The sequence below is a fragment of the Anaeromyxobacter oryzae genome, from assembly GCF_023169945.1.
In the GTDB taxonomy this organism is placed as follows: Bacteria; Myxococcota; Myxococcia; order Myxococcales; family Anaeromyxobacteraceae; genus Anaeromyxobacter; species Anaeromyxobacter oryzae.
Genome location: NZ_AP025591.1, coordinates 6,654,586 through 6,712,256, shown reverse-complemented (window position 1 = coordinate 6,712,256; position 57,671 = coordinate 6,654,586). Strand labels below are relative to the sequence as shown.

The following is a 57,671-nucleotide window of genomic DNA, read 5'->3' as shown; positions in this document are numbered from 1 at the left end:
CGCCCGCGAAAGCGGGCGCGAGCGGTCACGGGCCCCGCGCAGCAGGAGTGGGGCCCCGCCGGCTCTGCCGGCGGGGCGAGGGCGCAGCCCTCGCTTTCAACTAAACACCACCGTCTTGTTGCCGTGCACGATGATGCGATCCTCGCAGTGCCACTTCACCGCGCGCGCGAGGACGCGCCGCTCCAGATCGCGGCCGAGGTGCTTCAGGTCGTCGACGGAGTCGCGGTGGGAGACGCGCCCGACGTCCTGCTCGATGATCGGCCCGGCGTCCAGCTCGGCGGTCACGTAGTGCGCGGTCGCGCCGACGATCTTCACGCCGCGGTCGTAGGCCTGCCGGTACGGGTCCGCGCCGACGAAGGCGGGGAGGAACGAGTGGTGGATGTTGATGATGCGGCGCGGCCAGCGCGCGACGAACTCCGGCGAGACGATCTGCATGTAGCGCGCGAGGACGAGGAGGTCCGCCTTCCCGTCGAGCAGCTCGGCCATCCGCGCCTCGGCCTCCGGTCGCGCGTCCTTCGAGTTCGGCACGTGCACGAACGGGACGCCGAACGACTCCACGGACGCGCGCAGGTCCTGATGGTTCGAGATGACGAGCGACACGTCGGCGCGGAGGTCTCCGCGCTTCCAGGTCCAGAGCAGCTCGAGGAGCGCGTGATCGTGCTTCGAGACGAGGACCGCGACCCGCTTCCGCTCCGCCGCGAGCGTCAGCCGCCACTCCATCGCGAAGGGCTTCGCGACGTCGAGCGCGAAGGCGGCCTTCAGGTCCTCGAGCGGGAGGTCGATCCGCTCCGTCTGGAACTCGAGCCTGGTGAAGTAGACGCCGCCCTCGTCCTCCGACGTGTGCTGCTCGAAGTCGATGATGTTCGCGCCGTGGCGGAACAGGAAGCTGGAGATGGCGGCAACGATGCCGGGCCGGTCGGGGCACTGGACGAGGAGGATGGCGCGGGAGTCGGTCACGGGCCGGCGAGGGTAGCAGGAAAGGTCCCTGCGTCAATGTGGCGCTCCCCCCGCTCGCCTGGCCGCACGGCCGCCGGCTGCGAGAGGAGCGGGGCATCGGGCCGCGTCCCGGGAACGCTCGCCGCGACACTCGGCCGCGGCTCTCCCTCGTTCCTCACCCGCCCCCTGTGCAATTTCGCGCAATGCACGTCTCAACACCTGCTGATCGCGCGTCGAAATATTGAACAATCGTTGATGCAGGCCAATGCCGGCCGCCGCTCACGGACTTACAGATGATCCCGAAGCGCGTGCGTGCTGCCGTTTCCCGCAGGGGGAGGGTGATTGGCCGCGTCCGCTGGACCATCTGCCGGGCCCGAGCGGGCCGGACCTCCGGGTCCGCAGCCGCGCGTGGTGGAGCCCGTCCGCTCGCCGGAGGAGCAGCGCGCCCTCGCGCGTCTCGCGAGCGCGATCGTCCCCTCGTCGCTCGGCGCGATCGGGTTCGAGCTCCCGTGGCGGCAGCGGCTCTCGACCAAGCTGTACGCTCTCGTCGCGGCCGTGGCGATGGGCACGGTCGCCGCGTTCTTTCTCGCGGAGATCGCGGTCCAGCGCCACCTCGTCGACCAGGTCGTCGACGAGTCCGACCTCTTGAGCCAGACGGTCCGCAACGCGCTCCACCGCGCCATGCTCCAGGACCGGCGCGGGGACGCGTACCTGATCATGCAGGACATCGCGCGGCAGCCCGGGATCGAGCGGATCCGGATGCTCGACGGCGACGGCCGCGTGACCTTCTCGACGGTGCCCGGCGACGTGGGCGCCCAGGTCGACCGGAAGGCGGAGGGTTGCTCGGGGTGCCACGCAGACGGGGAGCCGCTCCGCCACGTCGACGCGAAGGTGCGCAGCCGGGTGTTCGTCGGCCAAGGCCACCGCGTGCTCGGGATCGTCACGCCGCTCTACAACGAGGACTCCTGCGCGACCGCCTCCTGCCACGCGCACCCGCCGGATCGGAAGGTGCTCGGGGTCATCGACCTCGACGTCTCGCTCGCGCGCCTCGACGCGCAGACGCAGGGGTTCCGCTGGCGCTCGATCGGCGCCGCCGCGGCCGCCGCGGGGATCCTCGCGCTGTTCGTCTGGCTCTTCACGCGCCACTTCCTGATGCGCCCCGTGGCGGCGCTCGTCCAGGCGACGCGGAGGGTCGCGCGGGATCAGCTCGAGCTCGAGATCCCCGTCACCTGGAGCGGCGAGCTCGGGATCCTGGCGGCCTCGTTCAACGACATGACGCGCTCGCTCCGCACCACGAAGCGAGAGCTGGATCGGCTCATGTCGAACCTCGAGCACCAGGTCGAGGAGCGCACCGCGGCGCTTCGCGCGGCGCAGGATCAGCTCGTCCGGACCGAGAAGCTCACGAGCCTCGGGAAGCTCTCGGCGTCGATCGCCCACGAGATCAACAACCCGCTCGCAGGCATCCTCACGTTCGCGAAGCTCATCGTCCGCACCCTCGACCAGGGCACGCCGGACGAGGCGACGCGGAAGGTGCTCGTGAAGAACCTGCTGCTCGTGCAGCGCGAGACGGAGCGGTGCAGCGCCATCGTGCGCAACCTCCTCGACTTCGCCCGCGAGCGCCCGATCACGCTCAAGGACACGGACGTGAACGCGGTCGTCGACGAGGGGCTGCAGCTCCTGTCGAACCAGATCCACATCCAGAACGTGACGCTCGAGAAGCGCCTCGGGACGGTGCCGCCGGTGCTCGGCGACTTCGGCCAGCTGCGCCAGGCCTGCGTGAACGTCGTGATGAACGCGTGCGAGGCCATGGGGCGCGGCGGCCGGCTCTCGATCGAGACCGGCCTCGTCGAGGATGGCAGGTGGGTGGAGCTGGCCTTCACGGACACCGGCCCGGGCATCCCGCCCGATCACCTGTCGAAGATCTTCGATCCGTTCTTCACGACGAAGGAGCGCGGCACCGGGCTCGGCCTCTCGGTCGTCTACGGCATCGTCGAGCGCCACGGCGGGCGCATCGAGATCCAGAGCGAGCCGGGGAAGGGGACGCGGGTCGCGATCCGGATCCCGCCGAAGTCGGACGCGCGGGCGGCGGGCGGGAAGGCGCAATGAATGGCGCGGATCTTCATCTGGTGGATCGGCGAGGCGGAGGCGGACCGGGCGGCCCTCGAGCACGTCGCGGCGCGCCTCTCGGCCGCGTTCCGGACGCCGGCCGCGCTGTGGGAGTCGCCGGAGCGTCCCCGCCACGCCTACGATGCGCGCCGCCGCCAGCACGCGTCGGGAGCGATCCTGCGGTGGCTCCTCGAGGCGGGGCCCGGCGCCGGCAAGGTCCTCGGCGTCACCGACCGCGACCTGTTCATCCCGATCCTCACCTACGTGTTCGGGGAGGCTCAGCTCGGCGGCGCGGCGGCGGTGGTGTCGACCGCGCGCCTCGTGGAAGGGCCGGACGCGGCCGGGAGGCCGCGCCTCGTCGAGCGGCTCGAGAAGGAGGCGCTCCACGAGGTGGGCCACGCGTTCGGACTGCTGCACTGCGGCACCCCGCACTGCGTGATGTCCCGCTCGGCGGGCGTGAAGGACGTTGACGCGAAGGACCCCGCGCTGTGCCCGGAGTGCCGGGCGCGGCTCGAGGAGCTGAAGGTGGGAGGGCCGTGACATGTCGAACGAGAGAACGCGCATCCTGGTGGTCGACGACGAAGAGATCGTTCGCGAGTCGCTCGGCGGCTGGCTCGAGAAGGACGGCTACACCGTCCAGACCGCGCCGGACGGGCCCACGGCGCTCACCCGCCTCGCCGCCGACCGGTGGTCGATCCTCATCGTCGACCTGAAGATGCCGGGGATGGACGGCCTGCAGGTGCTCGAGGAGGCCAAGAAGAAGCAGCCCGACCTCGCGGTCGTGATCATGACGGCGTACGCGACGGTGGACACGGCCGTCGCCGCGATGAAGCTCGGCGCGTACGACTACCTCGTGAAGCCGTTCGATCCCGAGGAGCTGTCGCTGATGATGCAGAAGATCGTCTCGCAGCAGACGCTGGTCCACGAGAACGCCGTCCTGCGCCAGGCGCTGAAGCGCGAGTACCAGTTCCGGGATCTCCTCTCGAAGAGCCCTGCGATGCAGAAGGTGTTCGAGCTCGCGCGCACGGCCGCCCGCTCGAACTCCACGATCCTCGTCCTCGGCGAGTCCGGCAGCGGCAAGGAGGTCCTCGCGCGCGCGATCCACGCGGAGAGCCCCCGTGCCGAGGGGCCGTTCGTCGCCGTGTCGTGCGCCGCCCTCACCGAGAGCCTCCTCGAGTCCGAGCTCTTCGGCCACGAGAAGGGCTCGTTCACGGGGGCGGTCGCGCGCCGCAAGGGCAAGTTCGAGGCGGCGCACGGCGGGACGCTGTTCCTCGACGAGGTGGGCGACATCGGCTCGAAGCTCCAGCTCGACCTCCTGCGCGTCCTCGAGGAGCGGAAGTTCCACAGGATCGGCGGGAACGATCCCATCGAGGTCGACGTCCGCATCGTCGCGGCCACGAACCGGGACCTCCGGAAGGCGGTGCTCGAGAACCGGTTCCGGGAGGACCTCTTCTACCGCCTGAACGTGATCCCGATCCTCATCCCGCCGCTGCGGGATCGGCGCGAGGACATCCCGCTGCTGGTGGAGAGGTTCATCGAGCGGCTCGCGGTGGAGATGAAGAAGAAGATCGACGGCGTCTCCGCGGACGCGATGACGGCGCTCATGGCGCACGACTGGCCCGGGAACGTCCGCGAGCTGCGGAACGTGCTCGAGCGGGGCGCCGTGGTCTCGACGGGGCCGGTGATCCAGCTGCAGGATCTCGGCCTGCCGGGCCGGGGCGAGTCGTCGCCGCGGCCGGGCACCCTCGCGTCGCTCGAGGAGGTCGAGCGGCGGCACGTCGCGGCGGTCCTGGCGCACACCGGCGGGAACGTCAGCCAGTCGGCGCGGATCCTCGGCATCGACCGGGTGACCCTCTACAACAAGATGCGGAAGTGGGGCCTGCGGCGCGACGGTGAGGACGACCCGGCTGCCCGGAACGGCGAGAACGACAACCACCGCTGACCCGCGCGCTGTCGCGCGCGGCACCCTCTCCTCCGGCCGGATCCGCACGCGCGAACGCCGCAGCGCGCGCGCCGGTCGCACCAGCCCCCGTTCGCTCCGAGCGCGGGGCTCGTGAAGCGAGCCCGGGCTCGAACGGGCTCGTCCTCTCGCGACGTATCGTCGCTCCTCGTGCCTCCGCTGCGCCGCGCTGCCGCGTCGAGGACGTCAACGCCGTCGAGGAACTCCCCATCCGCCCCCCATCTCGCGCAACCCCGCGGCGCCACAGGGGCACCCGCGAGGCCCCGGCGCGCGGGTGCTGAGCTTCTCGACGGCGGCGCGCCCCCGCGAGAGCGCCGCGATCTCCGGCAGCCCGCAGTGGATCGCACGTAACGCACCGTGAACAGGGCTCGATCCCGCTCGGGCGCCGCGCGAGCCGCCGGGTGGCCCGTGGCTTGCCCTAGTGCCGATCGGGAGGAACGGCACGACATGACCTGCCCCTACTTGAAAGAGGTCTCGATGGTGTTCTGCCGCGCCTACCCGGTGAAGAAGCTCGTCCCGATCGACCGCGTGACGACCGAGTCCACCTGCGAGGGCGACGGCTTCCGCCGCTGCCCGCTCTTCCAGGAGGCGTACGCGCAGCTGCACCGATCGGACGACGCGGATTCGAAACCCACACCCGAAGGACCGAAAGGAGCGACGCCATGATGTTCGCATTCGCGCTGGCCGTGATCGGAGTGGTGGTGCTCGGGACGATGAACCTCGTCGCGGCCCGCAGCTAGGGCGCACCCGGAGACTGACATGAGGATCGGACGCAGAGGGTTCTTCAAGATCGCCGCCGCCGGCGCGGGCGTCGCCAGCGCGGCGGCGGCGTCGGCCTCCGCCGCGACGCAAGGGCTGGACGGGCCTGGCGTGCTCGTCGACACGACCCGCTGCGTCGGCTGTCGCGCGTGCGAGGCGGCGTGCTCCGAGGCAAACGCGCTCCCGCCGCCGCCCGAGGACGATGCCGTCCTCGACGAGCGCAGGGACACCGGGCCGCAGGTGTTCACCGTCGTGAACAGGACCGAGAAGGCGCCGGGCGTGGCGCGGTTCGCGAAGAAGCAGTGCATGCACTGCCTCGCCCCCGGGTGCGCCTCCGCGTGTCCGGTCCGCGCCATGGACAAGAAGCCGGAGGGCCCCGTCACCTACGACGCGTCGAAGTGCATGGGCTGCCGGTACTGCATGCTCGCGTGCCCGTTCGACATCCCGAAGTACGAGTACTCGAGCGCGGCGCCGCGCGTGCGCAAGTGCTCCTTCTGCGCGGAGCGGCAGAAGAACGGCCTGAAGCCCGCGTGCACCGAGGTCTGCCCCTCCGGCGCGCTCACCTTCGGGCGGCGCAGCGTCCTCCTCGAGGAGGCGAAGGCGCGCATCTACACCAACCCCGAGAAGTACGTTCACCACGTGTACGGTGAGCACGAGGCGGGCGGCACGAGCTGGCTGTACGTCACCGACGTCGATCTCGAGAAGCTCGCGTTCCGGACGGACGTCCCGGAGAAGCCGATGCCGGAGCTCGTCTCCGGCGCGCTCGGGGCTCCGCCCTTCGTCATGACCCTCTGGCCCCCGCTGCTCATGGGCCTCTACGCGTTCTCCCGCCGCCGCGACGAGGTCGCCGCGGAGGAGCCCGAAGGTGCGCACGGCACGGTCGCCGGCGCCCGGAAGGAGGATGACCGTGGCCACCGGTAGCGTCGTCGTCGCTCAGCCGTCGTTCTTCCGGGAGAAGATCCTCCTGGGCATGAACCTCCCCCAGTACCTCCGGTCGCTCCTCACGCCCTGGAACGCCGTCGCGGCGGTGATCGTCGCCGTCGGCCTCCCCATCCTCGTCATCCGGTTCTGGTTGGGCCTCGGCGCGACCACGAACCTCTCCCAGACGGCGCCGTGGGGCCTCTGGATCGGGTTCGACATGATGACCGGCATCGTCCTCGCCGCCGGCGGCTTCACCATCGGATCGGCGGTCCAGATCTTCGGCCTGAAGGACTACCACCCCATCGAGCGGCCCGCGATCCTCACCGCCTTCCTCGGCTACCTGCTCGCGGTGTTCGGGCTCCTCGCCGACCTCGGCCGGCCCTGGAACATCGTCATGGCGATCTTCAACTACGGGACCGCATCCGTCCTGTTCGAGGTCGCGTGGTGCGTCATGTGCTACACGACCGTGCTCCTGCTCGAGTTCACCGTGCCGTTCTTCGAGTGGCTCGGCTGGAAGAAGCTCCACGGGATCCTCAAGAAGACGCTCATCGCCCTGACGGTGCTCTCCGTCGTGTTCTCGACGATGCACCAGTCCGCGCTCGGCTCGCTGTTCCTGCTGATGCCGACGAAGCTCCACCCGCTCTGGTACACGCCCTACATCTTCATCTTCTTCTTCATCTCCGCGATCGTCGCCGGGATCTGCATGGTCGTCGTGGAGAGCTCGATCTCGCACCGCATCTTCGGGAGCCAGCTCGAGGGCCACCACGTCGACGTCGACAAGCTCACGCTCGGGCTCGGCCGCGCCGGCGCGCTGGTGATGTTCGCGTACTTCTTCCTCAAGCTGCAGGGCGTCATCGACGGGCACGCCTGGGGGTACCTGCTCACCGGGTACGGCGCCTGGTTCCTCGTCGAGATCGTCGGGTTCGTCCTCGTCCCGTCGCTCCTGTTCGCCTACGGAGCCCGGAACGCCAACGTGAAGATCGTCCGGATCGCCGGCGCGATGGGCGTCCTCGGCATCGTGCTGAACCGCGTGAACGTCTCGATGGTCGCGCTCAACTGGAACCAGCCGGTGCGGTACGTGCCGAGCTGGATGGAGATCTGGGTCTCCATCACGCTCGTCACGCTCGGCGTCCTGGCCTTCCGGTGGATCGTGAACCGCATGCCCATCCTCCGCGAGGATCCGCGGTTCTCGGAAGGGCACTGAGGGAGGACGCCATGGCCTACGATCTGCTCTCCGTGTATCCGGCGAAGCTCATGGAGTACGGGCTCGCCGTCGGTTACCTGCTCCTCTTCATCCCGTTCTGGCGTTACGTGCAGGGCGGCAAGCCGGCCATGGCCGAGCTCCGCGTCGGGGCGGCGGCGCGCCCCGCGACCCGCGCGGCCGCACCCGTCGCCCGGCCGTCCCCGCGTCCCGCGTATGCGGGCTGGTTCCAGGTCCCCGCGGGCGTGCACGTCCACCCCGGTCACACCTGGGCCCGGCTCGAGCCTGACGGCCTGGTCGCGGTGGGCGCCGACGACTTCGCCCACAAGCTCGTCGGCCCGGCGAAGGTCGAGCTGCCCAGGCTCGGCGACCACGTGGCGCAGGGCGAGCCCGCGCTCGCGCTGATGCAGGGCCAGAAGCGCGTGCCGATGCTCTCGCCGGTGGACGGCACCGTCGTCGCCGTGAACGCCGCCGCGCGCGAGAAGGCTGACGGGGTCGACGATCCGTACGGCGCCGGGTGGCTGTTCAAGGTGAAGCCGCCGCGGCTCTCGGCGAACCTCCGCCAGCTCCTCGCCGACGCGCCGGCCCACCGGCTCCTCGAGGAGGCGTCGGAGCGGCTCGCGATGCGGATGAGCCCGGAGCTCGGGCGCGTCCTGCAGGACGGCGGCGCGCCGATCCACGGCATCGCCCAGGAGCTCGCGGGCGACGACTGGGACGCGCTCGCGCGGACCTTCTTCCTCACCTGATCAGGAGAACGGCCATGACGCGCAACTGGATGAAGCTCACGATGTCGGCGGTGCTGCTCCTCGGGAGCGTCGCCTTCGCGGACGTGCTGCCGAACCTGCCGCACGCGCTGCCCATGCCGCAGGGCGCGGACAGCCCCGGGAAGGTCACGTTCAACCACGACTCGCACGTGGACGCGGCGAAGCCCGGCTGCGTCTCGTGCCACCCGCGGCGGTTCGGGATCCTCGGCCGCTCGGCCACGACGCGCAAGGCGCCGGCCATCACCCACGCGGCGATGGAGAAGGGCGAGGCGTGCGGCGCGTGCCACGGCAAGAAGGCGTTCGGGTTCGACGACTGCACGAGCTGCCACGCGCAGTGACCCGCAGGACGAACGGGAGGACACCATGCAGCGAGCGATGGAGATCCTGGAGGCAGTCGGCGTGTTCGGCGCCGGTGTGTTCGCCCGGGTCGGGCTGTTCCTCGCGATGGTCGCGGTGTTCCTCGTGCCGGCGCTCCTCGTCGCCGCGGCGCTCCGGGGCGTCGCGGCGCGCCGGGAGCGCAAGCTCGGCATCCGGAGCGTCGCGGGCGTGCCGTTCCGTCCGGACCTCTTCTACACGCCCGGCCACCTCTGGCTCCACCGTCGCCCCGGCGGCGCGGTGGAGATCGGGCTCGACGGGCTCGCGCAGCGGCTCATGCCGTCCGTGACGGCGGTCGAGTTCGCGCGCCCGGGCACGCACGTCGAGCCGGGCGCGCCCATCGCGACGCTCCATGGCGGCGGGCGTGCCCTCTCGATCCCCGCGCCGCTCGCGGGGAAGATCGCCGGCGTCAACGCGGCCGCGCTGCGCGATCCCGGGATCGTGAAGCGGGAAGGGTACGGGCGCGGGTGGCTCGTCGCGGTCGAGCCCGAGGACCTCGGGTACGCGGCCCTGCCGCACGGCGGGATCGGCGAGACCTGGATGCGGCGGGAAGCGGAGCGGTGGAACCGGTTCGTCGAGCAGCGGCTCGGATTCGCGACGGCGGATGGCGGCGCGCTGGTCGCGCCGGCGCCGTGGCTGCTCGGCGAGGAAGGGTGGCGGGCGCTCGCCGCAGAATTTCTGCGGTGACGAAGTGTCGCTGCGGCATGCTGCCTCGCGCGCACGACCTGCGCGCGAGGCGGTGGCGTCCAGGTTTCCCGTGCCGCCCTGGCGGTGGGTCGCCGCGACGTCGGTGACTCGGGCTACACAACACCAAGCGTGACGTCCTGCGGTGAACACCTCGTGAAGTCGGGTGGTTCATCGTTTGCGACATTCTGCCCCGGGGTCGAGTCCGCACCCGACCGGCGCGTCAGTTTGGCGCAGCCGGTCTCAAAACGTTGATGCATCTCAAGTCTCCCCCGGACCGGCGCGCACTTTCCTCGTCATTGCGTGATCGGCGGGGGAGGTGTGCAGAGGCCGCGAGCTTTGCGTCGCTCCCTACATCCCGAATCCAGATCAATTCTTGCGCATAAAGCCGTTGATTGACAGGCCTTTGGGGTTGGACAACGCGTCTCCATGCTGGTATCTGGTGTGCGGTTCGTGATTGCAGCGGATTGACGCAACGACCTCTCCAGGGTGGGCAATGAAGAGATCCCCATTGGTGCTCCTCCTCGCGCTCGCGGCCAGCCCGGTCGTGGCGGCGATCCCGGCGGAGCAGGAAGGCTGTCTCGACTGCCACGGCGGCTCGCTCGACGAGTTCACGCTGGCGAGCGGCGAGAAGCTGCCGCTCAACGTCGACAAGGACGTCTTCGCGAAATCGGTGCATGGCGAGACGCTCGGGTGCACCAAGTGTCACCCGGGCAAGACGAACGACCACGCCACCGGCGAGATCGCGTTCAAGACCCGCCGCGACGTGACGCGCGCGTACTACGAGCAGTGCAAGGGCTGCCACTTCTCGAACTACGAGAAGACGCTCGACGGCGTGCACTTCGCGGTGATGTCGAAGGGTAACGCGAACGCCGCGGTGTGCGTCGACTGCCACGGCTCGCACGACGTCTCGCGCCCCGGCCAGCCGCGCACGCGCATCTCGAAGATGTGCTCCGGCTGCCACGCGAAGGAGGCGGCGATCTACGCGAAGAGCGTCCACGGCCGCGCGTCGGAGACGAGCTCCGACGTGCCGGTGTGCACGGACTGCCACCGCGCGCACGACACGGTCGACCCGAGGGGTGGCGCGCTCGCGCTCCGCACTCCGGAGATCTGCGGTCGCTGCCACACCGACGAGAAGCTCATGTCGCGGTACGGGCTCTCGACGAAGGTGGTGGACACCTACCTCGCCGACTTCCACGGCATGGCCTCGTCGCTGTCCAGGGACAAGAAGAAGGGGCCGGGCGTCCGGCTCGCGGCCGTGTGCACCGACTGCCACGGCGTGCACGACATCCAGCGCGCCGACGATCCGTCCTCTCCGGTGCTGGCTGCGAACCTCCAGAAGACCTGCGCGAAGTGCCACCAGGGCGCGACCGAGAGCTTCCCGAAGGCGTGGCTCTCGCACTACGAGCCGACGCCGCAGAAGGCGCCGATCGTCTGGGCCGTGCAGCTCTTCTACAAGATGATGATCCCGTTCATGGTGGGCGGGCTCGTCCTCCAGATCGCGCTGCACCTCTGGCGCGTGGTGGTGAACCGATGAGCGGCTCCTCGAATGGCTCCTACGTCGTCCGCTTCAGCCTCCAGCAGCGGGTCGAGCACTTCATCACGATGCTCGTGTTCGCGCTGCTCTGCCTGACGGGCCTTCCGCAGAAGTTCTACACGGCCGGCTGGGCGCAGACGCTCGTCCACCTGCTCGGCGGCGTCGACGTGACCCGCTGGATCCACCGCGTGTGCGGGATCACCCTGGCGCTCTCGACCGTCGTGCACTTCGGGAACGCCATCGCGTCGATGCTCTCGAAGAAGGTCGGCTTCACGATGGTCCCGTCCAAGAAGGACTTCCAGGACGCGATCCTCCAGCTCCGGTACTACCTCGGCGCGACCGACAAGCACCCCCAGTACGATCGCTACACGTACAAGGAGAAGTTCGAGTACTGGGGGCTGGTCGTCGGCAACGTGATCATGGTGCTCACCGGGTTCGCCCTCTTCTTCCCGGTCCAGGCGGCGAGCATCCTCCCCGGCCAGATCATCCCGGCCGCGAAGGTCGCGCACTCGAACGAGGGCCTGATGGCCTTCCTCGTCATCTCCGTCTGGCATATCTTCAACGCTCACCTGAACCCGGACGTGTTCCCGTTCGACACGTCGATGTTCACCGGCAAGGTCAGCCGTGAGCGTTACGAGCACGAGCATCCGCTCGAGCTCGCGCGCCTCGAGGGCCGCACCCCGCCGGCCGAGCACGGAGAGGCCCCGGCGGTGCATGGAAAGCGCGAGGTGGGCTGACATCCTGGCGCAAGCCATCTTCCACACCCTGGTCGCCGCGCTGTTCGTGGAGGCCCTGGTGCGGAGCTGGCGCGTGAACGATCCCGGCCAGCGGATCGCCCTGCGGCTCACGGCCCTGGGCTATCCGCTGGTCGTGTTTCCGGCCCTCGTCGTCCTGTTCCCGCTGCGCGGGCAGGACTCCTTCCGCGACGGTCTGGCGCTCCTCTCCGGGCGCCGCTGGGAGGACGTCACGGTCCTCGGGCTGGGGCTGTTCGAGGCGTTCGTGTGGGGGCTCGGCCTGCTCGGCGCCGGCCTCTTGCTGATGGACCTGCTGCCGCTCCTCTGGCGCGGCGGCTCGAAGCGGCCGGCCCGGGCGGCGCCCGACCCGGAGAGCGCCGCGGCGCTCGAGGCCGTGCTCCCTCCGCTGGCCGCTCGCGCCGGCGTCGCGGTGCCGGAGATCCAGTTCCTGGATCGCGACGCACCGGTGATCTTCTGCACCGGCGTGCGCCATCCCGCGATCGTCGTCTCGCGGGGCGCGCTCCGGCTCCTCGACGCGGACGAGCTCCGGGGCGCGCTCGCCCACGAGCTCTGCCACATCGCACGGCGCGATCCCGCCGCGAGCTGGGGCGTGCTCGCCGCGCGGGTCGTCATGGGCTTCAACCCCGCCTTCCAGGTGGTCTCCCGGGCGCTGGCGCGCGACGCGGAGTGGCTCGCGGACGAGCGCGCGGCCGAGCTTGCCGGCGATCGGCTGGCGCTGGCGAGCGGGCTCCTCAAGCTCCATCGCGCCACCACCGGCCGCGGCCCCGCGGTGCGCAGGACCGTCCCGCTCGCGGGGGCGCTCTCGGAGCCGCTCGCGCGGGTCCGTTCCCGCGACGTCGAGGTGCGCTGCCGCCGGCTCCTCGACGGACCCACCCCGCCCCTCCCGTTCGGCGCCGCGCGCGTCGCCCTCGCCGGGCTCTCCCTGACGGCGCTGCTGTTCTTCGTGGTATGACCGGGACCGTGACGCGCGCCCGCGACGTCGGGCTGGAGCTCGCGCGGATGCTCGCAACCCTGTTCTGGGTGAGTGGAGCGTCCGTCGTGACGGTCGCCGTGCTCGGCGCGGTGCCCGGGTGGATCGCCGGCGAGAGCGCCGGCGTCCGGCGGGTGACCTCCGTCGACGACGCGGAGCGTCGCCTCGGCGCGCGGCTCCTGCTCCCCGCGTTCTTCCCGGAGCGGATCGCCTGGCCCGCCGCGGAGGTGCGCGTCGCCGGCGGCCGGCGCGGGTCCGCGGCGCTCGCGTTCCGCGATCACGCCGGCGCCCCGGCGCTCCAGCTCGTGCAGGCGACCGACGACGCGGCGCCCATCGCGGACGCGCTCCTCGAGGGCGCGACCGTGCTCGACACGCGCCGCACCGCGGTGGCGTCGCGGCCGGCGACGCTCTCGTCGGTGCTCGTCGAGGGCGTCCGCTGGAGCGAGCTCAGGTGGAGCCTCGGCGGCCGCGCGGTGGTGCTGCGCGGGCGCGGGGATCTGGACGAGCTCTTCGCCATCGCCCGCAGCATCCACGGGAGGGCCGCGCCGTGACGAGCGACCAGCCCGTCGTCGGCTCCGCGGGGATCCGCCGGCGCGTCTACCTGCTCATGGCGACGGGCATCTTCTTCCCGCTCGCCGTCATGGCCGCGACGGGCCTCTACTGGCTCCGGGCGCTCGACGAGCGCGTCCTCGCGGGGCGCCTCTCCGCCGCCGCCGCCGTCGCCGCGCACTACGACGAGCACCTCACCAGCGACCTCGAGATCCTCCAGCGCCTCTCGGCCGCGCTCTCGGCGAGGTTCGGGGACGCCGATCTCTCCGACGAGCGCCGCGCCCTGCGCGACGCCCACGTGCAGTTCCGGTTCCGCGAGAGGCTCTTCCTCCTCGACGCCGAGCAGAACGTCCTCGCCGAGGAGCCGACCTCGCCGGTATCGGCCGCGCCGCGCGAGGAGACGTCGATCGTGGCCGAGGTGCTTCGCAGCGGCGTGCCGCGGATGTCGGGCATCGTCGTCGACGAGCGGGGCCGGATGGTCCACGAGGTGGTGCCGGTCCGGGCCCTCGACGGCCGCATCGTCGGGGTCGTGGGGGGAACCTTCGATCCGGAGCGGCGCGACTTCGACAAGATGCTCCAGCACCTCCGCCACGGCGAGACCGGTTTCGCCGAGATCGTGGACTCGGATGGCCGCGTCCTCGCGAGCACGAGACCGGGCCGCGTCGGGAAGCGGACCGAGTGCGCGGCGCACCTCGTGTCGCTCGCGAAGGCGAAGCGCAGCGAGTCGGTCGGGTGCCGGAGCTGCCACGCGTACGAGGGCGCCTCCGTGCAGGCGACCAACGAGTTCCTCACCTTCGCGCCGCTCGCGACGGCGCCGTGGGGCATCGTCATGCGCCAGGCCGCGGAGGAGGCGCTCCCGACGGAGGGCGCCGTCCCGTGGTACGGCGTCCTCGCGGTGCTCGCCGCCCAGCTCGGCCTCGCGGGCGCGTTCGCGTGGGGTGCGGCGCGGAGCGTCACGCGGCCCATCGCCGTCCTCACGAGCGAGGCCGAGCGGATCGCCGGCGGAGAGCTCGCCTGGCCCATCCCGGACCTCGGCGCCGACGAGCTCGGTCGGCTCGGCAAGTCGCTCGACCTCATGCGGGAGAACCTCCGGCGGCTCCTCGACCACGTCGCGGAGGTGAACGCGGGGCTCGAGCAGCGCGTGGCCGAGCGCACGAAGGAGCTGAACGACGCGAACGCGCTCCTCACCGAGCGTGAGGAGGCCCGCGCCCAGCTCCTCCGGAAGGTCATCTCCGCCCAGGAGGACGAGCGGAAGCGCATCGCGCGGGAGCTCCACGACGAGACGAGCCAGGCCCTCGCGGTGCTCGCCATGGGGCTCGAGGCGGCGCAGGATGCCATCCGGGGCGGACGGACGCCCCGGCTCGACGAGGTGAAGGCGGTCGCCGTCCGGACCCTCGAGGACGTCCACCGGCTGATCCTCGACCTCCGCCCGTCGGTGCTCGACGACCTCGGCCTGCTCTCGGCGATCCGGTGGTACGCCGAGCGCACCCTCGAGACGCGGGGCATCTCCGTCCGGTGCGAGTTCGGCGAGCTGGATCGCCGGCTGCCGCCGGAGATGGAGACCGCCCTGTTCCGGATCTGCCAGGAGACGATGAGCAACGTGGCGCGGCACTCGAAGGCATCGGCGGTGCTGGTGCAGGTCGGCGTCGAGGGCGACGAGATCCACATCGACATCGAGGACGACGGGCGCGGCTTCGACCCCGACGCGGCTGCGCGGCGCGAGGGGCGGCGGCCCTGGGGCCTCATGGGCATCCGCGAGCGCGCCGAGATCCTCGGCGGGACCGCGCGGGTCGACTCGTCGCCGGGGCAGGGGACGCGCGTGCTCGTGCGCATCCCGCTCCCGGCCGACGCGTCCGCCGCCGGGGCGGAGGAGCCGCCGGCCAGCGCAGTGCCCGCGAGCGGCAGGGGCGGGAGGAGCACATGACGGCTCGGATCCGGGTGCTGATCGTGGACGATCACGCCATCTTGCGCGAGGGCGTGCGGGCGCTCCTGCAGCTCCACGCCGACATCGAGGTCGTCGGCGAGGCCGCCGACGGGAAGGCGGCGCTCGAGGCGGTCGAGCGCCTCGACCCCGACGTCGTACTGATGGACATCGCGATGCCGGGCCTCGGAGGCATCGAGGCGAGCCTGGAGATGAAGAAGCTCGGGCGCCGGGCGAGGATCCTCATCCTCTCGCAGTACGAGGATCGGGAGTACGTGCGACGCCTCCTCAAGGCGGGCGTCGCGGGCTACGTGCTCAAGAAGTCCGCCGGCGCCGAGCTCGCGAACGCGATCCGCGCCGTCCACCGCGGCGGCCTCGTCCTCGACCCGGAGGTCGCGCGCACCGCGATGGAGGAGGGCGGTCCGGCGGCGCCGGGCACCGCCGATCCGTACGAGGCGCTCACGGATCGCGAGAAGCAGGTCCTGAAGCTCGTCGCCGAGGGACGCAGCAACAAGGAGGTCGCGGAGCTGCTCGGCATCAGCGTGAAGACCGCGATGAGCCACCGCGAGCACGTGATGGAGAAGCTCGGCGTCCACAACCGCACGGAGCTCGTCCGCTTCGCGATCCGGAAGGGCGTCATCCGCGTCGACGAGTAGCCGTCGCACCCGGCGCGCGCGGCCGGCGGCCCCACGAAAGGCGGCGGGCCGAGGCTCTCGCCCCGGCCCGCCGCGCCCCCGTCCTCCCCCGTGTTACTTCCTGTCGCCGCGCTTCTCGGCGATCTCCTTCTCGAGCTTCTCCACCGCGGCGCTGGGCTTCCCTTCACCCGCCTTCTCCTCGCCGGGCTTGCCCGTCATGTGCGCCTCACCGGGGCGCCAGCCGGGGGACATCGTGGCCGCGAGGTCGGTGGCCGCCTCCTTCGCGCCGCCGGTCACCTTCTTGACGATCGCGTGGGCGAGGAGCGCGAACCCGATGAGCGGCAGGAACATCAGGAAGAGGGCGCCGAGCACCGGGACGATGACGAAGAGCATCGGGAAGGGGACCTTCACGTACTTCGCGCCCTCCGCCGGCAGCCGTCCGCCCTCCGTCGGGATGACCTCGACCTCCCAGGACCGCGGGTTCCAGTAGTAGCCGCCCTTCACCATCGTGCCGCCCGTGTACTTGGCCATGACGTCCTCCGTCCGAATCGTGTGACTGGTGAGCTCAGCCGCGTCCGCTCAGTTCTCGCGCCGCTTCTCGGCGATCTCCTTCTCGAGCGCGTCGAGCTTCTCGTCGGCGATCGGCCCCTTCTCCTCGGTCCCGGCGTTCTCGGGCGACTTGCCGGTGAAGTGCGCCTCACCGGGCTGCCAGCCGGGGCTCATCGTCGCGGCGAGGTCCGTCGCGGAGGCGTGGAAGAAGCTGCCCACCTTGGCGATGATCGCGTGGAAGAAGAGCGCGAACCCGATGACCGGGAGGAACATGAGGAAGGTCGCGCCGAGGATCGGGACGAGCGCCAGGGCCGCCACCGTGGGGATCGGGCGCCACTGGCCCTTGCCCGCCGGGAGCCGCTCGCCGTCCTTCTCGACGGGGGTGACCGCCCACTCGCTGAGGTTCAGGTAGTAGCCGCCGGGGACCGCGCTGCCGCTCTCGTAGGTCGTCGTCATGTGGTGTTGCTCCTTTCTTGATTGGCAATCTCTCGCTTCCCGCGTCTTCGCGAAATTGGGCCGATGCCCGAGGCGCGCGGGAATGAGTCCGGGGCGCGCGCCTCGAGACGCCGGAGCGAGCGCGGTCGCGACGCCGGTGGCGGCGCCCTCGCGGCACCGGACGCGAGGCCCGCGAGGCTCCGGTGCGCGAGCGCTGCCCGGGACGGAGCGAGCGCGGGTCATTCACCCGAGAGCGCCCTCGGGTGATCGCCCGAGGCAGCGTGGCGCGCCTCGCGCGCGGCCATCCGCTGCCCCATGTATAGAGGTTAGGAACCGACGGTGATGTCACGGACGGTGATGGCGTACCGAGCGCACACCTGCGCACGGGTGCGTCACGGTGTGCGCCATATCGCGCGAGGGTTGGGGGATTTGCCCCGTTTCGCCAGGCCCGCGCCGGACCGCGAGTACGAGCCCATGTCCCCCGTTGTCCGGACTCTTCGGGGATTTCAGCCACATCCGACACTGACTCGGCTGTCGGGCGCAGCTCCGCGTGGGGATCGTTGCTTGCATTACACAGCGACCCATGACGCTCAGGACGCCTGTTTACGCATTGGCTGCGGTCGTGGCGGTGTGCCCGCTCACGGCGCGCGCTGGGGTGGGGAGTGCTGCGGGTCCGGCCGTTTCGCTCCAGCTTCCGGATGCGCCGGCGGTCGGTCGGGCGACCTCCGTCGTGTGCTCCGCCGTCGATCCGGACGGGATCGCGCGGCTCACGGTGACCGCCGTCGGCCCGGATGGCGTCGCGGCCGTCCTCGCGGTCGCGAACGGCGTCACCTCGACCTCGGCGCCGTGGACGCCCTCGGCTCCGGGCGCCTCGCTCATCCAGTGCGACGCGCTCTCGATCTCCGGCGCGTCGGCCTCCGGGGCGGCGACCTCCAACGTCTCCGGCGCCGCGGCGGTGGGCCCGGTGATCTCCGACGTGACGGCGCCGGGCGCGGCGGTGCTCGCGGGCAAGTCCGTGACCCTCGCGGTCAGCGCGGTCGACCCGACCGGCGGCACGCTCAAGTACGCCTGGACCGCGAGCTCCGGCACGATCGCCGCCGGCGCGGGCGCGTTCGCGACCTGGACCGCTCCCCGGTTCGCCGGACCGTGCAAGGTCACCATCACCGTGACGGACTCCGCCGGCCGCATGGCGAGCCGCGCGCTCAGCATCGACGTCACGCTCGCCGCCTTCGAGGACGCCCTCCCGGCGGAGATGGCGGGCCCGCGCAAGGTCGCCGCGACCGCGGACGGCGAGCTGTTCGTGACCGACGCGAACGGCCGGCTGCACCGGCTCACGCGCCGGGGCGAGCAGCTCAGCACCGCGCTCCAGAACGTCACGTCCATCGCCACCGGCGGCGGGTTCGCGTTCGCCGGTCTCGGCGAGGGCGCCGTCCTCCAGCTCGACGCGCGGACGGGCCGCGTCCTGGGACGGATCGACCTCGGGATGATGGGCGGTCCGGCCGGGATGGCGTTCGATCCGGCCCGGTCGGTCCTGTGGCTCGCCTTCGCCTCCGGCACCCTGCAGGCCCGGAGCCTCGACGGCACCCAGCTCCTCTCGATCACCAAGGCCGGCACGGCGACGCTGCGCCGGCTCATCGACGTCGCGGTGGATCCGGCGGCGGGCGTGGTCTACGTCGCCCAGGACCGGTACGCGACCGACGGCACGATCTACGCGTTCGACGCGGCGACGGGCGCCTTCAAGCAGGCGTTCGGCACCGCCCAGGCGAACCAGGTGCGCGTGTCCGGCGGCCTCGCGGTCGCGCCCGACGGCCGGCTCTTCGTGTCGGACATGTTCTCGGGCAAGGTCCAGGTGATCGCCGCGGACGGCTCGCTGCTCGGCAGCATCGGCGGCGGCACCGGCGCGGGCGCGCTCCGGCAGCCCGCGGGCCTCGCGCTGCTCCCGAACGGCGACCTCGTGGTCGCGGACTTCGACGGCAAGCGGCTCGGCCGGTTCGGCGCCGGCGCTCCGCTCGCGGCGTGCCCCGGCGACGCGGACTGCGACGGGCTGCCGGACGCGTGGGAGATCGCCAACGGCTTCGACCCGCTCGATCCGCGCGACGCGATGGCGGACGCGGACGGCGACGGCCTCAACGCCGTCGAGGAGTACCTCGCCGGCACCAACGCGCGGTCGGCGGACACCGACGGCGACGGCTGGTCCGACAAGGACGAGCTCGTCGCGGGCTTCGACCCGCTGAACGGCGACGACCACCGGCCAGGGCTCCTGGCGTCCGGGCCCTCCGCCACCGATCCGGGCCTCGTCCGGCTCGCTTCGACGGTGACGCTGCCCCAGGGCGTGACCGGCGACTGCACGACGAGCTGGGAGCAGGTCGCGGGCCCGCGCGTGAGCGTCGCGTCCACGACGGCGCCGAGCTTCATCGCCCGGCGCGCCGGCGCGTACCGGTTCCGCGCCGTGGCGGCGTGCGGTGGCGTGACGAGCCTCCCGGCCACCGTGAGCGTCGCCGTCCGGAACGTGCCGCCGCGCGCCGACGCGGGCCGCGTCGTCGCCGTCGCCGAGGGCGGGCTCGTCGAGCTGACGGGCGCGTTCTCGTCCGATGCCAACGGTGACGCGCTCTCGTTCACCTGGGATCAGGTCGTCGGCGCGCCACTCACCGGCCCCGGGGCCGGTGTCTCGATGGTCGCGCAGCCGGCTGCGGCCGGCTACTACGTGTTCCGGCTCGGCGCCGCCGATGCCGCCGGCGAGGGCGGGGCCGAGGTGCCGGTGGTCGTCATCGGCGCGGCGGGGGTCCCGACCGCCGTCGCGGCGACGCCGGTCGTCGCGGGGCAGGGCGATCAGGTCGTGCTCGACGCGAGCGCCAGCTTCCACGGCGCGGCCGCCTCGTTCACGTGGAGCCAGGTCGAGGGTGCGCCGGTGCAGCTCGGGGGCGCCGGCTCCGTGGTCGCGGCGTTCGTGCCGCCGGCCGCCGGCCGCTACGTCTTCCAGGTCGGGATCGAGGAGAACGGCGTCCGGTCCCCGCCGGCCCGCGTCGAGGTGTACGTGACCGCGCCCGGTGGCGCGCTCCCGGTCGCCCGCGCCGAGGCCCCGGGCGTCGTCGCGGTGAACACGCCGGTCTCGCTCGACGGCGCCGCCAGCTCTGGCGCGACCACGTACGCGTGGCGGCAGCTCTCCGGCCCGGCCGCCGGCCTCACCGACGCGGACCGCGCGGTCGCGACGGTGGTGCCGTTCCAGGCCGGCAGCTACGCGTTCGAGCTCGTCGTCTCCGACGGCTCGGCGGTGAGCTTCCCGGCGCGCGTCCGGCTCGAGGCGCGCTCCGGAGGCGCCCCCATCCCCGTGGCGGTGGCGAGCGCCCCGGCGACGGCCGCGGTCGGCGAGCGCGTCGTCCTCGACGCGCGCGGCAGCTCGGGCGCGGTCGGCTACCGGTGGACGCAGGTGGACGGGCCCTGGGTGGTCGTGGAGCCGGGGGCCGTCGGCGCGTTCACGCCGATGGTGCCCGGAGTGTACGGGTTCGAGCTCGAGGTCGATGACGGGACGGTGCGCAGCGCGCCGGCCCGGGTGAACGTGGTCGTCTCCCAGAACGGGACGGGGAACTAGTGATGCGCACCCGCTGGCTCGGAACTCTCGCGGCCGCTGCCGTTGCCGCCCTCCTGCCGGTCCTCGCGTCCGCGGCCGAAGCGCCGCACGACGCGAGCTTCAGCGACGGCAGCTGCGACAACTGTCACGCGATGTACGACACCTCGGCGTCCGGCGCGAAGAACTACGCGAAGGGCTGCATCACCTGTCACAACAACCACCCGGGCGGCCCGAGCGGCTTCCCGTGGCAGACCAGCGATCAGGCGACCCCGGGCCTCGGCGGCTCCCAGCACAGCTGGAGCGGTCCGGCAGTGAACGCGGCGCGCGGCGCGCAGATGCCGTCGGACTACTCGATGTACAAGCGAGTCATCGACGGGAACCTCCAGTGCGCCGTCTGCCACGACGCGCACAACGGGAATCCCACCTACGCGCCGAACTCCCGCCAGACCTCGATCCCGGTCGGCGTCGCGCAGAACAAGTCGGGCGGCGCCACCGGCGGCACCGGGCAGATGACGCTCGTGACGCCCGGATCGAAGGCCGCGGGCTACCGCGTCCAGATCCAGACCGTGAACGGCGGGACGGGCGGCACCTTCATCCTCTCGCACGACTTCGGGCTCGCGACGCCGAGCTGGTTCAACTGGAACGGGGCGGCGTGGGTCGCCGGGACGTCGACCGGCACGGGCATGCCGTTCACCAACGGCGCCGCGGTCGCGCTCGACGACCCCGCGGTCACGGTGAAGTTCAGCGCCGGCTACGTCGTGGGCAACAACTGGGACTTCTACGTCGCGTTCCCGTTCCTGCGCGTGACGAACGTCGCCGACGCGCTCTGCAAGAACTGCCACGCGGAGCGCGTGATGAACGCGACCCGGGCGATGGGGAACGATCCCGGGTACGCGCCGAACGGCTCCCGGCTCTTCAGCCATCCCGTCAACGTCTCGATGGACCCGGCGACGATCGCCGACACGAACGGGGTCCTCCAGACCACCGGCGACGGCAACGGCGCCAACGACCTGAAGCTGGACGCGGGCGTCGTGCGCTGCACGACGTGCCACGCGGTCCACAACGCCTCCTCGAGCTCGCTCACGCTGGACGCGCGCTAGCCCATGAGACTCGCGATGCCTTCCGTGAACGGTTCCCGTCTCAGCCGCACCGCTACAGGAGCAGCCCGCATGTCCTTCTTCCCGGACGCCCGGCCCCTCGTTCGCGCGATCGCCGCGCTCGGCCTCGGGGTCGCCGCCGCCCTGGCCTCGCCCGCCGCCGCCCAGACCGTCGTCGGGAACGGCACGGAGCCGACGCCCTCGACGCTGACGGTCTGCCCGCGCGCGGACGGTTCGACCGATCTGAACGCCGCGGCCGTCGCGGTCGACGCGTTCACGCTGGCGGCGACGCCGGCCGACACGGTGACGCGCATCCGCGTCGAGCTCTGGCCGGCGAACGCCTACCAGGTGCTCGACCGCGTCGAGATCCGCAGCGCGAACCTGAGCACCGTCTACGGCAGCGTCACGCCGACGAGCGACCTGCAGTACATCGACCTCACGACGCCGATCGCCGTCGGGGCGACGCCGGTGCCGCTCGTGATCTCCATCGTCCCGAAGTCGCAGTCCGCGATGCCGGCGGGGGTCGCCGGCGCGGAGTACGCCATCAAGGCGTATGTGAACATCATCATCTCCAGCAACGCTCGCCAGTACCAGGACTCGACGAGCCGCGTCGTCACCGTGGACAACCTCGCGCCGGCGAACGTCATCTGGACGACGATCACGCCGGGTGCGACGAACATCACGCTGAACTGGTCGGCGTCGCAGGGCGTCGTGGTCGTCCGGAAGCTCGGCGGGCCCGTGAGCGACGTCCTCACGGACGGCGCGACCTACGCCGCGCCGACGACGCTCCCGAGCGGCGCGCAGATCGTCTTCGCCGGCACCGCGGCGACCTACAACGACGCCGGCCTCACGGCGGGGAAGGCGTACTACTACAGGGTCTTCTCGAAGGACGCGTGCGGCAACTACTCGGCGGGCGCCGCGATCGGCCCGATCCGGCCGGGAGGCACGTCGTACGAGGGTGACTCGGTGAAGGGCAGCCGGCGCGTGGTCGTCGGCCTCATCAACCCCATCTCCGGCGTGGTGAGCTCGCCCTTCCGCGCGCAGGTCCGGGTGTTCAGCCCGAAGAGCGCGACGGGCGCGACGCAGGCGATCGGCACCGTCGAGCTCGTCGCCGACAACGGTACGACGCAGCAGGTGTTCCCGCTCGAGCGGAACAACAACTACGGGACGGCGAGCGACTCCGGCATCTTCGAGGAGCTGACCCCGACGGTCGGCGTGACGCTCACGCCCGGCACCTACACCCTCCGGGCCCGCGCGACGAGCGCGGCGGACGCGGTCACTCCGGTCTACTCCGGGTCGGCCGGCGTCACGGTGGTCGCCACGAAGGGTGACGGCAACCTCCTCGTCCGCGACAACTCGAGCCAGATCTGCTCCGACTGCCACGCCTTCAAGACCCACTCGTCGGAGACGACGGGCGTGAACTACGGCTCCTGGTACGTCGGGTGCCGCGGTTGCCACGATCCCCACGGCACGCCCAACGCAGGCCTCATCGCGAAGCAGATCACGCCGCCGTCGGTGACCGGCCAGTATCCCCCGACCAACGTCTACTACTCGCAGCGGACCGGCTACTCGGGCGTGAACGGCGTCGACGCGCCGGCCTCCGCCTCGTACACGAACGCCGACAACAGCGGCCCGTGCCAGGTCTGCCACACGCAGACGTCCGTCTGGACCCGGAACGCGACCCCCGCGCAGAACGCGGCGGCCGCGGCCTCGCACAACGGCACCCAGCAGTGCACCGCGTGCCACGCGCACAACCAGGGCCTGGCCGCGAGCTGCACGAGCTGCCACGGCAACGAGGCGCTCGCGCAGCCGTTCGCCACCGGCGCGGACAGCCTCGTGAAGGCAGCCCCCCCGTCCGACCACCTCGGCAACACCGCGACGAGCTTCCGCGGCGTCGGCGGCCACCAGGCGCACGTGAACAAGGCGGTGCTCGTCGGCACCGCGATCCCCTGCACCGAGTGCCACCAGATGCCGAACACGCACAACGGCGCGGCTGATCCGCTGCCGTTCGGCCCGACCGCGAAGAGCGGCGGCCTCGCCCCGGCGTGGGACGGTACGACCTGCAGCAACGTCTGGTGCCACGGCGCCGGTCTCGTGAACGGCGGGGGCACCAACAAGGCGCCCGCCTGGACCGGCGGCCCGTCGCAGGCGCAGTGCGGCACGTGCCACGGCATCCCGCCGCCGGTGAGCGTCGCCCCCGGCGAGGACCACCCGCAGAACCTGAGCTGCGGCGACTGCCACACCGGCTACACGTCGACGACCGTCAGCGCGACGGCAGGCCACATCAACGGCACGGTGTCCTCGCCGAACAAGGGCTGCGTGTCGTGCCACGGTGACCTGAACTCCGTGACGAACGGGACGGTCGTCGCGCGCTCCGATGCGCGGGCGGCGCCGGGCTCCACGGCCAACGCCGTCGACTCGACCGGCAGCAAGGACCCGACGACCGTGCACGTCGGCGCGCACGGCGTTCACGTGAACGCCGGGATGATGGCGGCGAAGACCTGCGGCGAGTGCCACGACTGGCCGGCCGACGGCGACACCACGCACGCGAACGGCAACGCGACCCCGACCTTCCCGGCGGGCGGCATCTCGCGCACCGCGGGCGTCACCGCCTCCTTCGCGCCCGGCGCGAACACCTGCGCCACGTACTGCCACTCGAACGGCGCTCCGGTGGGCGGCACCCTGGCCCCCACGGCGCCGGTCTGGACGAGCACGGCGGTCCTCACCTGCACGTCCTGCCACGCGATGGGCGGCGCCACGACGGCGCTGTCCTCCGCCCACAAGCTCCACACGGGGACGTACGGGTACACCTGCCAGCAGTGCCACGAGCGCACCACGACGAACGGCACGACGATCGTCGCGGGCGGCGGTGCGCACGTGAACGGCCTCAAGGAGGTCTTCGACGCTGCGGGCACGAAGGGCACCTACAACGGCGCGACGCTCACCTGCTCCAACACCTACTGCCACTCGAACGGCACCGATCGGACGGCGCCGTACACCTCGGGTCCGTCCATCGCGTGGACCGGTACGAAGACCTGCACCGACTGCCACGGCGGCCCGGTGGGCACCGGCCAGATCGCCACCGGCAAGCACCCGAACCACGTGAACGTCGCCGGCACCATCGGCGGCGCCGCCTCGACGAACTTCGCCTGCGGGGCGTGCCACTCCTCGACCGTCGCGGTCGGCACGAACGGGCCGATCACCACCGTCGCGAACCATGCGAATGGGAACCCGAACGTCGTCTTCGACGCGACGTACGGCGGCACGTTCTCCGCCGGCGCGGCGGAGGGGCAGGGCACCTGCGCCACCAACTACTGCCACTCGAGCGGTGAGGATCCGGCCGGCACGCGCCCGAACACCTTCAAGACGGTGACCTGGAACGGCGCGGCGCTCGATTGCACGGGTTGCCACGGCGCCGAGACCGGGGCCGGCACCTTCACGCCGTCCTACGGCGCCCCGAACTACCCGAACGGCACCGGCATCACCGACGCGAACTCGCACCAGAAGCACGTTGCGAGCGCCGCGGACTGCGTGACCTGCCACGCCGGGACGGTGACGGCGGCCGGGACCGCGATCCTCGGCACCTCGACGTTGCACCTCGACAAGCAGCGCCAGGTGTCGTTCAGCGGCCTCACCGGGTCGCCGACCTACACGCAGGCGTCGAAGACCTGCAGCAACGTCTCCTGCCACGGCGCCGGCGCGCCGGTGTGGGGCAGCGCCTCCCTCGCCTGCGCCGACTGCCACCTGAGCGCGGCGGCGGACAACAACAACTGGAACATCAACGACAAGGTCGCCTCGAACATCAACTCGGCGGAGTGGACCTCGAATGGCCACGGCAGCGCGGCGGTGGCGTTCGGCGCGGGCAACACCTGCCTCTACTGCCACGACGACACCGGGTCGACTCACAACCAGGCGGCGAACCCGTTCCGCCTCCGCGGTGCGTCCGCGGTCGGCGGCGCGACCGCGGCATTCAACGCCGGCACGAACTCCGGCAACGCGGTGTGCCTCAACTGCCACGGAACCGCGAGCAACGGCGTGAAGCCCGGCGCGCTCGCGCTCAAGAACGGCGCGAAGAAGATCAACGCGAACCACTACGGCACCAAGCACGGCGCCACCAACAACGGCGGCCAGCGCTGCTGGGACTGCCACGACGGCCACGGCGACGCGAACGTGAAGATGATCGGCGTCGACGTCCTCGCCGCGTCCTCGGACGTCTACGGCCTCGCGGGAACGCGCGCGACGGTGGCGTTCACCTACGCCGTCCCGGCCACGCCCGCGTGGGGCGACTACGTGAAGACCTCGGCGCCGTTCAACGGCGTCTGCAACGCCTGCCACGGCGTCTCCGGCACCACGCCGGCCGCGCACTTCACCGCCACGTCCGGGGATGCGGCCCACAACCCCGGGGCGGCCTGCATGAGCTGCCACGGCCACGAGCAGGGTACGAACGACGCGTTCAAGCCGAACGGCGCCTGCAACGCCTGCCACGGCTCGGCCCCGGCCACCGGTGAGCACGCGTTCCACGTCGGCACCGCCGGCGGCGCGAACATCACCTACGGCACCACGACGCCCCAGTCGACCCCCGGCGCCTACGCCTTCAGCTGCGGCAAGTGCCACACGACCGTCGGCACGAACCACATGAACGACAGCGCCCATGCGGGGACCTCCGCCGCGACGGCGAAGGTCGTCGACGTGGCCTTCGACTGGACGAGCGGCACGACGCCGTACACGGCAGGCGCGACCGTCGGCACGGAGCTCGGCGGCAGCGGTGCCTACTTCCGCACCACGAACGGCACCTGCGCCACGTACTGCCACTCGAACGGCGCGCCGCTCGGCGCCGCCCCGACGTACGCCGCGCCGACCTGGGTCGCGACGACGCTGACCTGCACCTCGTGCCACGGGAACGGCACGAGCACGGCCACGATGTCCGCCAAGCACGCGAAGCACGTCAGCACGACGACCGGCTACTCCTACACGTGCAACAAGTGCCACCTCGGCACGACCACGAACGGCACGACGATCGCGGACAAGTCGCTCCACGTGAACAACGTGAACGACGTCAAGTTCGACGCGCCGTCGGCGGCGGGCGCTTACGCCCAGGGCCCGAGCTACACCTGCTCGAGCGTGTACTGCCACTCCGACGGCCAGCCGCTCGGCGCGGCCTCGCCGACCTACGTCACCGGCCTCAACTGGAGCACGGGCGCCGCGATGAACGCGGAGTGCACGAGCTGCCACGGTGGTGACTCGACGGCGACCGGGACGAAGATCACCTCCAACAAGCACACGCAGCACGTCAACCAGGCGACGGTGCTCGGCACGAACTACGGCTGCGTCGACTGCCACAACGCCACGGTGACGGCGAACCGCACGCTGGTGTCGCCGCCGACGACGCACGTGAACGGCACGAAGCAGGTCGGGTTCCCGGCGCGGGGCGGTCAGACGAGCGCCGCGTACGCGTCGCCGAGCTGCAGCTCCAACTACTGCCACTCGAACGGCCGCGACCCGGGCGCGACGGACGCGACCCGGTACGCCAACGTCACTTGGAACCAGGCCGGCGTGCTCGGCTGCAACGGGTGCCACGGCCGCGGCAACGCGACCGGCGCGCCGGACTACGCGAACGGCGGCACCGGCGTGTCGGCGAACAGCCACGCCAAGCACACGAACAGCGGCGCGGACGCGACCACCTGCCAGAACTGCCACTCCGGCCTCGTGACGGCGGCGGGCACGGCGATCACGGGCTCGAGCCACACCAACGGCACGCGCAACGTGGCGATCCTCGGCACGTACGACACGAACGGGGCGACGACGAACTACGACGGCACGACCAAGACGTGCAGCAGCGTGTCCTGCCACGGCTCCGGCAGCGTGCAGTGGGGCGCGACGATCTCCTGCTCGAGCTGCCACCTCTCGGCGGCCGCCGACGTGAACAGCTTCGCCTACAACGATGGCCTGACCGCGAACATCTACTCGACCGACTGGACGGGGAAGGGCCACGGCCAGAGCTCGGCGACGTCGGGCACCGCCTGGTACACGTTCTCCGTCGCGGGCGTGACCGATCGCTGCGTCTACTGCCACGACGGCAGCGTCGCCCATAACAACCTGGTCGGCGGCGTCCTCACGAACCCGTACCGCCTGCGCGGCGCGGCCGCGGCCGGCGGCGCCACGGGGGCGTACAACTCGACGACGGTCGCCAACGCGAACGCGGTCTGCCTCAACTGCCACAAGACCAGCTCGATCGGCGTCGATCCGGACGGCGCGGGCGGCCAGCCGCTCGTCAACTCCGCCATCGCCCCCCGCATCGACGCCTACCACTATGGCGCGAAGCACACGACCGACAACGGCGGCCAGCGCTGCTGGGACTGCCACGACCCGCACGGCGACGCGAACATCAAGATGGTCGGTACCAACCTCATGGTCTCGGCCACCGACAACGACGGCTGGGCGGGGACTCGCACCGCCACGGCGACGTCGTTCCTCGCGGACGCCGTGGGCGGTGACTTCGCGAAGACCGCCTCTCCCTTCAACGGCGTGTGCCAGGTCTGTCACCAGAGCACGAGCTACTGGCTCTCGAATGGCACGGTGACGACGCACAACACCACCACGCAGTGCACGAACTGCCACGCTCACCAGGACCCGACGCCGAACCTCGCCTTCAAGGGCGCCGGTGACTGCATCGGGTGCCACACCGGGACGCAGCCGATGGCGGCGGGCGGTACGCGGCGCGCGATCGTCCCCGAGTTCGCCCAGGCCTGGTCGCACAAGAAGTCGGCTGGCGGCGCGGTGACGAAGTGGGACTGCATCGTCTGCCACATGGAAGGTGACCCGGTGACCGGCGACCCGCTCGACGCTCCGACGGGCCCGCACAAGAACGGCGTCGTCAACCTGCGCGACCCGGACACGGGCACGAACATCAAGGGCGTCACGTTCACGGCCGCGTCCGGCAGCAGCCCGGGCTCGTACGCGCCCACGGCGACCGACCTCACGTTCACGCGTTTCAGCCGGAACCTGGCGAGCACCACGCTCGAGCCCGAGGTCCAGGCGATCATGATCAACCAGTGCCTGAAGTGCCACGACACCAACGGTGCGGCCGCCTACGGCGCTGGCTTGCCGCTCAATCCGCTGGTGGCGAAGATCGGTGGATCCGCGGAGAAGCCTTTCGCGACCACCATCGCCGGCACGGGCTACACGAACGGGACCCTCTATCCCGGCAGCACGCTCGTCGGCGTGACCGCCAACGGCGTGGCGGGCGGCGTCACCGACGTCAACGCCTCCTTCGCGACGACCAACTCCTCGTACCACCCGGTCCGGGGCGCGCAGAACAACTGGTACGCGAAGCTCACGCGCATGGCCGCCCCGTGGAACGCGGTGACGTCGCCCGCCAGAGGGGCGACCGTCAACGCGACGAGCTGGGGCTGGCGGATCTCGTGCTGGGACTGCCACGCCCTCCCGACGGACACGGGCACCATCACCATGACGGTGACCGCGCACGGCGGCACCGCGACGCTGCGCGGAAACGCGACCGCTCCGACCACCGGAACGGCCGCCGCCGGGACGAACGAGGCGACGCTCTGCAAGATCTGCCACGCTGGGTACGACACCAACACCGGCTCGAGCCACGGCACCACCTCGGCCTTCAGCTCGAGCGCGGACAGCACGATGACGCCGTTCCTGCGGTACGGCTGCAACCGCTGCCACTCCAGCAACTACACGACGGCTGTGATCCGGCCCATCCGTGCGCAGGACGTCCACGGCGTGAACGCGCTGCCGGTGGCCGGCACGAAGACCGGCAGGTGGTCGACGGGCACGGACACCAGGCCGTACGCGTTCATCCGCAACACGAAGAGCCTGTCGAGCCACCAGCCCGCCAGGATCGGTACGACCACGTACAGCGCGACCTGCGTGCACCTCAGCGACAGCCCCTGCAGCTCGCGCACGGAGACCTATACGCCGGGCGGCACGTACTAGCCGCACCGGTAGCGTTGGGGTACAGTTGATTCTCCCTGCGCCGCGCCTGACTCCGGTCAGGTGCGGCGCGGGGCGCTCGAAAGACGGACTCACCCGTGATTGCGCCTGAAACCTCCGCAGCGGCAGTCGCGCCTGCGAGGCGGCCCCGGACCCTCCCGCAGCACGCGTACGCGTTCCTGACCTCGCCGAAGCTCGCCATCGCGCTGCTCCTGGCGGTGCTGGCATTCTGCGTAGTCGGCGTCACCGTCTTCCGCGGCGAGCGGGCCTGGCAGCTCATCTTCTCGACGCTCTGGTTCAACGCGCTGCTGGTGCTGCTCGCGGTGAGCTCGGGCACCGCGTTCTTCACCCGGATCTGGAGGCGAAAGCTCTCGGTCGTCTCCGTCGGGATGATCGTCTTCCACGTGAGCTTCGTTGCGCTCCTGGGCGCCGTCGTCGTCAACAGCCTCTTCCACTTCAGGGGCGTGCTCAGGCTGACGGAGGGCGAGACGCTCCCCAACGGCCAGCTCGATAGCTACGACCTCGTGGAGCACGGCCGGTTCTTCGACATCGCCCGCCTTCGGGGCGAGACGACGCTCGTCAAGATGCACTCCAAGTACACCGTCGACGGGCTCGACAAGCGCGCGGCGTACGAGATCGCGGTCGGCGAGGGCGCCGCCAGGACCAGCGGCACCATCTACATCACGCGCGACCTCGAGCACGACGGCGTCCGGTACCTCTGCTCGAAGGAGGGCTACTCCGTCCTCGTCGTGATGTCCGACAAGGACGGACGCGAGGTGTACGGAGCCCACGTCCCGCTCCAGAGCATCAAGCACTCCAACGGCGGCTACCTGTATGCGACGGGTACGCCCACCGGCCCGGAGAGCTTCCCGTTCCCGCCGCCTCCGGAGGAGCCCCGCGCCGAGCTGCTCCTGAGCTACCGGCCGAACGCCGTGGTCGAGCGCCAGGGCGACATCGGGTTCCAGGTCGTGCCGCTCGGACCGCAGGGAACGCCGGGCGCCGCGCGGAACGGGCAGGTGCTGGTCGGCGGCGAGTTCGACGCCGGCGACTTCAAGCTCTCCCCGAAGGAGATTCGCTACTGGGTCGGTATGGATGTCCGCTACGACCCCGGCCAGAACGTCATCCTCGCGAGCCTCTGCCTCGGGCTGGCAGGCATGGTCGTGACGTTCGTCGGACGCGTGCGGCAGGGAACCGCCAACAGACGGGCGGCGTGACGCCGCGGAATCCGCGCGCGTCGGCCATGGGCCGCGCGCGCGAGGAGATCTCATGAGGACGGAGCAGGTGCTGTTCTGGACCGCCGTCGCGTTTTACGGCCTGAGCGCGTTCAGCTACATCATGGGCTTCATCGCGAAGTCCGAGAGGCTGTTCGTGGTCGGACTGGTGGGCGCGGCCGTGGGGTTCCTGCCGCATACCGCGAGCATCGGCGTGCGCTGGGTCCAGGGCGGGACGAGCCCGTTCATCACGATCGCGGAGTCGATCACGCTGGGCGTCTGGGTGTCGGTCCTGCTGTACGTCATCGTCGAGCTCAGCGCGAAGAGGGTGCGTGCGCTCGGCGTGCTCGTGGTGCCGGTCGCCTTCGTCCTGATCGGCTGGGCCGGGACGCTCCGGACCGGCATCTCCACCGCGCAGCTCGCCCCCGCGCTGCAGAGCGGCTGGCTGTGGGTCCATATCGTCGGTGCGACCACCGGCTTCAGCGCGGTGCTCGTCGCCGCTGGCCTCGGATTGATGTACCTGCTCAGGCAGGACAAGCAGGGGGGCATCTACGACCGGATGCCCGATCCGAAGGCCCTCGACGATCTCAGCTATCGGTTCGTGGTGGGCGGATTCACGCTCTACGGCGTCATGATCGTGTCGGGAGCGTTCTGGGCGAACCAGGCCAAGGGGACTTTCTGGAACTGGGATCCCGTGGAGGTCTGGTCGCTCATCTCCTGGCTGATCTACGGGATCTATCTGCACCTGCGGATCACCATGGGTTGGCGTGGCCAGCGGCTGGCCATCTATTCCCTCGTCGCGGTGGCGGCCATGATCGTCAGCTACTGGGGCATCCCGTTCGGCATGGAGACGTTCCACTCCGGCTTCCGCATCGAGCACTAGCGAATCCTTGGGAGGGCCGAGGGCTCACGTGAAGCTCTGCATCATCAAGCCTCCGTTGCCGTTCGGGTGGACGCCGGTCGCTCCGCCCATCCTCGAGTACCTCGCCGCCCTCACGCGGCGGGCCGACCCGAGCATCGACATCGAGCTCTACAGCGCGAGCGCCACGCCGGACGTGTTCGACACGCTGCAGTGCGATCTCGCCGCGATCAGTCTCCTCACGCCCACCGCCGTCCCCGGCTACCGAATCGCCGACGCCCTGCGCGCGCGCGGCATCAAGGTCGTGCTGGGCGGGATGCACGTCTCGGCGCTCCCCGACGAGGCGAAGGCCCACGCCGACGCGGTGGTCGTCGGAGAGGCCGAGTCGGTGTGGCCGCAGGTCCTGAGGGACTTCCGCGCGGGGTCGCTCCGGCCCTACTACCGCGGCGACCGGATCGAGCTCGACGACCTCCCGACGCCGCTCTACGGTCTGCTGAAGCACGGCCACGACTTCCGGATCCTCAACACCGCGCGCGGCTGCCCGTACCCGTGCAGCTTCTGCACGGTGAACAAGGTGTTCGGCCCGAAGATCCGCATGCGCCCGATCGACGACGTCGTCCGCGACGTCGATGCGATCCCCGGCCGGATGTACATCAACGGCGACGAGAACATCTGGTGGCTCGGGAAGATCGACCGCGCCATCGAGCTCTTCACCGCGCTCCGCGGCAGCAAGAAGAAGTGGATGGGCTTCGGGAGCCTCGCCCCGGTCCTCTCGCCCGAGGGCCCGAGGATGCTGGACGCCGCCCGGAAGGCCGGGATGCTGACGGTCTGGGTGGGCTGGGAGTCCATGTCCGAAGGGGCGCTCGAGGCCTTCCGCGCGGACCGCAAGGTCGGCACCGACCGCGAGCGCGCGGTGAAGACGCTCAAGGACCACGGCATCGACGTGTCGCTGTTCTTCATGCTCGGCTCGCGCGCGGACTCGATCGACGACTACCAGCGCGCGATTGACGTCGCGGACCGCCTCGGCGTGAGCATGCACCCGTCGCTCGCCGTCCCGTACCCCGGCTCCGAGCTTCGCAAGCAGTACGAGCCCTACCTCTACAAGGACCTCGGCTGGGAGTACTACACGGGCGCGTACGCACTGTTCGAGCACCCCGATCCTCGGATGACGCCCGACGCGCGCGAAAAGCTGTTCTACGAGACGTCGCTCGAGCTGCTCCGTACCGGCCGCGTCTGGAAGCACATGCTCGACGTGCCGCTCTCGGGCTTCCCTCACGCGCACATTCTCTCGCTGATGAACCAGCTCCCCGTGCGCAAGGGCATGAAGATCGCGTACGAGAAGTGGAAAGCGGGGAAGCGCGCCGCGCGCGAGAAGCAGGCGTTGCCCGCCATCGCGTCCGCCCGGTAGTGCCGTCCGGGGGACACCAACCCGTGAGGTCATCGATGCGATCGTTCCTGCGCCTGCAGGTCGCCGTCTGCTGCGTCACCTTGGGCCTCTCCGGATGCTCGCGCTGCGGCCGGGACCCCGGAGCGCGCGGCCCCGGTCCGGCCCTCGCCGCGGTGTCCGACAAGCCGGCAGTCCTGGCGGAGCTTCCGGACGATCGGTCCCCGGAGCTGCTCTTCAGCGACCGGGGCGGAGGAGTCGCGTACGTACTCGAGGAGGGCGGAAAGTACCGGGTCGTCCACAACGGCCGCGCCGGCAAGAAGGCGTACGACGCGGTGGCGAACGTCGTGCTCAGTCCGGACGGCCGGCGGTGCGCCTTCGGCGCCCGGGTCGACGGCAAGTGGCGCATGGTCGTGGACGGCACGGAGGGGAAGAGCTTCGGCAACGTCGCATCCCCCGTCTTCAGCGCGGACGGAGAGCACCTCGCGTACCAGGCGCAGGTCGACGCCTCGTGGCGGCTCGTGGTGGACGACATCGAGAACGCGCGCACGAAGACGCGGTACGGCATGCATGCGTTCAGCGGAGACTCGTCCCGGATCGTGTACGTCGACGAGGTGGACGACGCGGGGGTCGGGCGCCTCGTCGTCAGCGATCTCCGGTTCGAGAAGCCGACGGTCATCGATGCGCGCGTCTCGAACGCCGTGCTGAACGCCGAGGCCTCGAGGGTCGCGGCGGTCGCGGCGAGCGACCATGGCCAGCTCGTGCTCACGTTCGCGACCGGCGCCCCCGGCGACGTGAAGCGCGGGCCGGCTCACGACGCCGTCTACAACGTCGCGTTCGGGCCCGACGGCGGCTCCCTCGCATACCTCGCCGTGAAGTCGGGGCAGTACGTGCTGGTGCTGGACGATCGCGAGATGCCGATGGCGGCCGGGGAGGAGATCATCAGCCTTCCGGCGATCCGGCCCGACGGGCGCGGCCTGGCGGCCATGGTGATCACGAACGGCGCGGTCACGCTCCGTCAGTACTTCGTCGAACGCGCGGCGGAGGGCGCGTATCAGTCGGCGGAAGGCTTGCTCTACGATCGCGACGGCGGGGCGCATGCGTACGCCGCCCAGCGCGGCGATGCGTGGTTCGTCGTAACGAACGGCAACGAGGGGCCGCCGTTCGATCGGGTCGTCGACCCCGTCTTCAGCCCCGACGGCCAGTACCTGGTGTACCGCGCCCGGAAGGGCGGGAAGCGCTTCGTCGTCGTGGCCCAGGCGACCGGCGCGGTGATCCGGCAGCTCCCCGAGTACGAGCAGGTCTTCCCGGTCCGGTTCACAGCCGACGGAAAGGCGATCGCCTACGGTGTGAAGGACGGGCGAAGGCTCGCCTGGAAGGTGGAGCGGTTGTGAGCGTCCGGTGAAGGCGGTGCAACGAACTGCCTAGGTGCCGGGCGTCGTTCGCCGAGCCGTCGACACGCGACGCAGGACGGCCATCCCGAGCGCGAGTGCCGCGATCCCGACCGCGGAGACGAGGATGCCGGTGGCCACCTCAGGTGGGTGGTAACGCATCTCGAGCACGTGATGGCCCGGCGGCCACCGTACCGCTCGAACGAGTACGTCGGCGGGGTAGACCATGACGACGGAGCCGTCGATGGTCGCCTCCCACCCCGGCCACCAGGCGTCGGCGATCACCAGCGTGGCGGCCGCATCCGCCTCCGCCTCGACGCGCAGCGACTCGAGCCCGCGCTGGATCGACAGCACGCGGCCGGGCGCGACTGCGAACTGTCCCCGAGACTCCACGAGGACGGCGTCGGTGCCGCCCGCCAATTCGAAGATCGCCTCCTGGACGTCCTCCACGCCGTGGACATCGAGCGCGAAGGTCGCCCAGTCCCTGTGGGGAACGGCCCAGAGCTCGTCGCCGTCGGGGCCGAGCGCCACCCGCTTCGCGCCGCTCGTCGCCAGAGCGTAGAGCGTCTGCTGCTGGAACGTGATGGGCCGCGCGACCGCGGCGTGCGTGACCGCGTAGCGCCGCGCCACCTCGGCCCAGTGAACCGACAGCGCCTGGTTGAGGCGCGACAGCCGCGCTGGCGCCATCGCGTTGTACACGTACATCGAGTCGAGCCGCGATCGTACGTGGTACGCGGGGTAGCCGATCGGCGCGTGAACGCGCCCTGCCTGGTCGGACCAGTCGAACCCGGGATCGACCGAGAGCGGCTCGTGCGTGTACGGGACGAGGAGCCTGGGCCCAGGCGCTGGCGCGTCGAGTGACGGCCCCGGGACGCCGAGGCGGGACGTCACGTCGCCGGGACGGAGCGCGATCGGGGACGCCGCGGCCATGCTCGCCCACACGAGGCCGAGGAGCGCGAACCTGCCCCCGCCGACGCCGAGGCGATCTCGAAGCACGACCCAGCCCACGAGCGCGATGCTCGCGATCGAGACGTGCGACGCACCCCGCAGGATGCGGGCGTTCGCCATCGAGGCCGCGTCGGGCGGGAGCGCGGACGCTACGAGAAGGAGCGCCGACACCGACACGAGCGCGAGCATCGCCGCCGCGATGCAGAGCCACCGCCCCCGCGCGCGCCGCTCGGCAACGGCGTCGAGACCGAGGCCCGCCAGGACAGCGACGACGAGCGTCAGCGGTGCGACCAGCTTCTCGGAGTATCGGAACGACCGCCACAGGGGGACGTGTCGGAGCACCGATTCTGCCCCGAGCCTGGGCCCCAGCGCGATCCAGAGCAGCAGGAGGGCGAGTGACCCCAGCACGCGCCCGCGCCGACCTTCGCGGACCCCCACGACGGCCAGGGCGATCGGCACGAGCCCGATGAAAATGCTCTGCGAGAAGGGGCGCGGAAGCGTGCCGACCGGCCAGCCGCCGGGGCCTGCGAGCGCCTCGAACACGCGGTCGACGAACGGGTCGGGCCCCGACATCAGCCCGGGAGTGACGAGCTCCGCGACCCGTGTCGGCTCGAGTGCCCACACGAACGGAGTCCGGAACCAGGTCCCGGCGGCGCGCACGGTCCTCTCCACGTGCACGGCGGACGGGACGAGCTGGATCCCCGCCACCAGCAGCCCCACGAACCCCGCGATCGCAGCGCGGGATCCGCCGCGCGCCCCGGCGGCCTCCCACGCGAGCGCCAAGGCGAGGACGCCCGACACCATCAGCGCCTGGGCGTCTCCGGAGAGCGCCAGCACGGCCACTCCGCCGACGCCGAAGGCGAAGCTGACCGGCCCAGGAGCTGCCGCGAACCGCCGCAATCCAGCGACGGCGAACGGGAGGCTCCCGGCGCCGGCAAGGAAGACCAGGTTGCCCGTCATGGACAGAACGTACCCGGACGTTCCGAAGACGACGGCAGCGGCCGCAGCGCCCGGGCGGGTGGCGCCCATGTCCCGCGCGACGAGCGCGGCGCCCACGCCGGCGCACGCCACGTACCCGCCGATGAGGACGTCGGCGCTGCGATCGGTGTCGAGCCAGGCCGTCAGGACCGACACGGGGTGGAGCACGCCGTGGATCGCGTCGGCCAGGAACGGCACCCCGGCGCCCATGTAGGGGTTCCAGAGCGGAAGGCGAAACGCGCGGAGCGCCTCGTCGACCATCCAGCGCTGCGGCGCATAGAGGATCTGGGTGTCGAGGCAGACGAGGGTTCGCCCCACCACCCAGTGCACGCCGAGCGGCGCGAGCACTGCGCACGCGATCGCGAGCGGATAGCCCGCTCGCATCGCCGGGAGCCGGAGCTTGTTCATGCCGTGCCCATCGCGATCCGCGGAGCCTATCTCCAGGCAGGGGGCTCGGGAAAGGGCCGACCAGCCCGCTTCGCGGGGGGCGAGCCGGCCGGCGCGCGCGAGAGGCGTACGATCACGGAGCGTGAATCAAGCCGATCCCGAAAGCGGCGCGCCGAGCGATCCGGCCGCGCTCGCCACCTGCACGAAAATCCGCCGGTCTGCTCGTTCCGCGGGCACCCCGCAGCCCTTGCGCGGAGCCGCCGCCCCGCGCTTTGACACGGTCTCACGGCCGGTGCTACGGAAGTTGCGTTTCACACAGGACGGCGCCTCCCGGCCCTTGGTTCGCGGCCGGGCCGCTCCCGTCACGGAGGCAAGCTCCCATGGCCCAGACGTCCGCCGCCCCCTCCTCCCGCGCAGACGCCGAGCGCCGCGCCCTCACCGAGGACGTGCTGAAGTTCATCGAGGCGGGCGTCGACGCCGAGGTCCCGGACTTCGACGACTACTGCCTGCGGATGTTCGCGATGCAGTACGAGGTGAACCCGATCTTCCGCGAGTTCTGCGACGCGAAGAAGGTCCGCCCCGGAGACGTCTCCCGCTGGGAGGACGTCCCGCTCGTCTATAACGACATGTTCAAGACGCACCTCGTCGCGTCCTTCCCGGTCGAGAAGGCGGTGATGGGATGCCTCACCGGCGGCACGACGAGCCTCACGCAGCGCGGCCGAATCTTCCGCGACGAGGACGGGAAGCGGCTCGTGTTCGGCGCGAACCGGATGATGACGGGGTCGTACCTCTTCCCCGACTTCGAGCAGGGGAAGCGCTGCCGGATCCTGATCCTCGCGCCGAGCCCGGAGCTCGCGCCGTCGATGGGGATGGCCATCGGGATGGACCAGACCCGGCGCGCCTTCGGCACCGACGACAGCATGTTCCTGCTCGGGAAGAGCGGGATCGACGTCACGAACCTGCTCAAGGCGCTCCGGGAGTCCGAGGCGAGCGGCGTCCCGGTCGCGCTCATCGGCGCGACGTCGGCCTACGTGTACTTCTTCCAGGCCTGCCGCCGGAAGAAGATGAGCTTCCGGCTTCCGCCCGGCAGCCGTATCTGCGACGGCGGCGGCTACCGCGGCCGGTTCGGGCCGGTGAGCCGAGACGACTACTACGCCATGGTCGAGGAGATCCTCGGCATCCCGCAGACGCACTGCGTGAACGTCCTCGGCGAGGCCGAGACCGCGACGAACCTCTTCGACGACGCGCTCCGCCGCCACGTGAAGGGGTTGCCGCCGCGGAAGCGGACCCGCCCCGTACCGCGGTGGTCGCGCGTCCTCGCGATGGACATCAAGACCCTCCAGCCGCTGCCGGACGGCGAGGTCGGGCTGCTCGCGCACTGGGACCTCGCGAACGTGCCGACGGTGCTCGCCGTCATCACCGACAACCTCGGCTACACGACCGACGGCGGGCGCGGGTGCGAGATGGTCGGCCGCGCGAAGCTCGAGAACGGCAAGGTGTCCCCGCTGCCGGACGAGAAGCCGATCTCCGCGATGGGCGACTCCGCCATCTTCCGCATGCTCGAGACTTACGTGAACTTCTCGATCGAGCTGAAGATGATGGCGGCGAAGGATCCGAAGGTCGCGACGCCGAGCATCCGCGAGGAGATCGAGGCGCGGCCGGGGTCCGTCGCGTCCTGCCCGCAGGTGGTGGACGAGATCCTCGTCTCGCAGTCGGACGCCGAGGCGGCCAAGCTCCGCGACGCCGCGCTCCAGACGTTCAAGGATCAGAGCGAGCGGCCCATCGACTGGTACAAGGGCGAGGCCGACGCGCAGTCACTCGCGGATCACCCCGCCGGCCTGCAGTCGGAGGCGCCGGGCCCCGGGCCCATCCCGGGGAAGAGCTGACGCGCGGGGTCGCGGGTCGCCTTCAGCGCGCGACCAGCATCACCTGGTAGACGGTGCCCGCCGTGAAGACCACGCCGAGGAGGGCGTGCTTCGTCTTGAGCAGCTTGATCCGGCTCGTCTCGATGTCGCCGGTCCAGCCGAACACCTTCCACGTCAGCAACCGGACCACGCCGGTCGCGACGATCACGCCCAGGCTGATCCACGTGAGCCAGAGGAACTTCGCCTCGAGCGGCGGCACCAGGCCCGCGGCGGCCGTCCACGCCGGCTTCCGGGATTCCTGGTGGAGGAGGGTGAGCAGCAGCAGCGTCGACAGCCACGTGCCGGTCGCGACGTCGTGGATGAACGCGTTCAGGATCGTGAGCTTCTCGCGCATGGTTCTCCATCGCCCATCGGGCGCCTCCGCAGCGTGATTGCAAGTGGCTCGCCAGCGGCGTGGGGGCGAAATGCCCCGCATTGCGTGCTCTGCCGCACCGCCGGATCGTGGTGATACGCAACCATTGCGCGGCCCTGCTTGATGCGAGGCAACCCTGCGCCTGTCCGTGGCGGTAATGACGGGGGATTCCGAACGGTGTACCCCGTGGACGGGGCGTGGCCCCGTTCGTGCTAGTAGTCCACCGCTCTAGTTTGCTCAGCGTCTCAGCCGAGGAGCTTCCGAATGTCCGTTCGCCGTCCGAAGGTCCTGCTGGTCACCTCCCCATACCACTCGGGCGTGGTCGAGGCCGCCGGCGTGTGGCTCCCGCTCAGCTTCGTGTACGTCGGCGGCGCCGCGCGCGCGGCCGGGGCGGAGGTCCGGATCTACGACGCGATGAGCCTCTTCGCGTCGCACCAGGACATCGCGAACGTCATTGCCGAGTTCCAGCCGGACATCGTGGGCACGACCGCGATCACCGCCACCGAGCCGGACGCCCGGGTCATCTGCGCGACGGCGAAGCGATGGAACCCGGCCGTCAAGACCGTCGTCGGCAACGTCCACGCGACGTTCTGCTGGGACCAGATCCTGCGGGACGACCCGAACGTCGACTTCGTGGTCCGGGGCGAGGGCGAGCGCACGATGGAGGAGCTCGTCCAGGCGGTCGCCGCGGGGGAGGGGTACGACCGGATCCGCGGGCTCGCGTGGCGCAAGGACGGCGTCCCCGTGTCGAACGAGCCGCGACCGTTCGAGCCCGATCTCGACGTGCTCACGCCCGCGTGGGACCTCGTCGACTGGCCGCTCTACTACTACCGCCCGCGGCCGGAGGGGCGCCTCGCCATCGCGAACTCCGCGCGCGGCTGCGGGCAGCGCTGCTCGTTCTGCTCCCAGCAGAAGTTCTGGGCCCGCACCTGGCGCGGCCGCGATCCGCTGAAGTTCGTGACCGAGCTCGAGATGCTCCGCGACACCTACGGCGTCCGGGTCACGATGCTCTCCGACGAGACGCCGACGTCGAGCGGAGTCCGCTGGGAGAAGATCCTCGACCTCATGATCGAGCGTGGCACGGGGATGGAGATCCTCATGGAGACGCGCGTCGACGACATCCTGCGCGACGAGGCGATCCTCCCGAAGTACGTGAAGGGCGGCGTCTCCCACGTCTACGTGGGCGTCGAGTCGACGTCCCAGAGCACGCTCGACCTGTACCAGAAGGACATCAAGGTCAACGAGTCGAAGAAGGCCATCGAGCTCATCAACGCCCACGGCATGGTGTCGGAGACCTCGTTCGTCCTGGGGACGCCCGAGGAGACCGCGGCGTCGATCCGCAAGACGGTCGAGCTGGCGAAGTGGTACGCGCCGGACATGGCGTTCTTCCTCGCCCTGACGCCGTGGCCGTACGCCGACATCTCCCCGCAGCTCGACTCGCGCGTCGCGACCCGCGACTACCGCCGCTACAACCTCGTCGAGCCGGTGATGAAGCCGGACAACATGACCATGGAGGAGATGCAGTCCGAGCTCCACCGCGCGACGGGCCACTTCTTCCACGACAAGTTCAAGAACCTCGACAAGCTCTCGCCCGGGAAGCGCTCGTTCATGGTGAAGGTGCTGAAGCTCCTCATCGAGAACAGCTACCTCGGCCACGAGATGCACCGGATGGCGAGCGGCGCCCAGATGCCGGAGTCGGTGAAGGCGATGCTCGCGGAGATCCAGTCGGCGGACATCAGCGGCGGCCGGCCGAACGACGCGGCGCGCCGCAAGGCGAGCTGATGCGGACGCCCCACGTCGCCGCCGCCGTGCTGCTCGCGGCGGCGCTCGCCGCGCCCGTCGTGGCGAGCGAGCCGTGGCGCCCGCCCGCGCCAGGCGCCACGGGCGCGGCCGTCCCCGGCGCGGGCACGCCGGCGTCCGCTGCGCCCGTCCCAGCGCCCTCCGTACCCGGCCGCGCGCGCGGGCCGAACCCGCACGATCGCGCCGACGGCGCGAAGGCCGACTGCCAGGCCTGCCACGAGCGGCCCGGCCAGGCTGCCGTGCGCGGCGACCCCATCGCGCTCTGCGCCGGCTGCCACGATCCCGCGTACATGAAGCACCCGTTCCGCGTCATGGTGAAGGGCGCGGATCCCGCCGGCCTGCCGCTCATGACCGGCGGGTTCGTCGCGTGCCACACCTGCCACGATCCGCACGCGATCACGAAGCGGAAGGCCGGGCTGCGGCTCGAGTACACCGAGCTGTGCCTCAGGTGCCACGCGCGTCACGCGCCCACGCACGCGAAGCCACCCGGCCACCCGGGGAAGTGATCAGCGCGGCTCGCCGCGGGCGAGCATCTCGCGGACGGCGCCCGCCTCGGCCGCGTACTCGGGCCCGGCGGACGCGACGAACCGCGCGAACGCGTCGCGCGCCCGCGTCGCGTCTCCGCGGGCGCGGTACATGAGCCCGAGGTTGTACCAGGCGCTGGCCTGCCGCTCGTCGGCGTCCACCGCCCGGAGCGCGAGCGGGAGCGCGGCGTCCGCGTCGCCGCGGACGAGCGCGAGCGTCGACAGGTCCGCGAGGGCGCTCGCGTGCTCCCGGCGCTCCGCGAGCGCCCGGCGCCAGTACCGCTCCGCCTCGTCGAGCCGCCCCTCGTCCCGGGCTCGCCGCCCGAGGGCGTAGAGCGCGTCGGGATCGGAGGGAGCTGCGGCGAGCGCGCGCTCGAGCGCCGCGGCCTCGTCGTCGGGCCGGTGCAGCGCGCGGAGGATCTCCGCGTGCACGATCTCGAGCGCGGCCGTGCCGGGGCGGAGCGCGAGGGCGCGCTCGATGGCCGCGAGCGCGCCCTCCGGATCCCCGGCCTCGAGCCGGACGACGGCGAGCTTGTGCTGGACCTTGCTCGAGCGCGGCACGACCCGGGCGGCGTGCTCGAACAGCGTGCGGTCGCTCTCCCAGGCCGCCGCGTAGCGCACCGTCGCGACCGTGAGGGCGCCGGCGAGCAGGGCGACGCCGGCGAGCGCGGCCCGCGGCCACCAGGGCGGGCCCCCTGACTCCGGGCCGCGCGTTCGCGCGGCCCCGCGCTCGGGGCGACCTGACGCGCTCGCTGCTGCGACCGCCACGCCGGCGAGCACGGCCGTCGCGACCGACGGCAGGTAGAGGAGCCGCTCCCCGAAGATCGTGCCGATGGGGAAGAGCAGGTTCGACGCCGGGAGGAGCGCGACGAGGTACCACGCGAGCGCGGCGAGGCCGAGCGGCGCGCCGCGGCGCCGCCACGCCCAGGCGCCGGCGGCGGCCCAGCCGGCGAGGAGCGCGGCGGCGGCGAGGAACCTCGGGTCGAGCGGTGTGGCGACGACCGGGATCGCGTCGAAGGAGTAGTCCGGCGACAGGCGGACGGGGAGGAGCTGGAGCAGCAGCCCCTTCCCGACCACCGCGACCGCCGTCAGTAGCCGTACCGCGCCGGGCGCGGACGCGGCAGGGTTGTCCTCGAACGGGATCGGGTCGTGCGCGCCAGCCGTCACCGCGCGGTAGAGGAGCAGGTAGATGCCGAGCACCACGGCGTGGCACGCGTAGAGAACGACGCCGCGACGCTTGGTGAAGCCATCCCCTCTCCCCCCCCGGGGGAGAGGGCCAGGGTGAGGGGGCAGCTCGCGAACGCCGCCCGGATCGTCGCCGCCCTCGCCGCCCCCGGCCGGCTCGGGGATGAGCAGGTCGAGCAGACCGACCAGGGCGATCCCCACCGCGCCGACCTCCTTCGAGAGCATCGCCGCGGCGTAGGCGAGCGGGGCCAGGGCGAGCGCGGTGCCGCCCCGGCGCGCGCCCCACCGGTGCGCGAGGACCATGGCGAGCAGGAACGCGGTGGCGAGCAGGTCCTTGCGGCCGACGACGTTGGCCACGGCCTCGACGTGGATGGGGTGGACCGCGAACAGCAGGCCGGCGATCCCGGCGGCGTGCGCGCCGACCCCGAGCCGGACGGCCACGAGCACCACCAACGCCGCGACCAGCCCGTGGAGCAGCGCGTTCGCGAGGTGGTAGCTCCAGGGCGCGAGCCCGGAGGCGGCGTGGTTCAGGGCGTAGGTCGCGTCGGTGAGCGGCCGCCAGGCGCGAACGAGGAGGCCTCCGCCCGCCCACTCCGTGCTCGAAACGAGCGACGGGAGCGCCTCGAGGGTGCGGATCAGCCGGTTCTTCACGATGACGATCCCGTCGTCGAACGCGAAGCCGTGCCGGAGCGTCGGCGCGTACGTGAGGGCGCCGGCGAGGAGCGCGGCGAGGGCCCAGCGGCGGGCGGGCGAGCGAGGCGCGAGGGGCATCGGGGGCCCTCTGCTGCGTACTGCGCGGGCGGGGCGGCGGTCAAGGCGGCGGAGGAACTCGGGGAGGGGGACCCGCGCAGCGGGGGAGGGGCGTAGCCCCTCCGCGCGGGGACCTCGCGCGTGCCCGCGAACGCGGGCGCGCGAGGTCACGGTCCCCGCGTAGCAGGGGTGGTGCCCCGACCGCTTCGCCGGCTGGGCGGGGCGGCACGCCCCGTGGAAAATGACAGCGGGGACCGGTCACCCGGTCCCCGCTCGTGCATCAGGAGCTCTGCCTCGGCCTACTTGTCGTGGCAGTTCGAGCAGATCACGTTCGCGTTCACGCGGAGGAAGCTCGCGAGGCCGGTGCCCGAGCCCGACTTGCCGTCCCACTCGCCGTGCGGATCGTGGCAGGAGCCGCACTCGACCGTGAAGTTCCCGCCGGAGGACGCGTAGAGCTTCACGCCGGTGACGCTCGCGCGGGCGACGAAGCCGGTCGCCGTCGCCGGGTAGACCACGCCGACCGGGTGGTCGTCGTTGAGGTTCGTCCCGACGACCGGGCTGCCCGCGCCACCGCCCATGAACGTGGTGTGCATCGGGGTGTTGGCGGCGAAGCCGCGGCTGCCGACGAACGTGTCGCCCATGTCGGAGACGCCGTCGTGGCAGGAGAGGCAGGTGAGCGAGTTCGCGCCGAGCGTGACGGTCTGGGGCGAGAGCGTCGTGCTCGTGTAGACGGTGAACGAGCCGCCGCCGTTGCCCACCGGAGCCTTGCGGTTCCAGAGCGGCGTGCCGGCGATGCCGATGTTCGCGTTGTGCGGCGCGTGGCAGAACTGGCAGGACGAGAGCGTGCTCACGCCGTAGGCGCCAGGGCCCGTGCTCGACAGGTCGTGCGACCCGCCCTTGATGGTGGCGCTGGCGGACGTGGCGAACGCCACGGCAGCCATCGCGACGAGAACCTTCTTCATGGAAGACCGATCCTTTCGGTTTTCTGACCGCAGCGCTCGGTGCGTGCGGCCCCCTTTGTTTGAAGGTTGTCGTTTGCAACAGGCGTTCCGATGTCACCCCCTGTAACCCTGCGAAATCCCGCGGGTCCTCCGGTAGTACCCTGCGTCAAATCACCCATCCTGGGCGTTTTGGCGGGAGGTGGCTGGGGCCGCCGCCGGCGGCGTCGCCGCGGGCGCGGCCGCAGGAGGAGCGGCCGCAGGCTCCGGCTCCCGCGCGAGGCCGTCCTGGGCCCTGGTGTTGATGAGCTCGTAGACGTTCACCAGGCCCGCCGCGAAGTCGGCCACGTAGATGGTGTTCCTCGAGTCGATGACGATCGCGGTCGGCACGAGCATGAAGCCCGGAACGTTGGCGCGCCCGGCGAACGCCATGAGCGGCTCGTACCGCGGGTTGAAGAGCTGGACGAACCCCTGCTGGCTGTCGGTGACGTAGATGTTCCCGAACGCGTCGAGGGCAATCGCCTTCGCCTTGTCGAACGTGCCCGGCTGGCCCGCGCCGATCTGGCCGAACATCCCGAGGAGCTGGCCCTCCGGATCGAACACCTGGATCCGGAAGTTCAGCATGTCCACGACGTACAGGGTGCCGTCCGGACCCACCGCGACGTTGGTCGGGAAGTTGAACTCGCCCGGGCCCGAGCCGCGCGTCCCGATCGTCCGGACGTGCTCGCCGGCGAGCGAGAAGACCTCGACGCGGTGCTTGTCCGAGTGGTTGCTGACGCCGCTCACCACGTACAGCAGCTGCCGTCGCCGGTCGATGGCGATGCCAGTCGGGCGCTCGAGGAACGCGTTCTGCAGCCGGAGGAGGAACTTCCCGTCGGGCGCGTACACCCAGATCGCGTTCTGGGCCAGGTCTGAGACGTAGAACTTCCCGGCGGCGTCCACCGCGACCGAGAACGGCCTCGAGGGCGAGCGGCCCTCGTCCTGGGCCACGATCTTCATCGAACCGCTCGAGAGGTCGACGCGGAGCAGGCGCCCCGCCGACGAGCACGCGACGAACAGGGCCTTCTCGTCCGGCGTGAGCGCGAGGCCGGTGGGCTGCGCGACGACGACGTCGCCCGACGACGGCACGAGCACGCGCAGCGCGACGTCGAAGGCGCCGGTCCGGAGCTGCTCCTCGCTGGAGAAGGCCTTCACGAACTTGATGCGCGCCTTCTCGGGCGGCGGCGGCCACACGAGGTCCTTGTCCGGCTTCTTCGAGGCCGTGGCGCACCCGCCGAGCGCGCCCGCGAGGAGCGCTCCCGCCAGCGCCGCGGCGAGGGTGCGTGGGAACCGACGGAAGTGACGAGCGTGCATCGCTTTCTCCTCGGGCTTGGCCCTCGAGTCTTGTCGCACGGGAGCCGCGTCGCGGACAAACCTCCGCCGGGCGGTCAGCGGGCCCGGCGGAGCGCGGCGCCTCGCCGGAAGCCCGCCGGGACGATCCCGCCGTAGGTCGACGCTCGGTGATCCGTCCCGTGGCAGGAGAGGGTGCAGCTCCCCTGGGCGCGCCCGAGGCTCCGGTACTGTGCGGGCCCGCCCGCCGACGCGCGGACGATCGCGAGGTCGAAGCTCACGAGGTGCGCGTTGCCGTCGGGGGTCCCCGCCGTGGCCGAGATGCCGTGGGCGGCGTGGCAGGCGGAGCAGGGCGCGTTCACCGTCGGCCCGAGGTGCCGGGCGTGCTCGGCGAACGACGACCGGGTCGAGAGCAGGACCGCGCGGTCGTGGCACTTGTAGCAGAGGGCGTACGCCGCGGGGCTCTCGACCGTCGCGTCGGAGGTGGAGTACGCGCGCTCGAGCAGGGGCGGGTAGATCGAGCCGTGGGGGCCGCGCGCACCGGACCCGCCGGCGCCCGGCCCGGTGTCCGACGCGTGGCAGTCGCCGCAGGCAACCGTCGACGCCGCGGTCCACGGCGCCCGCAGGCTCGGCACGTCCGGGTTCCGGCCCGGCCCGAGCACGGGGTGCGAGGAGACGGCGGTCGGTCCGAACACCTCGCGGAGGTTCACGTCCACCACGGCGCGGCGGACCAGGTCCGGCGGCCGCGGCCCGCCGGACTGCGGCTTGTTCGCGCTGTCCGCGTGGCACTTGAAGCAGAGCTCGTACTCGGAGCGGATCTGGGCAACCCGCGCGCCGTTCCGGTCGATGCCCCAGACGCCGGCGAGGGCGCCGCCCGGGCTCGTCCCGACGGCGGGCTGGCCGCTCGCGGCGTGCGGATCGTGGCAGTCGACGCAGGTGACGTGGCGCGTCGTGCCAGGGGACCGCTCCGGGAGCGGGCGCGCCGCGCCGGGGCGACCCTCGCCGGCGTCGTGGACGCCGCGCTCGGCGCCCGCGTGCGCGGAGGGCTTGGCGAGGTCGGCGGCGAGCGGGCGCCGCACGACGGACGTCGCGTGGCAGCGCAGGCAGAGCGCGTCGTCGTCGGCGAGGGGGCGCGCGACGAGCTGACCCTTCGGATCCGCGCCGTGGGAGGCGTGGCAGGCCATGCAGCCGGCGTCCGCGACCGAGCCCCAGCCGGCGGTGTTGCCCTCGGCCGGGCCGTAGTGCGCAGTGGACTCCGCGTGGCTCGCGCCGGGTCGCTGGACGGCGACCGCGTCGTGGCAGGTGAGGCACAGGGCGGACCGCTCGCTGGGCTTCACGAGGAACTTGCCGACCCTGGGATCGCGGTACTCCTCGTGAGGATCGTGGCACGAGGTGCACTGCACCTGCCGCCCTGCGTCGAGCTTCACCGCGTCGCCCGGCGCCGGCGCGTGCGTGCCGGAACCCGGCACCGGCGTGAACGACACCGGGTGAGTCCGCCGCAGGTCCGTCCCGAGGTTCGACGCGCGCTCGGCGCCGATGGTCGCGACCGTGGTCTCGATGCGCCTGGCGCGGGTCTGGCCGACGGCGATGGTGCCGTCGTGGCAGGAGAGGCACACCCGTGTCGCGCCGTTCGGGGAGCCCGGCCGCGCGGACATCGTCGTGCTCTCGTAGGGCCGGTGCAGCGCGACGACGTCCGGGCGGTTGTTGGAACCGTTGTGCGGGACGTGACAGAAGACGCACGGGTTCCGCTCCGACACCGCCCGGATCGGCCCCGGTCCGGTGACGGACAGGTCGTGCTTCGACCCGGCCAGCTTCCCGCCGGCCGCGACCGCGTCGGCGGCGGCGAGCAGAAGGACGAGCGCGACGAGCGGCTTCATGACCGGCCTCCCAGGATCTCGAACACGAGCACGCGGCGGTTCTGGCTGTCGGCGACGCAGAGGCGCGACCCCGCGGTCGCGACGCCGGCGGGCATTGTGAGGTAGCCCGGCTCGGAGCCGGGCGCGCCGAGCGCGGCCTCGAACGCGCCCGCCGCCGAGTAGACGAGCACGAGGTCGCGCTGCGCATCGGTCACGTAGATCCGCCCCGTGCCGTCGACCGCAACGCCCTTCGGCCGGGCGAGCGCGCCGCCCGCGTCGCCGGCCTCGCCGAAGGCGCCGAGCCAGCGGCCGTCCGGGGAGAAGCGCGCGATGCGGAAGTTGAGCGCGTCGACGACCAGCAGGTTGCCGTCGCGGTCGACGGCGACCGCGGTCGGGAAGTTCAGCTCCCCGTCCCCCTCGCCGTGCCCGCCGAACCGCGCAGCCACCTCGCCCGACGCCTCGAGCGCCACGATCTGGTGCCGCGGCGGATCCGCCACGAACACCCGTCCGCCCGCGACCGCGATCCCCGTCGGGCGCTCGAACGTCCCGGCCGCCGTCGCGCGGCAGCTGCCGTCCGGGGCGACGCGCACCACCGCGGCCGCGCCCCCGTCGGCGACCCACAGCGCTCCGTCGGGCGCCGCCGCCACCGCCATCGGGGCCTGCCACTCCCGGCCGCGGCAGCCGACGCGGGCCGGCTCGGACCCCGGCGGTAGACGCAGCACGGCCGCGCCGTCGGGATCGGCGATCGCCCACCCACCCCCGGGCAGGCCGGCGACACCGAACGGCCGCACCACCCACGCGTGCGCCTCACGGACGGGGTCGCGGCCGGTCACTGCGTCGAGGATCGTCTGCCAGGCCGACCGGGCCGGCGCGGGCGCGCCGGGGTCGGGGAACACGGCGACGAGCCGCACGCGCGCCTCCGCGGGCGGCGCGGGCCAGGCCACCTCGGGCGGCGGCCGCCCCGGTGCGACGTGCGCACAGCCGGCCCCGACGAGCAGGGCGGAGACGGAGACGAGCGACCACCGCGAGCGCATGGGACCTACCGCGAGCCGAACGTCCGGTAGAGCCGGAGCAGGACCTGGTTCGTCCGGCCGGTGCCGGCCGGCGTCTCGGAGACGACGTAGCGATCCTCGACCCCGATCCGGAGCGCCGCGTAGACGAGATCGACCGAGCCGTAGAGCTCGCCCTCGTCGAGCGCGGGGCGGTCGGGCAGGTCGGTGGAGGAGTAGAGCGCGCGACCGGTGACCGCGATTCGCCGGAAGAACAGCGTCGACCCCACGAGCGAGGCGGTCCGGACGTGCGTGTTGTAGGGGGCCGGGAGGAACAGGCCATCGCCGTTCACGCCGGTCACGGTCCCGGCGATGCCGTCGGACTGAGACGCCTGGGCGGAGAGCGTGCTCGTGCCCCAGCGGTACTCCAGGCGGCCGGAGACGGAGCGGCTCGCGCCGGCGCCGAAGAGGGGGCTTTCGTGGCGGTCGGAGGAGAGGGTGACCTGCACGCGGAGGACGCCCATGCCGAGGACGCGGTCGGCGCCGGCGAGCCCCTGCTGCCGGAAGCTCCAGCCCTGCTCGGCGGCGAGGCCGTTCGCGTAGGAGAGGTCATACGAGAGCGTCGTCCGGTACTCGCCCCAGGTGCGCGCGAGCGCCACGCCGCCCCTGCCGCCCCACGCCAGCTGCGTGTCGGCCCCGCTCGGCTCGAGGAGACCCACCGAGGGCCCGGCGTGGAGCTCGAGGGAGTCGGTGTCCGTCGCGGAGCGCCAGCGGACCGTGCCGGACAGGTCCTGCCCGGAGTTCCGCTGCAGCTCGACGCCGAGCCGGTCGTCCGCGAACGTGCCGCTCACGTCGCCCTGCAGGCTCCAGGTCGAGGTGAGGTTACGGAGGACCGAGAGCTCCATCCTGTTCGACGTGCGCTCCACGTCAGCGACGCCGGGCGCGGTCTGGACCGCGTGGCCGTACGAGTAGTTCAGGCGCGTGACGGTGGGGGCGTTTCCGTAGCCGTATCGCAGCGAGGCGAACGCCGAGTTCGTCTCCTGGCGCGGGTTGAAGGTCGAGTCGAGGCGCGGGAGCCGGAGGAAGTAGTGCTCCGAGAACTGGAGCGAGAAGGGGTCCGAGAGATTGGCGGCCGCGTTCACGTCGACCTGGTGATCGTCGTAGTTGTCCGCGGCGAACGTGCCGTCGGAGAGGTGGCCCTGGTAGCGCGCGTCGTAGGAGTACCCCGTCGCGCCGTGCTGGGCGTTCGCGGTGACCGTCTGCAGCGTGCGGCTCGACGGGCCGAGCGTCAGGACGTCCCGGGTCAGCTCGTCATAGGCATAGCCGAGCTGGACCGCGGGCCGGTCGGGGACGGCGATCGTGGCGGTGGCGCCGTAGATCCTCGACTTGAAGTCCCCGATCTGATCGCCGCTCGACGTGGAGCCGGAGTCCACGCGATCGGCGGCGAGGTCGAGCCGGAAGGGGCTCGCCGGATCGCCGAAGATCGCGCTCCGGAGCCGGTAGGACAGATCGTCGTCCACCCTGGACGGCCCGCCGAGGCTCGTCGCCAGCCGCCGGTACAGGACGCCGCCCTGGTACGCCACCGCGCCGGGCCGGTAGAAGTAGCCGGCGGCGTCGAGGGCGAGATCGAGATCGAGGCGCGGGTCGGTGAGCCTCGCGCCGGCGGGCGACCACTGGTCGTCGCGGCCGTAGAGCACGCCGACGCGCCCGCTCCACTCGAACGCGCGCGGCGCGGCGGGCGCGAGCAGCGTCGCGATCGCCATCGGTACGAGGACCCGGCGCATGGCGCACCTCCTCATCGGGCCCCCCCGCCGCGGATGATCGTGATCGGCACGTCCACCACGTACTCGGCGTCGGACGCGGGGAACTTCCAGGCGGCGGCCGCCTGCGAGAGGCAGGCCTCGAGCTCGGGTCCGGCGAGATCGCCGGTCCCGGTCGCGACCTTCGTCACCTTGCCCTGCGCCGAGACGGTGAGCCGCAGCACGCCCTCCGCGCGCGACAGGCGCTGGGCCTCGAGGACCTGCGCGACGCAGGCCTCGATGGACGGCTGCGCCGCGACGACGGCCTCGCGGATCTGGCGGCGGCCGGTCTCGCCGGCGACGAGGGCCGGCGCGGGCGCAGTCGGGGCCGTCGGGGCCGGCGCCGGGGTCGCGGGCGCGTCGGCCGCGGGCGACGGGGAGACCGACGGCTGGTCCCGGAGCGCGGAGATCACGACGTCGACGCCCTGGCCGGCCGGCCGCGTCGTGATCCGGGTGACGATCTGCTTCTCCTCGAGCGCGGCCGCCGCGAGCACGCGGCTCCGGATCTGCGCCGCGCGGCGCTGGGCCTCGGCCATGAGGCTCGGGTCCTTCGCGCGCGCCCAGATGAGCAGCTCGCACTTCTCGCGGGCGGCGAGCTTCGCGATGCTGTCCACGGTCTCGAGGTCGAGCTCGGAGATCTGGCTCGCGGGGGTCGGGAACATGACCACCGTGGCGGCCGCGACCGCCTTCTCGACGGCGACGCCGGGGTGGGCCGAGGCCGCCGCCGCGGACGGGGCGGGGGCCGCCGCGCCGGCCTGCGCGCTGCGCTCCTTCACGACGGCCGTCGGCGACTTCACGACCATGACGAACACGGCCTTGTCCTTCTGGGCGCGCGCGTCCTTCGGCAGATCGGCCGGCCGCGGCCCGGCGCTCTCCGGGCCGGCCTGCGGACCCGCGGCGCGGCGCTCGAGGAGGTCGAGCCGCTCGGCCCGCGCGTCGAGGCGGCGCTGCGAGGCGTCGAGCCGCTCGCCGCGGACCCGGAGCGTCTTCTCGACGGCGTCGATCCGCTCGCCCGTCGCCACGAGCCGCGCCTCGAGTCCGGCGAGCTGCCGGCCCTTGGCGGCGACCGCCTGCTTGCGGAGCTCGAGCTGCTGGGCGCGGTTCGAGGTGGAGGTGGCGGAGGCGGTGAGCCGGTTGACCTCCTGCCGCTCGGCGTCCTCGCGTGCGGAGGCGTCCTGCTCCTTGCCCTGCGCCGCCTCGACGGCGGGCGCGAGGCTCCGCTCCTGGGCCGCGAGCTGCCGCTCCTGGGCCGCGAGCTGCGCCTCCTGCGACTCGAGCTGGCGCTGCTGCTGGGTCGGCGCGCCGCGGAACGAGATGCGACGCTCGCGGGCGTCGAGCTGCTGCGTCCGCTCCCCGAGCGAGCGCTCGCGCTCGTCGAGGCGGCGACCCTCGGCCACGCCGTCGAGCGCGCGCGAGGCGAGGGCGTCGGCGGTCGCGCGGAGGCGGCGCTCGCGGGCGTCGGTCTGGCTCTCCGCCTCGCGCAGCTGCGACTCGAGCACGTCCTCCACCGACAGCGCCGGCGCCCTCGCCGGGGCGACGCGGCCCGGCATGGTCGACGACGCGAGCGCCGGCGGCGCGTACGGGGCGGCCTGGAGGTGGCGCGGCTCCGTCCCGAGCAGCTCGCCCGTGCGCAGGCGCAGGCGGAACCTCGGGCGGTCGTCCCGGAAGGCGAGGGCGGCCGGCGTCGCGGCGGTGTCCGGCTGCGCGGGCGCCGCCGAGGGAGCCGGCTCGGCGGTCGTCGCCGAGGTCCTGCCCGGCGGCCCGAACCCGAACCCGAGGCTCACCTGGAACCCGCTCTCCCGCGGCAGGTAGTTCACCCCGAGCGACATCCCGAGCGTCGAGAGGGCGCGCCAGCGGATCGCGGCGCCGAGGTTCGCCCCGCGCGGCCCGTTCAGCGCCTCGAGGACCGTCTCGACGTCGCTCCGGTGCACGAGCGCGATCGCCCCGCCGTAGGTCAGGCCGCGCTCGCGCCCGGACTCGCCGCCGATGAAGGCGGCGAAGCGGAGCCGGCCGGCCCGGCGCGTGGAGGCGATGAGCCGGCCACCGAGCACCTCAGAGGACCCGATGCGATCGAGGGTGCCATCGACCGCGAGCGCGGGACGTCCCTCGGTCGCGGAGAGGAGCTGCAGCTTCAGCGCGCTGCCGAACAGGACGCGCGCCGGCCGCGGATCGCCCGGCTGGCCCCACTCGCGCATCGTGAGGCCGACCTCGACGCGATCGGTGACGCCGGCGACGGCGTAGAGCGGGAGCGGCCCGAAGGTCGCCGCGTCGCCGGAGGGATGATCGAGCCGGAGCTCGGCGCCGAGGAGGCCACCGCCCACGCCGACGACCTCGCCGTCGGGGACGTCGACGAGCCCGGACTCGCCGCTGCGCGCAGGGAAGGGTGCGGCGCTGGCCGGCGAGGCGAGCACGGCGGCGGCGGCGATCGCGACGGCGAGCGACGCTCTCACGGGTTGCCCTGGCCCCCGTTACGCTCCGGGGTGGTCGCGGGCGCGACGCGCGACACCGGGCGCGTGAGGCCGAACTGCGTGAGCGTCCGCTCCACGCTGCGGACGCTCACGGCGTGCCCGAGGTGCTCCAGGTCGCCGGCGATCGCGGCGGCGCCGCGCTCGGGGTGCCTGAGCCGAGTGGTCACGATGAAGCGGACCACCTCGAGCGGACGGCGCCACGGGCTGCGCGGACCGGGCGGACGCGCCAGGAGCCCCTCGAGCCCCCCGTCGCGGAACCGGCGCAGCTTCTCGTAGTAGGTGCTGCGCGAGCGTCCGTACTGCAGCAGGACCTCGTCGAGCGGCCGGCCGCTGGTCTCGCCATCGATCAGCATCGCGAGGTCGAGCGCGGCCTCGTCCTCGGGACGGAGCGGAAGCGAGCCGCCGGGGCCCCTGATCTCGTGTGCCGGGTTACGCTTCATCGTCCGTGAGGGCCGACCGTATCTGGCGGATTGTGGCGGTGAGGCCGGCGGGCGAAGGTGCCAAGCATCCCACATGCCACGTGCAAGGCCCTGCAATCACAGGATGAGGTGTGTCCCTTGTTCGTGGTGAGGTGGGGTGCTGCACCCACGGTGGGGCAACACGCCCAGTTCATCTTGCAGCGCCCGTGGCGCGCGCGAGAGCGCCGGAGTCGATCTTGATGACGGCGTTCCTCCGGAGCTCCTCGACGCGCGCGAGCAGGAAGCGCTCGCGCTTCTCCTGGGCGGCGCCGGCGGCGACCTCGGGGATGACCTGCTGCAGCGGCTTGCGGAGCGCGGCCGCGTTCCGGTCGTAGAAGGCCTTCAGCTCGGCCTCCGTCGGAGACGGCGCCGCCGCCCGGATCCGCTCGGCGGCGAGGAGCGCGAGCACGTTCCGCTCCGCGCCGCGCACCTGCGCGCCGACCTCTGGACGCCGGTCGTACCCGCGCTCGACGGCGACGTCCTGGAGCAGCCGCGCGTCGATCTCCTGCCAGGCGACCTGGGTGCGCACCGTCGGGCCGGCCAGGTGTCCGCCCATGCCGCTCTCGGCGATGGTGCGGATCGACGGGAGGACGTCGCCGTATCGCAGGGGCTTCCCGCCGACCGTCGCGATGACGTGCTGCTGCTCCTCCGGCGTCGCGTCGAGGCCCTTCACGCCCTTCAGGAAGGCCTCGTCGAGCTGGACCCTCGCGCCGGCCCGGAGGCTCTGCGCGAGGTGCGCGCGCGCCTGGGTCGCGAGCTGCTTCCTCGCGTGCTCCACGAGCGACTCGCGCTTCGCCGCGAACCCCTTCTCGTCGCCGATCTCGATCGCGAGGACCCGCGCGACGGTGAAGCCCGGGCCGGCGGCGACCGGGCCGACGACGGCGCCGGGCTTCGCCGCGAAGACCGCGGCCGCCAGGGCCGGCGCGAGCTGCGCGCGCAGCAGGAACGGCGCGCTCTCGGGCGTCGGGTACAGCTGCGCGACGACCGCGCCCTTCGCCTCCGCGGCGAAGGAGGAGCCCCTCGCGATCCGATCGCGCGCCGCGCCGGCCGCCTCGCTCGTCTCGAACGCGAGAGTCTCGAGCCGCGCGAAGTCGCTGCTCGCGTGGTACATCTCGCGGAGCATCGACTCCGGGGGCGCGACGCTCGCCACCTCCGCGTCGAGCAGGGCCGCCGCGGCGAACCGGCGCCGCGTGGCCTCGATGCGCGCGAGGTACGCCGGGTCCTTCCGCAGCCCGAGCCGCTCCGCCTCCGCCGCGAGCAGCACCTCGTCCACCAGCGTCGAGAGCACCTGCGCGGCCTCGAGGTGCTCACCCTGCGCGCCGAACGCCGCGGCGCGCTGCGCGACGGCCGCGGCGTCGAGCACGACGGCGTCGACGCGCGCGACGACCTCGGAGGCGCCCGTGGGAGGCGGCGCGGCGGCGAGCGCAGCGGCGACGAGGAGCGACGCGATCACCGGACCACCTCCCCGGCGCCGCTGCCCGGCGCGCCTGCGCCGCCGCCCGCGCCTCCGCCGACGCCGCTGGCCGGCGTCGCCGCCGGACGCTTCGCCCGCGAGACGATGTTCTTCAGCTCGGGGCGCTTGCCGGACTTGTCGCCGTGGCACCCGTCGCACGACTCCATCGCATTCGACCCGTAGTAGAACAGCCGCGGGTTGTCCGAGCCGTGCGGGTCGTGGCAGCTCGCGCAGGAGAAGTCGCGGCCGGGCCGGCGCGGGTCGTTGAGCTCGCCGCCGACCGGGTGGCCGCCCGCGGCGATGGCGGTGACGTGCCTCCCGTCCTTCTGGTCGGGGTGGCACGCCGTGCAGACCGCGTTGACCTTCTTCGAGAGGAGGCCACGGTTCGCGGTGCCGTGCGGATCGTGGCAGCCGGTGCACCCGTACCGCTCGAGCGCGGCGTGCTTGACCTTCTTCTCGTCGAGCGGCTTGTGACACTTGTAGCAGGCCGCCTTGCCTTCGCCGCCCTTCAGCGCGTACCGCGACGCGCCGCCGTGCGGGTCGTGGCACTGCTCGCAGCCCTTCGCCACCGGTGCATGCACGACCTTCCGGCCGGTCAGGTCGTCCTGGTGGCAGAGGAAGCACGTCTCCTGCGTCGTCGCCTTCGCCAGGAGCTTCGCGTTGTCGGACGCGTGCGGGTCGTGGCACACGGCGCAGTCGCCGACCAGGACGGCGCCGTGCGGGAACTTGGACCGGTCCTTCCGCTCGTGGCAGCCGTAGCAGAGCTCCACCACGGACTTCTTGAGCAGCTTGCGGTTGTCGCTCGAGTGCCCGCCGTCGTGGCAACCGAGGCAGTCGGTGCGCTTCAGCGCCGCGTGGACGACCGCCTTCGCGAGATCGACCCGGAATGCAGGCCCAGGGGTGCCCTTGCCGGTGGGCGCCTTCGCGTCGTGGCACTTGAGGCAGAACGCGCTCCCGCTCTCCGCCTTGATCGCGTTCGGGAGGTTGCCGCCGTGCGCGTCGTGGCACTCGAGGCAGCGGCCCTCCGCCACGGGCGCGTGCTTCACCGCCTTCGTGAGGAGCGGCTCCGGCTCGTGGCAGGTGAAGCAGACCTTCTCGCGGGGCTCGTTCAGCAGGCCCGCGTTATTCGAGGCGTGCGCCTCGTGGCAGGAGAGGCAGCTCCCCTGGCGCACGGCGGTGTGCACGGACTTGGACTGGTCCTTCCGCGCGTGGCAGCCGTAGCAGAGCTCCGGCTCGGTCCGGATCAGCGTCCAGTGCGTCGCCGTGCGGGCGCGGCACTTGCCCTGCTCGCCGGCGGCGGGCTTGTGGCACGCCTGGCAGTCGTGCTTCTGCAGCGCGCCGTGGACGATCGTCCGCTGCGTGAGCTGCGCGTGACAGCCGGAGCACCGCTCCGCGGCGGGGGGCGCCGCGACGGCCGGGGCGGGCGCGCCGGACGGCGGCGTCGCGCGGGGCGGCTGCTGCTGCCCGTACGCGCCCTGTGTGCAGAAAAGGATGAGCGCGACGTACATCACTCCGCCGAGACGGAGGGTCCGTACCACAGCGGCGCTGTAGGCGTGTTGGGCGGCGGATCTCGCGTACACGGGGATCGACACTCCGTTCGCTGCGGCGTGGACTGGGGGTGCGCGGGTGTGCAATCAGGGTGCCGTAATGTTCCACGGTCCACGCGGCAATCGGCCACCCGCGACGTTCGGGGTCCGGTGACCGTGGGACGGGCCCAGTTACGGAAGTTGTCAGTGCCAAATGAAAACTCCCGCGCAGCCATGCAGCCGTTTCGTCGGCGATCGCGAATCGGGTGAAAAGGCGCAAGCGTTGCGTGATTTCACCCGCCCGTCTGCCGGAATTTGGCGCGGTCCGGCGGGGGCACGCGGATTGCTCTAGTGCCGCGGAATCCCGGGTAAGGAGGGCGTCGTTTTGCTCGTCGCCGTCGGGCTCAACCAGAAGGGCGCGACCGTCGCGGATCGCGAGGTCCTCGCCATCCCCGCCGAGCAGTGGCCGGAGGTTCTCGCCGGCTACGCGGCGCTGGGCGGCGTGGACGAGGTGGTTGTGCTGTCCACCTGCTATCGCGTCGAGCTGTACGCTGCGACCCGATGTCCCGCCGCGGCCTCGATGGCGCTGCGGCAGGCGATGCAGGCGCGGGCGGGCCGCGACCTGCCGCTGTTCGAGCTCCACGGCGAGGAGGCGTTCCGGCACCTCGTGCGCGTCGCCGCCAGCCTCGAGTCGGCGATCGTCGGCGAGCCCCAGATCCAGGGGCAGGTGAAGGACGCCTTCCAGCGCGCCGTCGACGTCGGCACGGCCGGCAAGGAGCTCACCACGGTGCTCTCCCGCGCGCTCGCGGCCGCCAAGCGGGTGCGGACCGAGACCGCCGTCGGCCGCGCGGGCGTCTCCTGGGGCCACGCCGCCGTCGCCCTCGCGGAGAAGGTCCTCGGGCCGCTCGCCGGCTGTCGCGCGGTGGTGCTCGGCGCGGGCGAGATGGCGCGGCTCTCCGCGCAGCACCTCCGGGACCAGAAGGCCTCCGTCGTCGTCCTGAACCGGACGGTCGCGAATGCCGAGGCGCTCGCCGCGGAGCTCGGCGCGACGGCGAGGCCGCTCGAGGCGCTCGAGGAGGAGCTCCGGCACGCCGACGTGGTGATCTCCGCGGCGCCGGCCGCGCCGGCCGCCTTCGCCCCTGCGGCGATGGCAGCCCTCGTCCGCTCGCGGCGTCGCCGCATCGTCCTCGTCGATCTCGCGGTCCCGCGCGCGATCCCCGCCGAGACCGGCGCGATCCCGGACGTCTACCTCTGCGACGTCGACGATCTCGATCGCGTGATGAAGGCCGCGCTCGCCGAGCGCGCGACCGCCGCGCACGAGGGCGGGAACATCGTCGAGGAGGAGGTCCAGAAGTTCGCGCGCGCCGAGGCCGAGCGCCGGGCCGCGCCGCTCATCCAGGAGATGCGCAGCCGCGCCGCCGAGATCGCGCGCGAGGAGGTGGAGCGGACGCTCCGCCGCCTCGGCGAGGACCCGGAGCTC

At 72.2% G+C, this 57,671-nt stretch carries 41 protein-coding genes (1 of these 41 running past the window's edge); 26 read left to right on the top strand and 15 right to left on the bottom strand.

Annotated elements, in window-relative coordinates:
* Positions 1-96: 96 nt before the first annotated feature.
* Positions 97-957, bottom strand: a complete 861-nt coding sequence (gene purU, locus AMOR_RS29570; protein ID WP_248357352.1) for a formyltetrahydrofolate deformylase — start codon at positions 955-957, stop codon at positions 97-99.
* 387 nt (positions 958-1,344) lie between these two features.
* On the opposite strand from purU, the gene AMOR_RS29565 reads away from it, so the two are divergent.
* From AMOR_RS29565 to AMOR_RS29495, 15 genes are all read left to right on the top strand, one after another.
* The gene (locus AMOR_RS29565) at positions 1,345-3,042 is read left to right on the top strand and encodes an ATP-binding protein (RefSeq protein ID WP_248357351.1); all 1,698 of its coding nucleotides are present in this window, start codon (positions 1,345-1,347) and stop codon (positions 3,040-3,042) included.
* Positions 3,043-3,582 (top strand): archaemetzincin family Zn-dependent metalloprotease, encoded by a 540-nt coding sequence (locus tag AMOR_RS29560; protein ID WP_248357350.1) that lies wholly within the window; start codon positions 3,043-3,045, stop codon positions 3,580-3,582.
* 1 nt (position 3,583) lies between these two features.
* Positions 3,584-4,984, top strand: coding sequence for a sigma-54-dependent transcriptional regulator (locus AMOR_RS29555; RefSeq protein WP_248357349.1), 1,401 nt, complete (start codon positions 3,584-3,586; stop codon positions 4,982-4,984).
* A gap of 465 nt (positions 4,985-5,449) precedes the next feature.
* Positions 5,450-5,668 (top strand): hypothetical protein, encoded by a 219-nt coding sequence (locus AMOR_RS29550; RefSeq protein WP_248357348.1) that lies wholly within the window; start codon positions 5,450-5,452, stop codon positions 5,666-5,668.
* Positions 5,669-5,761: 93 nt separating this feature from the next.
* Positions 5,762-6,682 (top strand): 4Fe-4S dicluster domain-containing protein, encoded by a 921-nt coding sequence (locus AMOR_RS29545; RefSeq protein ID WP_248357347.1) that lies wholly within the window; start codon positions 5,762-5,764, stop codon positions 6,680-6,682.
* Positions 6,669-7,886 (top strand): NrfD/PsrC family molybdoenzyme membrane anchor subunit, encoded by a 1,218-nt coding sequence (nrfD, locus tag AMOR_RS29540; RefSeq protein ID WP_248357346.1) that lies wholly within the window; start codon positions 6,669-6,671, stop codon positions 7,884-7,886. The genes AMOR_RS29545 and nrfD overlap by 14 nt, the downstream gene beginning before the upstream one ends.
* A gap of 11 nt (positions 7,887-7,897) precedes the next feature.
* The gene (locus AMOR_RS29535) at positions 7,898-8,629 is read left to right on the top strand and encodes a glycine cleavage system protein H (RefSeq protein ID WP_248357345.1); all 732 of its coding nucleotides are present in this window, start codon (positions 7,898-7,900) and stop codon (positions 8,627-8,629) included.
* 14 nt (positions 8,630-8,643) lie between these two features.
* Positions 8,644-8,985, top strand: coding sequence for a c(7)-type cytochrome triheme domain-containing protein (locus AMOR_RS29530; protein ID WP_248357344.1), 342 nt, complete (start codon positions 8,644-8,646; stop codon positions 8,983-8,985).
* Between the two features lie 25 nt (positions 8,986-9,010).
* Positions 9,011-9,709 (top strand): glycine cleavage system protein H, encoded by a 699-nt coding sequence (locus tag AMOR_RS29525; RefSeq protein WP_248357343.1) that lies wholly within the window; start codon positions 9,011-9,013, stop codon positions 9,707-9,709.
* Between the two features lie 511 nt (positions 9,710-10,220).
* The gene (locus AMOR_RS29520) at positions 10,221-11,243 is read left to right on the top strand and encodes a cytochrome c3 family protein (protein ID WP_248362640.1); all 1,023 of its coding nucleotides are present in this window, start codon (positions 10,221-10,223) and stop codon (positions 11,241-11,243) included.
* Positions 11,240-11,980 (top strand): formate dehydrogenase subunit gamma, encoded by a 741-nt coding sequence (locus AMOR_RS29515; RefSeq protein ID WP_248357342.1) that lies wholly within the window; start codon positions 11,240-11,242, stop codon positions 11,978-11,980. Before AMOR_RS29520 ends, AMOR_RS29515 begins: the two co-directional genes overlap by 4 nt.
* Complete coding sequence (locus AMOR_RS29510) at positions 11,958-12,950, top strand: M48 family metallopeptidase (RefSeq protein ID WP_248357341.1); 993 nt, start codon at positions 11,958-11,960, stop codon at positions 12,948-12,950. The genes AMOR_RS29515 and AMOR_RS29510 overlap by 23 nt, the downstream gene beginning before the upstream one ends.
* A complete protein-coding gene (locus AMOR_RS29505) occupies positions 12,947-13,519 on the top strand; it encodes a hypothetical protein (RefSeq protein ID WP_248357340.1) in 573 nt (190 codons plus the stop codon). Before AMOR_RS29510 ends, AMOR_RS29505 begins: the two co-directional genes overlap by 4 nt.
* Positions 13,516-15,441, top strand: a complete 1,926-nt coding sequence (locus tag AMOR_RS29500) for an ATP-binding protein (protein ID WP_248357339.1) — start codon at positions 13,516-13,518, stop codon at positions 15,439-15,441. The genes AMOR_RS29505 and AMOR_RS29500 overlap by 4 nt, the downstream gene beginning before the upstream one ends.
* Complete coding sequence (locus AMOR_RS29495; protein WP_248357338.1) at positions 15,438-16,094, top strand: response regulator; 657 nt, start codon at positions 15,438-15,440, stop codon at positions 16,092-16,094. Before AMOR_RS29500 ends, AMOR_RS29495 begins: the two co-directional genes overlap by 4 nt.
* Positions 16,095-16,187: 93 nt before the next feature.
* Here the strand turns inward: AMOR_RS29495 and AMOR_RS29490 are convergent, their stop codons facing one another.
* A complete protein-coding gene (locus tag AMOR_RS29490) occupies positions 16,188-16,604 on the bottom strand; it encodes a hypothetical protein (protein ID WP_248357337.1) in 417 nt (138 codons plus the stop codon).
* Between the two features lie 48 nt (positions 16,605-16,652).
* Positions 16,653-17,078 (bottom strand): hypothetical protein, encoded by a 426-nt coding sequence (locus AMOR_RS29485; RefSeq protein WP_248357336.1) that lies wholly within the window; start codon positions 17,076-17,078, stop codon positions 16,653-16,655.
* Between the two features lie 709 nt (positions 17,079-17,787).
* Here AMOR_RS29485 and AMOR_RS29480 point away from each other — a divergent pair.
* The 7 genes from AMOR_RS29480 to AMOR_RS29450 all read left to right on the top strand — a co-directional run bounded on the left by AMOR_RS29480 (position 17,788) and on the right by AMOR_RS29450 (position 34,529).
* Entirely contained in the window at positions 17,788-20,646 is a 2,859-nt protein-coding gene (locus AMOR_RS29480) for a PKD domain-containing protein (protein ID WP_248357335.1), read from the top strand.
* A 2-nt stretch (positions 20,647-20,648) separates the two neighbouring features.
* Positions 20,649-21,725 carry a hypothetical protein gene (locus tag AMOR_RS29475; protein WP_248357334.1) on the top strand — a complete coding sequence of 359 codons (1,077 nt, stop codon included), beginning with the start codon at positions 20,649-20,651 and terminating at the stop codon, positions 21,723-21,725.
* A 69-nt stretch (positions 21,726-21,794) separates the two neighbouring features.
* Positions 21,795-29,684, top strand: coding sequence for a CxxxxCH/CxxCH domain c-type cytochrome (locus tag AMOR_RS29470; RefSeq protein ID WP_248357333.1), 7,890 nt, complete (start codon positions 21,795-21,797; stop codon positions 29,682-29,684).
* A 95-nt stretch (positions 29,685-29,779) separates the two neighbouring features.
* Positions 29,780-30,895, top strand: a complete 1,116-nt coding sequence (locus AMOR_RS29465) for a cytochrome c biogenesis protein ResB (RefSeq protein ID WP_248357332.1) — start codon at positions 29,780-29,782, stop codon at positions 30,893-30,895.
* Between the two features lie 52 nt (positions 30,896-30,947).
* Entirely contained in the window at positions 30,948-31,775 is an 828-nt protein-coding gene (ccsA, locus tag AMOR_RS29460) for a cytochrome c biogenesis protein CcsA (protein ID WP_248357331.1), read from the top strand.
* Positions 31,776-31,803: 28 nt separating this feature from the next.
* On the top strand, positions 31,804-33,159 hold the full coding sequence (locus AMOR_RS29455) for a B12-binding domain-containing radical SAM protein (protein ID WP_248357330.1): 1,356 nt from the start codon (positions 31,804-31,806) through the stop codon (positions 33,157-33,159).
* Positions 33,160-33,194: 35 nt separating this feature from the next.
* Complete coding sequence (locus AMOR_RS29450; RefSeq protein WP_248357329.1) at positions 33,195-34,529, top strand: TolB family protein; 1,335 nt, start codon at positions 33,195-33,197, stop codon at positions 34,527-34,529.
* Between the two features lie 30 nt (positions 34,530-34,559).
* On the opposite strand, the gene AMOR_RS29445 is transcribed toward AMOR_RS29450, so the two are convergent.
* The gene (locus tag AMOR_RS29445) at positions 34,560-36,860 is read right to left on the bottom strand and encodes a YfhO family protein (protein ID WP_248357328.1); all 2,301 of its coding nucleotides are present in this window, start codon (positions 36,858-36,860) and stop codon (positions 34,560-34,562) included.
* Positions 36,861-37,219: 359 nt separating this feature from the next.
* Between AMOR_RS29445 and AMOR_RS29440 the strand changes: the two genes are divergently transcribed.
* The gene (locus AMOR_RS29440) at positions 37,220-38,725 is read left to right on the top strand and encodes a LuxE/PaaK family acyltransferase (RefSeq protein ID WP_248357327.1); all 1,506 of its coding nucleotides are present in this window, start codon (positions 37,220-37,222) and stop codon (positions 38,723-38,725) included.
* Between the two features lie 22 nt (positions 38,726-38,747).
* Here AMOR_RS29440 and AMOR_RS29435 read toward each other — a convergent pair whose 3' ends face one another.
* Positions 38,748-39,098: a hypothetical protein gene (locus AMOR_RS29435; protein ID WP_248357326.1), complete on the bottom strand. Its 351-nt coding sequence runs from the start codon at positions 39,096-39,098 to the stop codon at positions 38,748-38,750.
* A gap of 282 nt (positions 39,099-39,380) precedes the next feature.
* Between AMOR_RS29435 and AMOR_RS29430 the strand changes: the two genes are divergently transcribed.
* On the top strand, positions 39,381-40,898 hold the full coding sequence (locus tag AMOR_RS29430) for a B12-binding domain-containing radical SAM protein (protein WP_248357325.1): 1,518 nt from the start codon (positions 39,381-39,383) through the stop codon (positions 40,896-40,898).
* Positions 40,898-41,422, top strand: coding sequence for a cytochrome c3 family protein (locus AMOR_RS29425; RefSeq protein ID WP_248357324.1), 525 nt, complete (start codon positions 40,898-40,900; stop codon positions 41,420-41,422). Before AMOR_RS29430 ends, AMOR_RS29425 begins: the two co-directional genes overlap by 1 nt.
* Here AMOR_RS29425 and AMOR_RS29420 read toward each other — a convergent pair whose 3' ends face one another.
* The 10 genes from AMOR_RS29420 to AMOR_RS29375 form a co-directional block, all read right to left on the bottom strand.
* Entirely contained in the window at positions 41,423-43,396 is a 1,974-nt protein-coding gene (locus tag AMOR_RS29420) for a tetratricopeptide repeat protein (protein ID WP_248357323.1), read from the bottom strand.
* A gap of 278 nt (positions 43,397-43,674) precedes the next feature.
* Positions 43,675-44,337 carry a hypothetical protein gene (locus tag AMOR_RS29415; RefSeq protein WP_248357322.1) on the bottom strand — a complete coding sequence of 221 codons (663 nt, stop codon included), beginning with the start codon at positions 44,335-44,337 and terminating at the stop codon, positions 43,675-43,677.
* Positions 44,338-44,487: 150 nt separating this feature from the next.
* Complete coding sequence (locus AMOR_RS29410; protein WP_248357321.1) at positions 44,488-45,666, bottom strand: SMP-30/gluconolactonase/LRE family protein; 1,179 nt, start codon at positions 45,664-45,666, stop codon at positions 44,488-44,490.
* Between the two features lie 74 nt (positions 45,667-45,740).
* Entirely contained in the window at positions 45,741-47,519 is a 1,779-nt protein-coding gene (locus tag AMOR_RS29405) for a cytochrome c3 family protein (protein WP_248357320.1), read from the bottom strand.
* Complete coding sequence (locus tag AMOR_RS29400) at positions 47,516-48,532, bottom strand: NHL repeat-containing protein (RefSeq protein ID WP_248357319.1); 1,017 nt, start codon at positions 48,530-48,532, stop codon at positions 47,516-47,518. The genes AMOR_RS29405 and AMOR_RS29400 overlap by 4 nt, the downstream gene beginning before the upstream one ends.
* A gap of 5 nt (positions 48,533-48,537) precedes the next feature.
* A complete protein-coding gene (locus tag AMOR_RS29395; RefSeq protein ID WP_248357318.1) occupies positions 48,538-50,271 on the bottom strand; it encodes a hypothetical protein in 1,734 nt (577 codons plus the stop codon).
* A gap of 11 nt (positions 50,272-50,282) precedes the next feature.
* Positions 50,283-52,736: an AgmX/PglI C-terminal domain-containing protein gene (locus AMOR_RS29390; RefSeq protein ID WP_248357317.1), complete on the bottom strand. Its 2,454-nt coding sequence runs from the start codon at positions 52,734-52,736 to the stop codon at positions 50,283-50,285.
* A complete protein-coding gene (locus AMOR_RS29385) occupies positions 52,733-53,194 on the bottom strand; it encodes a helix-turn-helix domain-containing protein (protein WP_248357316.1) in 462 nt (153 codons plus the stop codon). Before AMOR_RS29385 ends, AMOR_RS29390 begins: the two co-directional genes overlap by 4 nt.
* Before the next feature lie 169 nt (positions 53,195-53,363).
* Entirely contained in the window at positions 53,364-54,665 is a 1,302-nt protein-coding gene (locus AMOR_RS29380) for a peptidyl-prolyl cis-trans isomerase (protein ID WP_248357315.1), read from the bottom strand.
* On the bottom strand, positions 54,662-56,203 hold the full coding sequence (locus AMOR_RS29375; RefSeq protein WP_248357314.1) for a cytochrome c3 family protein: 1,542 nt from the start codon (positions 56,201-56,203) through the stop codon (positions 54,662-54,664). Before AMOR_RS29375 ends, AMOR_RS29380 begins: the two co-directional genes overlap by 4 nt.
* A gap of 373 nt (positions 56,204-56,576) precedes the next feature.
* On the opposite strand from AMOR_RS29375, the gene hemA reads away from it, so the two are divergent.
* Positions 56,577-57,671 carry the 5' portion of a glutamyl-tRNA reductase gene (gene hemA / locus AMOR_RS29370; protein WP_248357313.1) on the top strand. Its footprint extends 177 nt past the window's final position, so the window shows 1,095 of its 1,272 coding nt (coding positions 1-1,095); it begins with the start codon at positions 56,577-56,579; the stop codon falls past the right edge of the window.

Excerpts from the sequence above, each read along its gene's own strand:
- AMOR_RS29535 (WP_248357345.1), top strand. The coding sequence starts at position 7,898 with ATGGCCTACGATCTGCTCTCCGTGTATCCGGCGAAGCTCATGGAGTAC.
- AMOR_RS29450 (WP_248357329.1), top strand. The coding sequence starts at position 33,195 with ATGCGATCGTTCCTGCGCCTGCAGGTCGCCGTCTGCTGCGTCACCTTG.
- AMOR_RS29405 (WP_248357320.1), bottom strand. The coding sequence starts at position 47,519 with ATGAAGCCGCTCGTCGCGCTCGTCCTTCTGCTCGCCGCCGCCGACGCG.
- AMOR_RS29430 (WP_248357325.1), top strand. The coding sequence starts at position 39,381 with ATGTCCGTTCGCCGTCCGAAGGTCCTGCTGGTCACCTCCCCATACCAC.
- ccsA (WP_248357331.1), top strand. The coding sequence starts at position 30,948 with ATGAGGACGGAGCAGGTGCTGTTCTGGACCGCCGTCGCGTTTTACGGC.
- AMOR_RS29400 (WP_248357319.1), bottom strand. The coding sequence starts at position 48,532 with ATGCGCTCGCGGTGGTCGCTCGTCTCCGTCTCCGCCCTGCTCGTCGGG.
- AMOR_RS29420 (WP_248357323.1), bottom strand. The coding sequence starts at position 43,396 with ATGCCCCTCGCGCCTCGCTCGCCCGCCCGCCGCTGGGCCCTCGCCGCG.
- AMOR_RS29490 (WP_248357337.1), bottom strand. The coding sequence starts at position 16,604 with ATGGCCAAGTACACGGGCGGCACGATGGTGAAGGGCGGCTACTACTGG.
- AMOR_RS29510 (WP_248357341.1), top strand. The coding sequence starts at position 11,958 with ATGGAAAGCGCGAGGTGGGCTGACATCCTGGCGCAAGCCATCTTCCAC.
- AMOR_RS29485 (WP_248357336.1), bottom strand. The coding sequence starts at position 17,078 with ATGACGACGACCTACGAGAGCGGCAGCGCGGTCCCCGGCGGCTACTAC.
- AMOR_RS29555 (WP_248357349.1), top strand. The coding sequence starts at position 3,584 with ATGTCGAACGAGAGAACGCGCATCCTGGTGGTCGACGACGAAGAGATC.
- AMOR_RS29445 (WP_248357328.1), bottom strand. The coding sequence starts at position 36,860 with ATGAACAAGCTCCGGCTCCCGGCGATGCGAGCGGGCTATCCGCTCGCG.
- AMOR_RS29525 (WP_248357343.1), top strand. The coding sequence starts at position 9,011 with ATGCAGCGAGCGATGGAGATCCTGGAGGCAGTCGGCGTGTTCGGCGCC.
- AMOR_RS29545 (WP_248357347.1), top strand. The coding sequence starts at position 5,762 with ATGAGGATCGGACGCAGAGGGTTCTTCAAGATCGCCGCCGCCGGCGCG.
- AMOR_RS29475 (WP_248357334.1), top strand. The coding sequence starts at position 20,649 with ATGCGCACCCGCTGGCTCGGAACTCTCGCGGCCGCTGCCGTTGCCGCC.
- AMOR_RS29395 (WP_248357318.1), bottom strand. The coding sequence starts at position 50,271 with ATGCGCCGGGTCCTCGTACCGATGGCGATCGCGACGCTGCTCGCGCCC.
- AMOR_RS29530 (WP_248357344.1), top strand. The coding sequence starts at position 8,644 with ATGACGCGCAACTGGATGAAGCTCACGATGTCGGCGGTGCTGCTCCTC.
- AMOR_RS29505 (WP_248357340.1), top strand. The coding sequence starts at position 12,947 with ATGACCGGGACCGTGACGCGCGCCCGCGACGTCGGGCTGGAGCTCGCG.
- AMOR_RS29470 (WP_248357333.1), top strand. The coding sequence starts at position 21,795 with ATGTCCTTCTTCCCGGACGCCCGGCCCCTCGTTCGCGCGATCGCCGCG.
- AMOR_RS29440 (WP_248357327.1), top strand. The coding sequence starts at position 37,220 with ATGGCCCAGACGTCCGCCGCCCCCTCCTCCCGCGCAGACGCCGAGCGC.
- AMOR_RS29385 (WP_248357316.1), bottom strand. The coding sequence starts at position 53,194 with ATGAAGCGTAACCCGGCACACGAGATCAGGGGCCCCGGCGGCTCGCTT.
- AMOR_RS29515 (WP_248357342.1), top strand. The coding sequence starts at position 11,240 with ATGAGCGGCTCCTCGAATGGCTCCTACGTCGTCCGCTTCAGCCTCCAG.
- AMOR_RS29550 (WP_248357348.1), top strand. The coding sequence starts at position 5,450 with ATGACCTGCCCCTACTTGAAAGAGGTCTCGATGGTGTTCTGCCGCGCC.
- AMOR_RS29415 (WP_248357322.1), bottom strand. The coding sequence starts at position 44,337 with ATGAAGAAGGTTCTCGTCGCGATGGCTGCCGTGGCGTTCGCCACGTCC.
- AMOR_RS29410 (WP_248357321.1), bottom strand. The coding sequence starts at position 45,666 with ATGCACGCTCGTCACTTCCGTCGGTTCCCACGCACCCTCGCCGCGGCG.
- AMOR_RS29495 (WP_248357338.1), top strand. The coding sequence starts at position 15,438 with ATGACGGCTCGGATCCGGGTGCTGATCGTGGACGATCACGCCATCTTG.
- AMOR_RS29560 (WP_248357350.1), top strand. The coding sequence starts at position 3,043 with ATGGCGCGGATCTTCATCTGGTGGATCGGCGAGGCGGAGGCGGACCGG.
- AMOR_RS29425 (WP_248357324.1), top strand. The coding sequence starts at position 40,898 with ATGCGGACGCCCCACGTCGCCGCCGCCGTGCTGCTCGCGGCGGCGCTC.
- AMOR_RS29435 (WP_248357326.1), bottom strand. The coding sequence starts at position 39,098 with ATGCGCGAGAAGCTCACGATCCTGAACGCGTTCATCCACGACGTCGCG.